Origin of the sequence: [Clostridium] aerotolerans DSM 5434 (assembly GCF_000687555.1) — a bacterium.
GTDB lineage: Bacteria > Bacillota > Clostridia > Lachnospirales > Lachnospiraceae > Lacrimispora > Lacrimispora aerotolerans.
Map to the genome: position 1 here is coordinate 115,344 of NZ_JHWJ01000009.1, position 56,798 is coordinate 172,141.

At 43.7% G+C, this 56,798-nt stretch carries 60 protein-coding genes (2 of these 60 cut by a window edge); 50 read left to right on the forward strand and 10 right to left on the reverse strand.

All coding sequences use genetic code 11. The annotated features are described in order from the left end of the window. The 5 genes from T546_RS0113430 to T546_RS0113450 all read left to right on the forward strand — a co-directional run. Positions 1-314, forward strand: the 3' portion of a protein-coding gene (locus T546_RS0113430) for a winged helix-turn-helix transcriptional regulator (protein WP_034599280.1). It extends 55 nt beyond the left edge of the window; 314 of the gene's 369 nt are visible here — the last part of the coding sequence; the start codon falls outside the window, past its left edge; it ends in the stop codon at positions 312-314. Further along, on the forward strand, positions 311-1,102 hold the full coding sequence (locus tag T546_RS0113435; protein WP_026892053.1) for a shikimate kinase: 792 nt from the start codon (positions 311-313) through the stop codon (positions 1,100-1,102). Before T546_RS0113430 ends, T546_RS0113435 begins: the two co-directional genes overlap by 4 nt. Positions 1,103-1,238: 136 nt before the next feature. Beyond that, entirely contained in the window at positions 1,239-3,095 is a 1,857-nt protein-coding gene (locus T546_RS0113440; protein ID WP_026892054.1) for an urease accessory protein UreH domain-containing protein, read from the forward strand. Positions 3,096-3,251: 156 nt separating this feature from the next. After that, on the forward strand, positions 3,252-3,770 hold the full coding sequence (locus T546_RS0113445) for a DUF2318 domain-containing protein (RefSeq protein ID WP_026892055.1): 519 nt from the start codon (positions 3,252-3,254) through the stop codon (positions 3,768-3,770). Between the two features lie 107 nt (positions 3,771-3,877). After that, entirely contained in the window at positions 3,878-4,702 is an 825-nt protein-coding gene (locus T546_RS0113450) for a MerR family transcriptional regulator (RefSeq protein ID WP_026892056.1), read from the forward strand. Positions 4,703-4,751: 49 nt separating this feature from the next. Here T546_RS0113450 and T546_RS0113455 read toward each other — a convergent pair whose 3' ends face one another. Further along, positions 4,752-5,207 (reverse strand): hypothetical protein, encoded by a 456-nt coding sequence (locus T546_RS0113455; protein WP_034599283.1) that lies wholly within the window; start codon positions 5,205-5,207, stop codon positions 4,752-4,754. 262 nt (positions 5,208-5,469) lie between these two features. Between T546_RS0113455 and T546_RS0113460 the strand changes: the two genes are divergently transcribed. The 5 genes from T546_RS0113460 to T546_RS0113480 all read left to right on the forward strand — a co-directional run bounded on the left by T546_RS0113460 (position 5,470) and on the right by T546_RS0113480 (position 9,075). Beyond that, on the forward strand, positions 5,470-6,954 hold the full coding sequence (locus T546_RS0113460; protein WP_026892058.1) for a UbiD family decarboxylase: 1,485 nt from the start codon (positions 5,470-5,472) through the stop codon (positions 6,952-6,954). Positions 6,955-6,980: 26 nt separating this feature from the next. Further along, positions 6,981-7,709 carry a DUF554 domain-containing protein gene (locus tag T546_RS0113465; RefSeq protein ID WP_026892059.1) on the forward strand — a complete coding sequence of 243 codons (729 nt, stop codon included), beginning with the start codon at positions 6,981-6,983 and terminating at the stop codon, positions 7,707-7,709. Positions 7,710-7,713: 4 nt separating this feature from the next. Then, entirely contained in the window at positions 7,714-8,280 is a 567-nt protein-coding gene (locus tag T546_RS0113470; RefSeq protein ID WP_026892060.1) for a UbiX family flavin prenyltransferase, read from the forward strand. A gap of 18 nt (positions 8,281-8,298) precedes the next feature. Continuing rightward, entirely contained in the window at positions 8,299-8,673 is a 375-nt protein-coding gene (gene lpdD / locus T546_RS0113475) for a prenylated flavin chaperone LpdD (protein ID WP_051629833.1), read from the forward strand. A 174-nt stretch (positions 8,674-8,847) separates the two neighbouring features. Next, positions 8,848-9,075: a DUF6485 family protein gene (locus T546_RS0113480; protein ID WP_026892062.1), complete on the forward strand. Its 228-nt coding sequence runs from the start codon at positions 8,848-8,850 to the stop codon at positions 9,073-9,075. A gap of 46 nt (positions 9,076-9,121) precedes the next feature. On the opposite strand, the gene T546_RS0113485 is transcribed toward T546_RS0113480, so the two are convergent. The 3 genes from T546_RS0113485 to T546_RS0113495 all read right to left on the reverse strand — a co-directional run bounded on the left by T546_RS0113485 (position 9,122) and on the right by T546_RS0113495 (position 12,674). Further along, entirely contained in the window at positions 9,122-10,474 is a 1,353-nt protein-coding gene (locus tag T546_RS0113485; protein ID WP_026892063.1) for an APC family permease, read from the reverse strand. 237 nt (positions 10,475-10,711) lie between these two features. Beyond that, positions 10,712-12,016: an MFS transporter gene (locus T546_RS0113490; protein WP_026892064.1), complete on the reverse strand. Its 1,305-nt coding sequence runs from the start codon at positions 12,014-12,016 to the stop codon at positions 10,712-10,714. A gap of 298 nt (positions 12,017-12,314) precedes the next feature. Further along, positions 12,315-12,674 carry a winged helix-turn-helix transcriptional regulator gene (locus tag T546_RS0113495; protein WP_026892065.1) on the reverse strand — a complete coding sequence of 120 codons (360 nt, stop codon included), beginning with the start codon at positions 12,672-12,674 and terminating at the stop codon, positions 12,315-12,317. Between the two features lie 148 nt (positions 12,675-12,822). Between T546_RS0113495 and T546_RS0113500 the strand changes: the two genes are divergently transcribed. From T546_RS0113500 to T546_RS0113535, 8 genes are all read left to right on the forward strand, one after another. Then, positions 12,823-15,303, forward strand: a complete 2,481-nt coding sequence (locus tag T546_RS0113500; RefSeq protein WP_026892066.1) for a heavy metal translocating P-type ATPase — start codon at positions 12,823-12,825, stop codon at positions 15,301-15,303. A 7-nt stretch (positions 15,304-15,310) separates the two neighbouring features. Further along, the gene (locus tag T546_RS0113505) at positions 15,311-16,033 is read left to right on the forward strand and encodes a hypothetical protein (protein ID WP_026892067.1); all 723 of its coding nucleotides are present in this window, start codon (positions 15,311-15,313) and stop codon (positions 16,031-16,033) included. 39 nt (positions 16,034-16,072) lie between these two features. Beyond that, the gene (gene copZ, locus T546_RS0113510) at positions 16,073-16,282 is read left to right on the forward strand and encodes a copper chaperone CopZ (protein ID WP_026892068.1); all 210 of its coding nucleotides are present in this window, start codon (positions 16,073-16,075) and stop codon (positions 16,280-16,282) included. A gap of 71 nt (positions 16,283-16,353) precedes the next feature. Then, positions 16,354-17,052: a response regulator transcription factor gene (locus T546_RS0113515; protein WP_026892069.1), complete on the forward strand. Its 699-nt coding sequence runs from the start codon at positions 16,354-16,356 to the stop codon at positions 17,050-17,052. A gap of 4 nt (positions 17,053-17,056) precedes the next feature. Next, positions 17,057-18,457, forward strand: coding sequence for a sensor histidine kinase (locus tag T546_RS0113520; protein ID WP_026892070.1), 1,401 nt, complete (start codon positions 17,057-17,059; stop codon positions 18,455-18,457). 320 nt (positions 18,458-18,777) lie between these two features. Continuing rightward, the gene (locus T546_RS0113525; protein ID WP_026892071.1) at positions 18,778-19,710 is read left to right on the forward strand and encodes an ABC transporter permease; all 933 of its coding nucleotides are present in this window, start codon (positions 18,778-18,780) and stop codon (positions 19,708-19,710) included. 16 nt (positions 19,711-19,726) lie between these two features. Next, entirely contained in the window at positions 19,727-20,647 is a 921-nt protein-coding gene (locus T546_RS0113530; RefSeq protein ID WP_026892072.1) for a carbohydrate ABC transporter permease, read from the forward strand. A gap of 14 nt (positions 20,648-20,661) precedes the next feature. After that, positions 20,662-22,419 carry a type 2 periplasmic-binding domain-containing protein gene (locus T546_RS0113535; protein WP_026892073.1) on the forward strand — a complete coding sequence of 586 codons (1,758 nt, stop codon included), beginning with the start codon at positions 20,662-20,664 and terminating at the stop codon, positions 22,417-22,419. A gap of 73 nt (positions 22,420-22,492) precedes the next feature. On the opposite strand, the gene T546_RS0113540 is transcribed toward T546_RS0113535, so the two are convergent. Beyond that, the gene (locus T546_RS0113540; RefSeq protein ID WP_026892074.1) at positions 22,493-24,037 is read right to left on the reverse strand and encodes a response regulator; all 1,545 of its coding nucleotides are present in this window, start codon (positions 24,035-24,037) and stop codon (positions 22,493-22,495) included. Further along, on the reverse strand, positions 24,034-25,833 hold the full coding sequence (locus T546_RS0113545; RefSeq protein WP_051629834.1) for a sensor histidine kinase: 1,800 nt from the start codon (positions 25,831-25,833) through the stop codon (positions 24,034-24,036). Before T546_RS0113545 ends, T546_RS0113540 begins: the two co-directional genes overlap by 4 nt. 180 nt (positions 25,834-26,013) lie before the next feature. On the opposite strand from T546_RS0113545, the gene T546_RS0113550 reads away from it, so the two are divergent. Further along, positions 26,014-28,098 (forward strand): glycoside hydrolase family 3 protein, encoded by a 2,085-nt coding sequence (locus T546_RS0113550; protein ID WP_026892076.1) that lies wholly within the window; start codon positions 26,014-26,016, stop codon positions 28,096-28,098. Between the two features lie 22 nt (positions 28,099-28,120). Here the strand turns inward: T546_RS0113550 and T546_RS0113555 are convergent, their stop codons facing one another. Beyond that, entirely contained in the window at positions 28,121-28,792 is a 672-nt protein-coding gene (locus T546_RS0113555; protein ID WP_026892077.1) for a Crp/Fnr family transcriptional regulator, read from the reverse strand. Positions 28,793-28,903: 111 nt separating this feature from the next. Here T546_RS0113555 and T546_RS0113560 point away from each other — a divergent pair, with 111 nt between their 5' ends. The 11 genes from T546_RS0113560 (at position 28,904) to mtnA (ending at position 38,389) form a co-directional block, all read left to right on the forward strand. Next, on the forward strand, positions 28,904-29,239 hold the full coding sequence (locus tag T546_RS0113560; RefSeq protein ID WP_026892078.1) for a cupin domain-containing protein: 336 nt from the start codon (positions 28,904-28,906) through the stop codon (positions 29,237-29,239). A gap of 56 nt (positions 29,240-29,295) precedes the next feature. Beyond that, positions 29,296-29,868 (forward strand): anaerobic carbon-monoxide dehydrogenase catalytic subunit, encoded by a 573-nt coding sequence (locus T546_RS0113565; protein ID WP_026892079.1) that lies wholly within the window; start codon positions 29,296-29,298, stop codon positions 29,866-29,868. Positions 29,869-29,887: 19 nt separating this feature from the next. Continuing rightward, complete coding sequence (locus T546_RS0113570) at positions 29,888-30,073, forward strand: DUF1858 domain-containing protein (protein WP_024836401.1); 186 nt, start codon at positions 29,888-29,890, stop codon at positions 30,071-30,073. A 25-nt stretch (positions 30,074-30,098) separates the two neighbouring features. Continuing rightward, on the forward strand, positions 30,099-30,704 hold the full coding sequence (locus T546_RS0113575; RefSeq protein ID WP_026892080.1) for a hypothetical protein: 606 nt from the start codon (positions 30,099-30,101) through the stop codon (positions 30,702-30,704). 4 nt (positions 30,705-30,708) lie between these two features. Next, a complete protein-coding gene (locus tag T546_RS0113580) occupies positions 30,709-31,263 on the forward strand; it encodes a hemerythrin domain-containing protein (protein WP_026892081.1) in 555 nt (184 codons plus the stop codon). Positions 31,264-31,265: 2 nt separating this feature from the next. Then, the gene (locus tag T546_RS0113585; protein WP_084326392.1) at positions 31,266-31,742 is read left to right on the forward strand and encodes a hemerythrin domain-containing protein; all 477 of its coding nucleotides are present in this window, start codon (positions 31,266-31,268) and stop codon (positions 31,740-31,742) included. A gap of 469 nt (positions 31,743-32,211) precedes the next feature. Then, the gene (locus tag T546_RS23570; protein ID WP_051629836.1) at positions 32,212-33,390 is read left to right on the forward strand and encodes a sugar ABC transporter substrate-binding protein; all 1,179 of its coding nucleotides are present in this window, start codon (positions 32,212-32,214) and stop codon (positions 33,388-33,390) included. Between the two features lie 44 nt (positions 33,391-33,434). Next, complete coding sequence (locus tag T546_RS0113595; RefSeq protein WP_026892083.1) at positions 33,435-34,946, forward strand: sugar ABC transporter ATP-binding protein; 1,512 nt, start codon at positions 33,435-33,437, stop codon at positions 34,944-34,946. Position 34,947: 1 nt separating this feature from the next. Next, positions 34,948-35,964 carry an ABC transporter permease gene (locus T546_RS0113600; protein WP_026892084.1) on the forward strand — a complete coding sequence of 339 codons (1,017 nt, stop codon included), beginning with the start codon at positions 34,948-34,950 and terminating at the stop codon, positions 35,962-35,964. Between the two features lie 61 nt (positions 35,965-36,025). Beyond that, positions 36,026-37,255: an S-methyl-5-thioribose kinase gene (gene mtnK / locus T546_RS0113605; protein WP_026892085.1), complete on the forward strand. Its 1,230-nt coding sequence runs from the start codon at positions 36,026-36,028 to the stop codon at positions 37,253-37,255. A gap of 21 nt (positions 37,256-37,276) precedes the next feature. Beyond that, on the forward strand, positions 37,277-38,389 hold the full coding sequence (gene mtnA / locus T546_RS0113610) for an S-methyl-5-thioribose-1-phosphate isomerase (protein ID WP_207641320.1): 1,113 nt from the start codon (positions 37,277-37,279) through the stop codon (positions 38,387-38,389). 45 nt (positions 38,390-38,434) lie between these two features. Here the strand turns inward: mtnA and T546_RS0113615 are convergent, their stop codons facing one another. Then, on the reverse strand, positions 38,435-39,205 hold the full coding sequence (locus T546_RS0113615) for a DeoR/GlpR family DNA-binding transcription regulator (RefSeq protein ID WP_026892087.1): 771 nt from the start codon (positions 39,203-39,205) through the stop codon (positions 38,435-38,437). Positions 39,206-39,473: 268 nt separating this feature from the next. On the opposite strand from T546_RS0113615, the gene T546_RS0113620 reads away from it, so the two are divergent. From T546_RS0113620 to T546_RS0113690, 15 genes are read left to right on the forward strand one after another with little or no spacing between them, the layout of a single operon-like run. Beyond that, entirely contained in the window at positions 39,474-40,403 is a 930-nt protein-coding gene (locus tag T546_RS0113620; protein WP_026892088.1) for a class II aldolase/adducin family protein, read from the forward strand. Between the two features lie 10 nt (positions 40,404-40,413). After that, on the forward strand, positions 40,414-41,832 hold the full coding sequence (locus tag T546_RS0113625; RefSeq protein ID WP_026892089.1) for an aldehyde dehydrogenase family protein: 1,419 nt from the start codon (positions 40,414-40,416) through the stop codon (positions 41,830-41,832). A 14-nt stretch (positions 41,833-41,846) separates the two neighbouring features. Beyond that, entirely contained in the window at positions 41,847-42,170 is a 324-nt protein-coding gene (locus T546_RS0113630) for a BMC domain-containing protein (RefSeq protein WP_026892090.1), read from the forward strand. Between the two features lie 21 nt (positions 42,171-42,191). Further along, positions 42,192-42,467, forward strand: a complete 276-nt coding sequence (locus T546_RS0113635) for a BMC domain-containing protein (RefSeq protein ID WP_026892091.1) — start codon at positions 42,192-42,194, stop codon at positions 42,465-42,467. A gap of 29 nt (positions 42,468-42,496) precedes the next feature. Next, positions 42,497-42,874, forward strand: a complete 378-nt coding sequence (locus tag T546_RS23575; protein ID WP_084326394.1) for a BMC domain-containing protein — start codon at positions 42,497-42,499, stop codon at positions 42,872-42,874. Beyond that, the gene (locus tag T546_RS0113645) at positions 42,855-43,154 is read left to right on the forward strand and encodes a BMC domain-containing protein (protein WP_026892092.1); all 300 of its coding nucleotides are present in this window, start codon (positions 42,855-42,857) and stop codon (positions 43,152-43,154) included. The genes T546_RS23575 and T546_RS0113645 overlap by 20 nt, the downstream gene beginning before the upstream one ends. Positions 43,155-43,170: 16 nt before the next feature. Continuing rightward, a complete protein-coding gene (locus T546_RS0113650; protein ID WP_026892093.1) occupies positions 43,171-43,827 on the forward strand; it encodes a phosphate propanoyltransferase in 657 nt (218 codons plus the stop codon). Next, positions 43,824-44,084: a EutN/CcmL family microcompartment protein gene (locus tag T546_RS0113655; RefSeq protein WP_026892094.1), complete on the forward strand. Its 261-nt coding sequence runs from the start codon at positions 43,824-43,826 to the stop codon at positions 44,082-44,084. Before T546_RS0113650 ends, T546_RS0113655 begins: the two co-directional genes overlap by 4 nt. A 16-nt stretch (positions 44,085-44,100) precedes the next feature. Next, on the forward strand, positions 44,101-45,219 hold the full coding sequence (locus T546_RS23580) for an extracellular solute-binding protein (protein ID WP_034599289.1): 1,119 nt from the start codon (positions 44,101-44,103) through the stop codon (positions 45,217-45,219). 13 nt (positions 45,220-45,232) lie between these two features. After that, positions 45,233-46,567 carry a CoA-disulfide reductase gene (locus T546_RS0113665; protein ID WP_026892095.1) on the forward strand — a complete coding sequence of 445 codons (1,335 nt, stop codon included), beginning with the start codon at positions 45,233-45,235 and terminating at the stop codon, positions 46,565-46,567. Positions 46,568-46,595: 28 nt separating this feature from the next. Then, entirely contained in the window at positions 46,596-47,423 is an 828-nt protein-coding gene (locus tag T546_RS0113670; protein WP_026892096.1) for a CoA transferase subunit A, read from the forward strand. Next, positions 47,420-48,145, forward strand: a complete 726-nt coding sequence (locus tag T546_RS0113675; protein WP_051629838.1) for a CoA-transferase subunit beta — start codon at positions 47,420-47,422, stop codon at positions 48,143-48,145. The genes T546_RS0113670 and T546_RS0113675 overlap by 4 nt, the downstream gene beginning before the upstream one ends. A 12-nt stretch (positions 48,146-48,157) precedes the next feature. Next, positions 48,158-49,327, forward strand: a complete 1,170-nt coding sequence (locus T546_RS0113680) for an iron-containing alcohol dehydrogenase (protein ID WP_026892098.1) — start codon at positions 48,158-48,160, stop codon at positions 49,325-49,327. Positions 49,328-49,349: 22 nt separating this feature from the next. After that, complete coding sequence (locus T546_RS0113685) at positions 49,350-50,363, forward strand: dihydroxyacetone kinase subunit DhaK (protein WP_026892099.1); 1,014 nt, start codon at positions 49,350-49,352, stop codon at positions 50,361-50,363. 38 nt (positions 50,364-50,401) lie between these two features. Continuing rightward, a complete protein-coding gene (locus T546_RS0113690; protein WP_026892100.1) occupies positions 50,402-51,019 on the forward strand; it encodes a dihydroxyacetone kinase family protein in 618 nt (205 codons plus the stop codon). Positions 51,020-51,072: 53 nt separating this feature from the next. Here T546_RS0113690 and T546_RS0113695 read toward each other — a convergent pair whose 3' ends face one another. Next, positions 51,073-51,444 (reverse strand): HsmA family protein, encoded by a 372-nt coding sequence (locus T546_RS0113695; protein WP_026892101.1) that lies wholly within the window; start codon positions 51,442-51,444, stop codon positions 51,073-51,075. Between the two features lie 118 nt (positions 51,445-51,562). Next, positions 51,563-52,108 carry a GNAT family N-acetyltransferase gene (locus T546_RS0113700; protein ID WP_026892102.1) on the reverse strand — a complete coding sequence of 182 codons (546 nt, stop codon included), beginning with the start codon at positions 52,106-52,108 and terminating at the stop codon, positions 51,563-51,565. A 153-nt stretch (positions 52,109-52,261) separates the two neighbouring features. Between T546_RS0113700 and T546_RS0113705 the strand changes: the two genes are divergently transcribed. The 5 genes from T546_RS0113705 to T546_RS23585 form a co-directional block, all read left to right on the forward strand. Then, entirely contained in the window at positions 52,262-52,603 is a 342-nt protein-coding gene (locus tag T546_RS0113705) for a metal-sensing transcriptional repressor (RefSeq protein WP_024836396.1), read from the forward strand. Between the two features lie 80 nt (positions 52,604-52,683). Next, positions 52,684-54,219, forward strand: coding sequence for an ABC transporter substrate-binding protein (locus T546_RS0113710; RefSeq protein WP_034599349.1), 1,536 nt, complete (start codon positions 52,684-52,686; stop codon positions 54,217-54,219). Between the two features lie 3 nt (positions 54,220-54,222). After that, entirely contained in the window at positions 54,223-55,158 is a 936-nt protein-coding gene (nikB, locus tag T546_RS0113715) for a nickel ABC transporter permease (RefSeq protein WP_242842237.1), read from the forward strand. Beyond that, positions 55,159-56,004 carry an ABC transporter permease gene (locus T546_RS0113720; protein ID WP_156951338.1) on the forward strand — a complete coding sequence of 282 codons (846 nt, stop codon included), beginning with the start codon at positions 55,159-55,161 and terminating at the stop codon, positions 56,002-56,004. It abuts the gene before it with no gap. Further along, a protein-coding gene (locus tag T546_RS23585; protein WP_051629840.1) for an ABC transporter ATP-binding protein crosses the window boundary here: on the forward strand, positions 55,997-56,798 show its 5' portion. The gene runs 788 nt beyond the window's last position; 802 of the gene's 1,590 nt are visible here — the first part of the coding sequence; the start codon lies at positions 55,997-55,999; its stop codon lies off the right edge, out of view. Before T546_RS0113720 ends, T546_RS23585 begins: the two co-directional genes overlap by 8 nt.

Consider the following 56,798-nt stretch of genomic DNA (forward strand, 5'->3'; position numbering starts at 1 on the left):
TTTCTGGTAAATGGTCCATATATTTATTATACTTATTGCAGGAAGGCCCGGTCAGATTCAATGAGCTGCAAAGGAAGATGCCGGAAGATATAACCCATACCACTCTTTCCAGACAGCTTAAGTCCTTAGAAGAGGAGGGTCTCATCATCAGGCGGGAATACTCCCAGATTCCTCCCAGAGTGGAATATTCCTTAAGTGAGATCGGCTTAAAGTTTGAGTCCGTGTTAGAGGCTTTAGGGAATTGGGGAAATGATTATATTGAGTTTGTAGAGCATAAAGATCATTTTATGGAAAAAGATGGAGAAGCCATATGAGAGAACTAAAGGAGATCAACCGCGATTTAGAACTTAACAATCAGAACATTCTGGAGCTGTTACACCAGCATCTAAGCCTTAAGGCGGAAGCAATGAAGGCAAAGATAGCAGGAATGCTTCCGGTTCTGGAAGACCAGCCTGAGCCCGATGGAAAGGTAAGTAATCCGGGATTTAAAGACAGTCCTTATAAGGATGAGCTGCAGGAAATCCTTCATACCATTGAAACCGCTGGAAAACGGGTGGGGAGCAAATGTCTCTTTGACTTTAATATTGCCTTAATTGGTTTTATGGGAGCCGGAAAAAGCACAGTATCCAGATATTTAAAGGATATGCTGGCTATGGAAGAGGTGGATGTGGATGCCATGATCGTGAAGGATCAGAACATGGCCATTAAGGATATCTTTGCAGAGCATGGGGAAGAGTATTTCCGTAAATGTGAAAGTGAGGCCATTATCCGGTTAAAGGATTGTAAACAATCCGTTATTTCCTGCGGAGGCGGAGCCGTAATCCGCGAAGAAAATGTAACAAACTTAAAAAAGATCAGCCGGATTGTACTTTTAACCGCAGATCCGGAGACAATCTTAAGCCGCGTAAGGACAAGCGACGAACGCCCCATTTTAAATGGAAACATGAATGTGGAATTTATAAAGGAGCTGATGGCAAAACGGGCAGATTATTATCGTAAGGCAGCAGACATCATTATAGAGACCGATCATAAGACCATGAACCAGATCTGTGAGGAACTGATTCAAGCCCTGATTCTTCTTAAAGAACAGGAAAAAAAATAAAGCTATTTACATAAAGCATGTATTCTCCCTTATTTTCAGGCAGGCTGCATGCTTTTTTACATAAATATTCTCATCTACACAACTTCTACATATCGTCCTGCTATTCTTTTCATCAGAAATCATAAGGAGGATGGCCATGGGATCTATTGTAAAAACAAGAGTGCTGCGCATTGGCGGCATGACCTGTGTAAGCTGTCAGAATAAGATCGAAAAAAAGCTTAAGAACACGGCAGGGATTATCAGCGCAGAAGTAAGCTACAGCGAAGGAACTGCAAATGTGACGTATGACACGGATATCATTTCTTATAAGACTATTGTAGGTATTATTGAGAATCTGGATTATATGGTGCTTACGGATCAGGATAAAAAGGGAACAGATGTCAGCCGGATTACGGGAATCCTGCTCATCATAGCTGCACTTTATATGGTAATTGAAAATACCGGACTGTTAACCCTTTTGACACCAGGTCAGCTTGCAGATCAGACCATGAGCTATGGAATGCTTTTTGTCATCGGTCTTGTTACGTCGGTCCACTGCGTGGCCATGTGCGGCGGCATAAACTTATCCCAGTGCATTCCTTATACGGCAGGAGATTCTACTGAAAAAGGCCGTTTATCAGCTCTTCGGCCTACCTTTCTTTATAATCTCGGAAGAGTATTGTCCTATACCGTCATCGGTTTTGTGGTAGGAGCGTTAGGGTCTGTATTTACCTTTTCTACCACCCTGCAAGGAATTTTAAAGCTGATCGCCGGTCTTTTCATGGTGATTATGGGAATCAATATGCTTGGAATTTTCCCATGGCTGCGAAAGCTGAATCCCAGAATGCCTGGATTTTTGGCTAAAAGAGTGTATAAAGAGAAAGAAAAAAGCAACAGCCCTCTGTTTGTGGGACTCCTAAATGGCTTTATGCCCTGCGGACCCTTGCAGGCCATGCAGATTTATGCCTTATCCACAGGCAATCCCTTTTCCGGTGCTCTTTCCATGCTTTTATTCAGCCTGGGTACCGTACCATTAATGTTCGGATTAGGTGCGCTTTCAACGGTGCTTGGGAAAAAGTTTGCCGGTAAGATCATGACGGCGGGAGCGGTTCTTGTGGTAGTCCTTGGTTTGTCCATGGTGACTCAGGGCTTTAGCCTGTCTGGGGTATCCGTACCCAACCTGGCGTTTGCTCAGGAAAATGATAACGGGGATGGCCAGGAAAACCAGCCTGCCCAGAAGATAGAAGACGGCGTTCAGATCATTAACAGTACCCTATCCTCCGGCAAATATCCCAATATAAAGGTACAGGCAGGGATTCCTGTCAAATGGATCATCGATGCGCCAAAAGGCAGCATCAATGGCTGCAACAACCGTATGATCATCAGGGATTTCGGCATTGAGCATACCTTTCAGACCGGGGAGAATGTCATAGAATTTACTCCGGAAAAGACAGGAAAGGTCTCCTACAGCTGCTGGATGGGAATGATACGGGGAACCATATCCATTACAGAAGAGGCTCCTGACACTGGAACTATTGGGAATGAGGCAGAAAATCTCCTTGATAAGCCAGTTCCGGCAGGGGTCACGATTCCCACCGATAATGTTGCCATAGGGGAAGAATCCGTAGATGAAAATGGAAATCCCATTCAAAAGATTACCATGGAGCTGACAGATAAAGGCTTTCAGCCAGCTGCCGCAGTGGTAAAGTCTGGTCTTGACGTGGAATGGAATATCATAGACAGCACCACTGGAAATAACTATGGAACGACCATACTTGTGCCTGATTTTGCGACCCAGGTTCCTTTGGAACCGGGAGACAACCGGTTGTATTTCACACCGGCAGGAAGCTTTGATTTTTCCAACGGAGATAATACCTCTTATGGCTATATCAAGGTAGTGGATGATATAAGCAAAATGGATTTAAATGAAATCAAGAAAGAGATAGGGAGCTTTCAGACTCAGATCTGGCCCGATACCACCTTTCAGGGGGCAGGAGGCTCCTGCTGTCAGTAGGCAGATCGTAAAAATCTGGGAAAGGAGCTTCGTTCATGAACTTAATTTTAAGCCATTGGCATTGTATTATACCGGCAGCCTTTTTGATTGCAGCCATGTTCTTTTTAAGGGGAAAATCGTAAACCATAAGTAAATTCATATTCAGGAGGTTTGTAAATGAATCAGATCATTACACATAAAACTAAGATATTTTTCCGTACCATCATCATTATGGCCCTGGCCCTCATGGCCCTGACTGCCTGTTCTGCCAAGGATAAGAAGGAGAGCGGTTCTTCGGATAAGGCAGCACAGTATCAGAATGCCTCCGGAGATCTGGTAATCCCCGTAAGCGAGATCAGTGACAAAGCCAGCTTTTATCCCGTAACGGCTGATGGAACCAAAATGGAGGTTTTAGCAGTGAAGGCACCGGATGGAACCATCCGTACCGCATTTAATACGTGCCAGATCTGTTTTGGTTCAGGAAGAGGCTACTATAAACAGGAAGGTGATAAATTAGTATGTCAAAACTGCGGAAACCAGTTCTCCATGGATCTGGTAGAGGTGGAAGCAGGCGGCTGTAACCCATGGCCTATCTTTGATAAAAATAAGACTGTGACAGACGAATCCATTACCATTCCATCAGATTTCCTAAAGGAGTCAGAGCAGATATTTGCTAACTGGAAGAAATCTTATTAATCCGTAACTCTCCTGAGTCGAAAAGCTTCATCTTGTAAGTAGAAAGGCAGGCATGGTATACTGTGATCATGCATTGGCTACATCACAGGAGAAGGAAATAATACAACATGGAGAATGAATTAGTTACAATCAGTGAAATGGCAAAGCTTCATCATCTCACCCGCCAGACCCTTATTTACTATGATCATATCGGCTTATTAAAGCCCACATTTACCAATGATCACGGATACCGCTATTACAGCGTTTACCAGATTCCGGTATTAAGGGAGATCTGTCTGTTAAAAAAGCTTGGGGTAAAGCTTGAAGATATTAAAAAGAACATAGAATCCAGAAATTTAGAATCTGTCATCAATCTGTTGGAATTGCAGAAAAATGTCATTGATGAACAGATGAAAGAGCTGAACCTCACAAGGATGTATTTGCAAAAGAGAATTAATTTTTATGAGGACTCCCAAAAAACTTATAAGGCGGAAACTCCTCTGCTGAAACAGATTCCTCAAAGGCAGGTCTTGTTTGTACCGTTTGAGGAGCGGCCAGGAAAGAATGTTCTTCATCTTACGTTGATGAAGGCATGGAACAAGCTATTTGATTCCGACACCATTCCCTCCTGCGGGTTCGGCACTCTCATTCGTTATGAACAGTTCTATACTGAAGATCTCTATGAGAATTCAGGGATATTTGTGGTGCTTCCATATCCTCAGCCTGGTCTGCCAGGAGTAGAAGAGATTCCTGGAGGAACGTATCTTTGTATGTACAAATACTCCTATCCCTATGAAGAAAAGGATTTTCATTATTTGATGGAATGGGCCGAGAAGAACAATTACAGGATTATCGGGGACGCCCTGGATTTATGTCTGCTTGATACCACCTTTTATAATTCAGAGCACAATGTAGATTATTGCTGCTTACAGATTCCGGTTGTAAAGAATTGAATCGAAACAAAAGGGCTGCCGTTTTGGCAGCCTTTTTTCGTTGAGATTTTTAAATGCGCTCAGGGTGAAGATAGCGGTACGTGATATAAGAACATTTTCCAAGGATTGATCCACAGGCAAAAAACATAAGACCTGAGGCGATGAAACTGGCGCTTGGTCCACCAATTAATCGCAGACCTTGCTTTGCGGCAATAATCAAAATATAGATAATAAGACTTAAATAGGATTCTTTGTAAATAATTTTATTATTGGAATCCAACTGATACCGCAATGACTTCCCTCTAATACATCCAGTCAAAAGACCGGCTGTACCAAAAACCATCAAAGATAAAAGCATTTCATAAGAAAGTGTAAAATCCTGTTTCAGGTGATCTTCCAGTAACATTCCAATGAATAACACCGGCACCAACCATAAATTGGGGAATTTTATTTCTTTTGTTTTTCCTTTTGCAATATTTGAAATTTTTAATAAAAGTATGATAATTATAACATAGGATAGATTCATGTAAAACCTCCTCATAGGTAAGACCTGCATTCATTTGAAATCATCAGACAAAGCTGTGTCCTCAATTTTTTTATTATAAGCACTTTCAGGAACTCTGTAAAGTAAAAAAACAGCTGCCCTAAGTCAGCAGCAGAATTGTCTATGTTTCCGTAATATAAAATATTTTAAATATAATAAGAAAAACCCCTTGACTGTATAGCTACAATATAGCGCATAGTATCCTTAACGGCCGATGAATGAAAAAGTACAAGGAGGATTATTTATGTCTAAAATTAAAGTGAATGATTTGCGTTCTGCCTTAGAGCTTCTGGAATCAATTCCAGGACAGCTGATAGAAACTGATGTGGAGGTTCATCCTCATGCTCAGTTATCCGGAGTGTATCGCCATGTTGGAGCGGGCGGTACGGTTATGCGCCCCACCCAGGAAGGTCCTGCCATGATATTTAACAAGGTAACAGGGCACGAAGATGCCAGAGTTGCCATTGGCGTCCTTGCAAGCCGCAAACGAGTGGGATATCTTCTTGATGAGGCTCCAGAGCGTCTGGGTCATCTATTAAATGAATCTGTGAAGAACCCGGTGAAGCCAGTGGTAATCGATCAGAAGGATGCAAAATGCCAGGAAGTGGTTCATTACGCCACAGACCCTGACTTTGATATCAGAAAACTGGTGCCTGCACCTACCAATACAGAAGAGGATGCTGGACCTTACATAACCTTAGGCATGTGCTATGCCTCTGACCCGGAAACAAAGGAATCTGATGTGACCATTCACCGCCTCTGCCTTCAGAGTAAGGACGAGATTTCCATGTACTTTGTGCCAGGCTCCAGACATCTTGGGGTATTCAGGGAAAAGGCAGAAGCAGCCGGAAAGCCGCTTCCCATCTCCATCAGCATCGGTGTAGACCCTGCCATCGAAATCGCTTCCTGTTTTGAACCGCCTACAACACCTCTTGGCTTTAATGAGTTAGAGATTGCCGGAGCCATTCGAAAAGAAGGAGTAGAGCTTACCCAGTGCCTTACCATTGATGAAAAGTGCATTGCCAATGCAGAATATGTCATTGAAGGAGAGCTTCTTCCTGGAATCCGTGTGAGAGAGGATCAAAACACCAATACCGGAAAGGCTATGCCTGAGTTCCCTGGATATACAGGACCTGCAAACCCTGAGATTCCCATTATCAAGGTAAAGGCAGTAACCCACAGAACCAAACCAATCATGCAGACCTGTATCGGACCAAGTGAAGAGCACGTAAGCATGGCTGGTATCCCGACGGAAGCCAGTATTTTACAGATGGTAGAGAAGGCAATGCCAGGAAAGCTTTTAAATGTTTACTGTGCCTCCAGCGGCGGCGGTAAATACATGGCTGTGCTCCAGTTTTGCAAAAAGATACCAAGTGATGAAGGAAGACAACGCCAGGCAGCACTTCTTGCGTTCTCTGCATTCAGTGAATTAAAGCTGGTGGTCCTTGTAGATGAGGACGTAGACCCATTTGATATCAACGATGTTGTCTGGGCCATGAATACCCGTATGCAGGGAGATTCCGGTATTGTATGCATTCCAGGGGTACGCTGTCATCCATTGGATCCTTCCAATGACCCGGCAAACTCTCCCTCCATCCGTGATCATGGAATTGCCTGCAAAACAATTTTCGACTGTACCGTACCATTTGATCAAAAGCATCGGTTCCAGAGGGCAAAGTTTATGGATGTAGATCCTTCCCATTGGGTTCCGGACATGTTTAAGAAATAGAAAATACAACATAAGAGGTGGCAAATATGCCGATTGGAGTAATCGTCAACAGCCTGGCAGTACTGACAGGGGGTGCTGCAGGCGCCTTATTGGGCAATAAAATACCAGAGCATCTGCGCAACAATCTGACCCTGATTTTTGGTGTGGCTTCCATGTCCATGGGAATTACGGCCATTGTAAAATTATCCTATTTACCAGCGGTGGTCTTTGCCGTTATTATTGGAACCGCCATTGGTGAGCTTGTTCATCTGGAATATGGAATCACGGTAGTAGCAAAGAAGGTACAGGCACCAATATCAAGAATCTTTTCCGGGAAAGATTCTGGCATGAGTCAGGAAGAATTCATGCAGAAGCTTGTAAGCATTGTGGTACTGTTCTGTGCAAGCGGAACCGGTATTTTCGGAGCATTGCAGGCAGGTATGACCGGAGACCATACCATCTTGTTTTCAAAGTCAATCCTTGACTTTTTCACCGCAGCTATTTTTGCAGCCAGCCTTGGATATATTACCTGCACTGTCTGCGTGCCTCAGTTCGTGGTTTTGGTACTCCTCTTTTTTAGTGCCTCCATTATCATGCCCCTGACCAATAAGGAGATGCTCAGTGATTTTACCGCCTGTGGAGGTATTTTAATGCTGGCGACCGGACTTCGTATTTCTGGTATTAAATCCTTCCCAATTGCTAACATGCTTCCTGCCATGGTCCTTGTCATGCCCTTTTCTTACTTCTGGTCCCATGTCATCATGAGCCTGTTATAAGCCTATGAATAAAAAGAGAATTGTAGTTGCAGTCAGCGGAGCAAGCGGAGCCCCTCTGGCAGCAGCCTGTATCAGACAGTTAAAGAAGTTACCGGATTATGAGATTCATCTGGTGGTCAGCAAAGGCGGGGAGGAGACCATTCTTCACGAGCTTGATATGATGCTGGAGGAATTTAAAAAACTTGCCCATGTGTGTCATGATAATAAAAATATTGGTGCAAGCATTGCCAGTGGAACCTATGAAACAGAAGGCATGATCGTAGTCCCGTGCAGCATGAAGACGATAGCAGGAATCTGCAGCGGCTATTCCGATAATTTGCTTCTTCGGGCAGCAGATGTGACCATAAAGGAAAGAAGAAAGCTGATTCTGGTGGCAAGGGAAACGCCGCTTAGTCCCATTCATTTACGGAATATGGAGTATTTATCCAGACTTCAAAACGTGGTTATCCTGCCGCCTGTCATATCTTACTACAGTAAGCCAAAGTCCCTGGAGGACATTAATTTCCATATCGCAGGAAAGATTCTGGATGCAGCAGGAATTAAGGTGGAAGGCTTCAGACGGTGGGAATAGAAATGAATAAGGAGTCTCATGAAAACGTTTAAAAAGGTTATTAACGGTACAGAAGTTCGCTGTGATGTAAATGCCATGGGAGATGATATCTGCGTTCTCTTATATGGAGGCGACCTTCCTCATATTGGGAGTACAGCACTTTCCGTTCCCCGTCCCAGCCTGACGGGGGAGGGGATTAGTGCCACTACCTCCATATTAAATTGCCTTGGCCATAAGGACGACGTGTTGGCCAAGCTGTTCGCGGAAAAAATAGCCGCAAAGACAAACCATGTAACGGTATGTGTCTGTGGCATCCATGTGGACCATTTGTCTTTTGAGGATCTTCAGAAGTTGTATGATGGATGCTGCCAGTTTCTGGAAGAAATTATCCATTTTTTTAATTCCAAGGAATAAGAGCCAAAGACCAAAGCTTTGTAACAGGAAGAGATAAAACGACATATGACAGAATAAGCATATGAAAATGATAATAATAACTATATTTACATATTAATAAAAGCCTGTTATAATAGCGGTTACAAAAGGGTCAAATCCGAATGGATCTGCATAAGACATTGGAGGATAAGAATTATGGCGAATGAGAATCACTTCTGTACCTGCAACGAGACAACATGTAAGCTGCATCCCACAAATCACGATATGGGCTGCGATCCCTGTATACGTAAGAATTTAAATAAGGGTGAGATGCCGGGCTGCTTCTTTCATTTAATTAGTGACGATACTTCTGAGCTTGAGGAATTCACCATTGACAGCTTTGTAAAGTTCTATCTGGAGAATAAAAAAACAAAAACTCAGTAAATAAAAAGGAAATCCGAAGATTATCAGGATTTCCTTTTTTGTCTTATTAAAGTGATATCTTCTTTCCTCTTAAAATCAATGCACCAATCGCCATTACAACTAAGTATACAATTAAAAATGCCACAACAGCCATTCCATGAGCAAACCATGCCGCTATGATCATAAAGATACTGCCTAAAAGTGAAAGGCTTGGCATGAGAAACCGATTGAAAAATGTAAGCTCTTTTTCCTTTTTCATAAACATGATAAAGATAGGAATATAAAGTGCGTAAATTGTTACAATGGGAAGCTCTGAGGAATCAAAGGTAAAAAATCCGAACCAGCTAGAGGTTAAGTTTGCTCCATAAAAATAAAGGAGCCATAAAGCGCATAAAAATAACCCCAGAATTGCAGAGTTAACAGGCATATTGGTGGTAGGATCCACCTGGCTGAAAACCTTTGGATTTGGTCCGAGACCTCTGGCTGCGATGGAATAGATTCCTCTGGTACAGCCAAGCATCAGGCCATTTAAGGTCCCAAGGCATGAGATAATAACAAATACAAATAAAAGAGAACCGCCAGCAGAAGAGAAGATGGTCTGGAATGCAAGCTTGGCACCTGTTTCTCCGCCTGCCATCATGACTTCATTCTTAATGGTTCCTGCCAGTCCGATGTAGTAAAGGATATAAACGGACATGGTAATAAAAGTTCCGGCAATGAGCGCCAGAGGAAGGTTCTTTTTTGCATCCTTTAGCTCTGCATTGATGCAGGTAGCAATGATCCAGCCCTCATAAGCAAAGCTGGCTGCAACAATGGCAGTAAATAAGCCGCCTTTTGTACTTTGAGACACATAATGAGTGAAATTGTAAGCAGTCATACCGCTTTTCACTCCCATAAAGGTTCCCACCACTGCCATTAAAAAAAGCGGAATCAGTTTAATGACCGTCGTGCTTACCTGAAATTTACCTGCAAGGACAGGAGATAAGGCATTGAGTGTAAAGCTGGCAACCAGGTAGAGACATGCGATTGTCATACATTCGCCGCCGGTTATGGAAAAACCCAGAATTACGCAGGTATAACGGGCGGATACCCAGGCTAACACAGAGGTAATGGTAGGATAATAGATGATTGCCATAAACCAGCCTACATAAAAAGCATATTTTTTCCCCATGGCAGCTTCCGCATAATCTACCACTCCATTGACGTACTGGTATCTGGTAGCCATTACAGAGAAGGTGTAAGCACAGGAAATCATGATAATGCCGCCGATTACCCAGGCCAGGATTCCCTGTTTTAGATTGCCTCCCGTTGCCGTAAGGATCTTTTCTGCCTTAAAAAAAACACCGCTTCCGATCACGATGCCCACAACCATGGCAATGGCTGTAATAAGACCATATTTTTTTTCTAACTTTGGTTCCATTGTTCGACCATTCCTATTCTTCAATAGAATTCCTTTGTCTTTATTTTTTCACCATACATAAATAAATTACCCCAAAAACTAATTTTATATCGTTTGGGCCCCCATTTTTGTTGACGAAACTCTTATTATTTTAACACAAAATCAGATATAATTCATCAAGATTTTTGCTTTTTAGGGTATAAAAATGCACAGGCGGCCATAAGAGCCATCCTGTGCAAAATGATTGTAAACATTCCTCTAATTTGTTTCCTCCAGCTCCCATAGATGCCGGTCCAGACGAAAAGGCAGACAGGATAAAGCGCCTGTAATACCGATTATAAAAAAGAGAAGGGCAGCGCCAGAGCCTTTTCCTGATCCAAAGACTTGTAAAAGAAGACTGCCGGGAGCCTGATGTGCCATCAAGGGCTCAAAAACCTGATCGATGAGTATGCCTCCGCATAAATAACCCAGGGGTATGGTGAAAAACTGCAGCGTATTTCTTGCAGAATATACCCGTCCCTGCATGGTTACCGGTATTTTCGTACGAAGCAGGGCATCCATGTTAGCTCCCATAACGGGAATTAAAATCCAGCCAAGGACAGACCCAAAGCACCAGACAGGAGTAGTTCTTCCAAGGGCCAGAATGAAGTTCTCAGTGCTCATGGAAAAGAGCAGACAGTTTAATATCACTCTTACCCGGCTTTTCGGAGCAGGAAGAAGCGTTACCAGAATGCTTCCTGCCAGTGTGGCAAGTCCTGCGGCTGTATTTACCATACCAAGTTCTATTTTCCCGCCTCCGGCCCGGGAAAGCATCATAGGCGGAAGAGCGGCATTAAAAATAGAGGCTGTAAAATTAATCACGGCCAGAAACAAGATAAGGTCAAGGATACCCCGTTCCTTTTTTAAATAAGTTAACCCGCCATTTACAGACTCCAGAAGAGATTCCCCCACCTGTTCCTTGTCTGGCTCTATTTTGGGAATCTTTATGAAGCATAAAAGTGAAACAAAGGCTGTAAAAAAAGTGATTAAGTCAAACAGGATGACCAGCCGTAAGCCTGCAAAGGAAAGCAGGGCAGTAGACAGCACTGGAGCCAGAACCGTAACAAAGGAATTTGATAAGGAACGAAGCCCGCTGACTTTCTGATAATACTTTTTCGGAGTGAGTAAACTGACTGTCACATCTGCGGCAGGCTGCTGCAAGGTGTTCATAAGTCCGTTCACTGTGTTAAGGAAATACAAATGCCAGATCCTAAGCCTTCCTGTAGAAAAAAGGATAAGTACTAAAACGGTACAAACAGCAGCCAGGCTGTCGCTTGCCAGCATAATAAGTTTTTTGTTCTTCCGGTCGATAAAAGAACCGGCAAATATGCTGAATATCACATAAGGCGCATAAGAACAGATGGTCAGTAATGCCGTAGTCAGTGCAGATCCCTTTTGTTCATATGCCCAAATCACAAGGGCAAGGCTCGTCATGGAGCTGCCCAGTGAGGAGAAGGACTGTGTCCCCCATAAAATAAGGAATGTTCGAAGTTCCTTTACGTTTTCTTTAAAATGATGATACATGACTTTGCTCCTTAAAATTTTATTTTAATTAAGAAGTGCAAAGTCCGCAGGACGTGTGAAATCTCTCCGTGTAAATTCGTCCCTCTCAGACCTTACACGGAGCAGAGCCAATGCATAATCTCATATCTGTCTTCCTCGTAATTTCATTATATTTATTAATAAAAGTATACCTCTCCACTTCTTTTGGTGTCAAGCAAACAGATTCATAGATTTATAAGATTCTGGCAAAAATAAAAACACCAGCTTTCCAATGACAATAAAAAGCTGGTGTTTTTCTATATGGCTAAGAACCATTGGATCAGGAATGCATTGCCATAGAACAGCTGGCTTCAAGCCCATTCTGATGTAAATAATCGGTACCCCAGGAATAAATCGCCTCTAAAATAGGCCGGATGCTGATTCCCAGCTCGGACAGGGAATAGTCAACTCTTGGAGGAACCACAGGATACACGGTGCGGTTAATTAAGTGGTTATCCTCCAGCTCTCTTAACTGCTGGGTAAGCATCTTTGGAGTGGCCTGAGGAATCATTTTTCGTAATTCTCCAAAACGCAGGGTTTTATCTGTTAAGTGCCATAAAATTAGGGCTTTATATTTACCCCCGATCATATTTAAGGTAGTATCTACAGGGCAATGGTAAACGTTACAGTTGCAATCCATAAGTAATGACCTCCTTCTTAGTATCCTTTTGGGTACTATGTTACAATAAAGTACATACTTGCAAAAATCATAATAACTGTCATAATAATATCATGAGTTACAAAAAACTTCAAGGCAGTTCTTAAAAATAAAGGTGAGGTGAACGAGAATGGCAAGTGAAATGTTAAATATACGTGGCATGACATGTGCTGCCTGCGCACAGAGAATTGAAAAAACCGTGCGAAAGGTTTCCGGAGTCAACCAGGCCAATGTTAATCTGGCCAGTGAAAAGCTGTTTGTGGAATACGACAGCGATAGTGTGGATCTTTCTGCTGTTAAGGCAGCAGTTACCAAAATCGGATACGAGGTCGCAGAGAGAACCGAGCATGCGAAAGTGACCATTCCAGTTGGAGGCATGACATGTGCCGCCTGTGCAAGAAGAGTGGAAAAGGCTATTGGTAAGTTAGAAGGAATCGATGAGACTTCCGTAAACTTTGCAACGGAAAAGGCAACGGTAACTTACGACCCTCAGACCGTAAGGCTGTCTGCGATTCGCGGGGCCATTGAAAAAGCAGGCTATCAGGCTTTGGAAGCGGATAAAGCGGATGCGGCGGATGAAGACCGGGCCAGAAAGCAAAAGGAAATTAAGTTGCTGTGGACCAAGTTCATCGTCTCTGCTGTTTTCTCCCTGCCTCTTCTCTATATTGCCATGGCTCCTATGATATCCTTTGTCCGTCTGCCATTTCCGGCAGGGATTGAGCCTATGCGGTACCCGCTGATCTATGCGCTTTTGGAGATGGTTTTGGTGATACCGGTAATTGCAGTGGGATATCGGTTCTATACAATAGGATTTAAAGCCCTGATCCAGAGAAGCCCCAATATGGATTCTCTGATTGCCATCGGTACCACAGCAGCTGTGCTTTTCAGTATTTATAATACCTTCCAGATAGCAGCCGGTCATTTTATGGCTGTAGATGCACTTTATTATGAGTCAGCCGGTGTTATTATAACCCTGATTCTTCTTGGAAAATCCCTGGAGGCAGTATCAAAGGGCAGAACCAGCGAAGCCATTAAAAAGCTCATGGGCCTGGCTCCTAAGACAGCTACTGTATTTATGGATGGGATAGAAAAGGAAATTCCTATTGACGAAGTGGAGATAGGAGATGTTATTATAGTAAAGCCGGGAGAAAAAATTCCCGTAGACGGAACTGTTTTAAGTGGCCATACCTCCATTGATGAATCCATGCTTACCGGTGAAAGTATGCCGGTAGATAAAAAAGAGGGGGATCCGGTCTATACGGCCTCCATAAATACCACTGGTGCCTTCCGTTTTAAAGCAGAAAAGATCGGCAGCGAAACAGCCCTGGCTCAGATCATTAAGCTGGTTGAGGATGCACAAGGCTCCAAGGCACCCATTGCCCAGCTGGCAGATATCGTTTCCGGATATTTTGTTCCTGTTGTCTGTGCCATTGCACTGGTGGCCGGTATTGCCTGGTATTTCGGTACCGGTGGAGATTTAAAATTTGCGCTTACCATCTTTATTTCCGTACTGGTAATTGCATGTCCCTGTGCTCTTGGTCTTGCCACACCAACTGCAATCATGGTGGGAACAGGAAAGGGAGCTGAGAACGGAATTCTTATTAAAGGCGGAGAAGCACTTGAGACCGCTCATAAGATAACTACCATTGTATTTGATAAAACTGGTACCATCACAGAAGGAAAACCAACGGTAACGGATGTTCTTACGGCAGAAGGTATTAATAAAGATACCCTGTTACAGCTTACCGCTTCTGCGGAAAAGGATTCAGAACACCCTCTTGGTCAGGCCATTGTACTGGGGGCTAAGGAAGCCGGACTTGAGCTATTTGCCACAGAACGGTTTGAAGCTTTAACAGGCCGTGGAATCGAGGCCCGCATTCAGGGAGAAGATATTCTTGCCGGAAACAGAAAGCTGATGGAAGAGAGAAATATTTCCATGGCTGGCATGGAGGAAATCTCCGACCGCCTGGCAGAGGAAGGCAAAACTCCTATGTATGTGGCTATGAATGGAACCTTAGCCGGAATCGTTGCAGTGGCTGATGTAGTGAAGGAATCAAGCCGGGCTGCCATTGAAAGTCTTCATAAGATGGGAATGGAAGTGGCGATGATTACGGGAGACAATGCAAGAACTGCCGCTGCCATAGCAAAACAGGTTGGTATCGACCGGGTGCTTTCCGAGGTCCTTCCAAAGGATAAGTCAAGCGAAGTGAAGAAACTCCAGTCAGAAGGCAAAAAGGTTGCCATGGTAGGAGACGGTATTAACGATGCACCAGCGCTTGCACAGGCTGATATTGGAATTGCCATTGGTTCTGGTACTGACGTAGCCATGGAATCCGCTGATATTGTGCTCATGCGTTCTGACTTAATGGATGTGCCGACCGCCATTCATTTAAGCCGGCAGACCATACGAAACATCAAGCAGAATCTGTTCTGGGCCTTCGGTTACAACGTAATTGGAATTCCTATTGCAGCAGGACTTCTTCATCTGCTCTTTAACGGCCCGCTGTTAAATCCTATTTTTGCAGCTGCCGCCATGAGCTTAAGCTCTGTTTCCGTACTGACTAACGCATTAAGGCTTAAGAGATTTAAGCCAGTGACAGGAAAGAGGTGAACCAGCCATGAATAAAAATGGAAAACTGATTGGAGCTGTTGCAGCCGCAGTGATACTTACAGCGGCCATAACAGTAGGTGTTGTGAGAACGGCAGAAGGCAATTTAGATGTAATAGGAAAAGGGTCAGAAAAATCCTTTGAGGCAGTAATCGGTGCACTTCCAGATGCTGTTAAGCGTGACGAGACGAGTGGAGGCTGGTCCTTAACTTCACCTGATGACAGCGTACGCGTTATCTGGAGTGAGGATTATCAAAAAAGCCCGGTATACGATGTTATGCTTAAATTTGATGCAAAGCCGTTTTTAGACGCTGGACTCGATGAGAGTAAGCTTCCTGATATTTATAAAAAGGATGGGGAAGCATTCCTCGTAGGAAGTAAGTTTAGTAAGGAAGGAACGCCATTAAGCGGCGAGGCAGATGCCATATCCGCCTACAGGCAGATTGGAACATATAACCCAGATATCATTAATTATCATTCAGCCATGGATCATTACGGCTTGAAGCTGGGGGATGGAAACATGTTTGAATGGGCCAAAAATATGGAAACCAATACCGCATCAGGCAAAGATCAGGATAAGGATATTGTATTCGTCTTAAATCCAGAGCCACTGCTGGCAGCTGGGGTTGATCCTCAAAAGGTAGAAGGCTGGGTCTATGCCACGGTTCCTGTTATGGACCACGGGAAAAATATTGAGGTTTACAAATTTTTAAAGCCCTTTAATATAAAATAAAATAAAATAAAATAAAATAAAATAATGGAGGTATTACAAATGGCAACAACAATTTTAAAAGTAGAAGGTATGTCCTGTCAGCATTGTGTGAAAGCAGTGACAGGAGCAGTCGGAGAAGTAGATGGAGTGTCTAACGTTTCCGTAGACTTAGAAGCAAAAACAGTAACCGTGGATCATGATCCGGATAAGGCTCCGGTTGACAAAATCAAATTTGAAATTGAAGATCAGGGCTACGACGTAGTGGAATAAAGAAGTCGGGAATCGCTTAAGGGCGGTTCCCGCTTTTCCTGCTTATTTTGGATATGGATTGAGGTGTTCGGATGATTAAGAACTTAAAAAATGTACTTGTGGTGGACGATGAGCCTAAGATCCTGGAGGTCGTCTGCCTTCTTTTAAAAAGCAAAGGCTTTTGCCCCATCCCTGCGGAAAATGGAAAAAAGGCACTGGAGATATTTGAGGCCGAAAACATCTCACTCGTCCTTCTTGACCTGATGCTTCCTGATCTCTCGGGAGAAGAGGTATGCAGTGCCATAAGGAGAAAGTCGCGGGTTCCCATTATCATGCTTACGGCAAAGGTAGAGGAAAATGATGTGGTGGAAGGCTTTTCCCTTGGAGCCGATGATTATGTGATTAAACCATTTGGCTTAAAGGAGCTTTATGCCCGAATCGAAGCCGTTCTTCGCAGAACAGAGCCTGATTTAATCCCATTGACCAGGTTAAATTCCTGGCGGGATGGAGATCTCATCGTGGACTTTGAAAAGAATGAGGTAAAGAAACATGGAACGCCTGTGACTCTGACTCCCAGTGAGCGAAACATATTATCAGCCCTCATCAAATACCCCGGAAAGGTATTTACAAGAGAAGAGCTGATTGAAACAGCCATGGATAAAGGCTTTGCAGGCTACGACAGAGCCATTGACAGCCATATCAAGAACATAAGAAAAAAGATTGAAGACGATCCTAAATCCCCAGTCTATGTCCTGACCATACCAGGCCTTGGATATAAGTTCGGAGGGTGAAGCCATGAAAAGCTTAAGAAAACAGCTTTCTCTATCCATTTTTCTCATCCTGTTTCTTACCGTCTTTTTAACAGGAATTCTTTCCAACTGGCTCATTAACCGGGAGTTTGAAAAATATATCATTCAGCTGGGAGAAGAGAGACGGGAAAATATTGTTGATGAGCTAGGAAAGCAGTATGATGGATTAAAACGGGTCTGGAAGCAGGATTATGTCCATGCCATTGGAATGAATGCCCTATATGACGGCTATATCATAAAGCTTTATGATGCAGGCCATAACGTAGTATGGGATGCTGAAAATCATGATATGAGTCTTTGTGGACAGATCATGGATGAAATATCCGTTCGAATGAAAGAGAGAGGCTCCAAAGGCGGCTTTGTGGACAACGTCTATGAGCTGAACCAGAATGGAAAAGAGATTGGAAGTATTTCCATTAAATATTACGGACCATTTTTCATGAACGAAGCTGATTTTGATTTTATCAATGTCATGAATAAGGTGCTGATCTTCATAGGAATCTTATCTGGTGTTTGTTCTATCATTGCTGGCTGTTTGCTTGCCAGGAGGATTTCCCGTCCGGTTACTAAGACTGCCTACATTGCAAAGCAGATTTCGGAAGGAAATTATAACATACGGTTTGAGCCTGGCACCAGAATTAAGGAGCTTGACGATCTTGCAGAAGCCATCAATCAGCTGTCAGACGGTCTGGGAAAGCAGGAGAGCTTAAGAAAACGTCTCACTGCTGATGTAGCCCACGAGCTAAGAACCCCCCTTACATCCTTAAGCTCTCATCTGGAGGCAATGATGGAGGGCTTGTGGGAACCTACCTACAGCCGGCTTAGCAGCTGTTTTGAAGAGGTAAAGCGTCTAGGCACTCTGGTCGCTGATTTAGAGCAGCTTGCCAGAATGGAAAGTGAAAATCTGGTATTAAAGAAATCAAAGGTAGATCTTTTAAGCCTTGTACAAATTGTATCCGACACCATGAACGGAGAGTTGTTAAAGAGAAACCTATCCTTTGACTTAGAGGGCTCGTCCGTAATGGTGGAAGCAGATAAGGACCGGATCAGCCAGGTGGTCGCAAATCTTCTTTCCAATGCAATGAAATATACACCTGAGGGTGGGAGCATAAAAGTGGTAGTTTCGGAAACTTCAAATGACGGCATCATAAAGGTAAGTGATAACGGAATTGGAATCCCGGAACGAGAGCTTTCCCTGGTCTTTGAGCGGTTTTATCGTTCCGATAAATCCAGAGACAGAAAGACGGGAGGTGCAGGGATCGGACTTGCCATTGTAAAGTCCATCGTCACAGCCCACGGTGGAAATGTAGTGGCAGAAAGCACCCTGGAGAAGGGAAGCAGCTTTACCGTAAGCCTTCCAAAGGCTATGAATAAGGTGAGATTGTAATAAAAGAGACAGGAAAAAACAGTTCCTGTCTTTTTTTGTGTACTAAGCATGATATTTACATGTGGCATGTATAAGGCTTTCAGGTGGATGCAAGGTTTAATTGTGAAATTCAGCTGATAGATATGTTACTTTAAGGTAAAATATTACCGGCAATAATCAACACAAAGTATGGAAAGAAATAGAGGTTTTATAAGAAAAGTAAAAAATATCGTTTTTTTCTATAATAACAGTCAGATTTCATTGGTATGCTTCGAAAAAAGCGGAATGATATAATAAATAAAACAAAGTAAGGTTCAGCAAAGCGTGAAGGAGTGAAAGGAATGAAAAAGTCTGTAACAACAAAAGCATCAAAGACCACGTTGCAAAGCCGCAGGTTGTTTTACTGTATTGTACCGTTTATCATACTGAGTTTTCTGTTTTCCTATTTTCCGCTGCATGGTTGGATTTATGCTTTTTACGATTATAAACCACCTCTTAAATTGTCTCAGTGTGATTTTGTAGGCTGGAAATGGTTTCAGACGCTCTTTGCAAATAAAACCCAGGTCGCGCAGATCGTTCAGGTCATGAAGAACACACTTGCAATGAGCTTTTTGGGGATTCTTACCTCTGTATTTCCAATTGGATTTGCCTTATTTCTCAATGAGATAAAATGCAAATGGTTTAAGAATGTGGTACAGACTTTAACAGCACTTCCTAATTTTATTAGCTGGGTACTGGTTTATTCTGTGGCATTCAGCCTGTTTACAGACGGCGGTATGATAAATTCTCTGCTTCTGCATCTGGGAGTCATTACGCAGCCAATTAAATTTTTAGACAGTGATGCTCATATCTATTCTTGGATGACTTTCTGGAATGTGTGGAAGGGACTGGGCTGGGGGGCAATCCTTTATCTGGCAGCAATTGCCGGAATTGATTCAGAGCTTTATGAAGCAGCCCGGGTCGATGGTGCCAACAGGTTCCGTCTGATGAAGGAAATCACCCTTCCATCTTTGATGCCCACGTTTTTTGTTTTACTGATGATGTCGGTTGCCAACTTCTTAAATAATGGAATGGACCAGTATTATGTATTCCAGAATTCTTTTAACAAAGAGCATATTCAGGTATTGGATCTGTACGTGTATAATATAGGTATGACAGGAAGCAGTTTGTCCCTTGCCACTGCCATCAGTATGTTAAAGAGCATAATCAGTTTGATCTTGCTGGCCATAGTAAACTTTGTATCCAAGAAAACACGCGGGGAGTCCATTATTTAGGGGGGGGGGATGTTTCGTGGGAACCAGGAATAAGAAACGCAAAATAATAAAATGCAATGATTTGACTTTTAACATAATAAATTACTTCGTATTTTTCGTGATCACTCTCATCTGTTTTTATCCCTTTTACTATATGATCATCAATACCATCAGCGCCAATGATTTAAGCGCCAATGGTTCCATTCGTTTTTTGCCCAGATCTATCCATTTTGATAATTATAAGCAGGTATTATTAATCAATGGCTTATTAAGATCAGCTCTTGTATCCATTGGAAGAACTGTGATCGGTACGGCCTTTACGGTATTGGCCTCCGGGTTTTTGGGATTTATATTCACCCAGGAGAAGATGTGGAAAAGGAGGTTCTGGTATCGGTTTTTCATCATTACCATGTATTTTAATGCAGGACTCATTCCGATGTTTATTACCATGAAGACACTGCATCTGACCAATACCTTTTGGGTATACGTCATTCCGGTCATTATTCAGCCATTTAATATCATTCTTGTTAAGACTTATATAGAATCCATACCAAGGTCCTTACAGGAGGCAGCAGAGATGGATGGAGCGGGGATTTTCACTGTATTTAGAAGGATTATACTTCCCACAGCAAAACCCATACTGGCTACTGTGGCGATTTTTTCAGCAGTCGGGCAGTGGAATTCATTTCAGGATACCCTGATTTATGTGACGGATCAGAAATTATATTCCTTACAGTATTTATTATATACGTATATCAATCAGGCCAGTTCTCTGGCGGCAATGGTACGAAATAATGGAACCTCTGCCGTGAGTGCCGTTGCCCTGGCCTCTCAGCAGACGCCAACTTCTATCCGCATGACGGTGTCTGTTATCGTAGTGCTGCCCATTTTGTTTGTTTATCCGCTATTCCAGCAGTTTTTTGTAAAAGGAATTATGATCGGATCGGTGAAAGGTTAAAAAGGAGAGAGAGAATGAAAAAGAGGATTTTAAGTTTGCTGCTCTGTACGGTTATGACAGCCACAACCATATTGGCAGGATGCGGCAAGGAAACTACCAGTTCATCTGGCAGTGGCGATGGAAATAAGGATGAATTCATCACCGTAGATGTATTTGATACCTTGGCGAACTATCAGGGAATTCAGTCCGGCTGGTTTGCAAAGGTAGTAAAGGATAAATTTAATATGGAGCTTAACATTATTGCTCCTAATGTGGCAGGAGGCGGAGATACTTTATTCCAGACCCGCTCTGCCGCAGGGAATCTGGGAGATCTTATCATTTCTAAAACAGAGAACGGGCGCTTTGAAAATATGGTAAAAGCCGGACTTCTTATGGATATGACAAGTCTACTAAAAGATAAAGCAGTTTTAACCAATTATAAAGAAGCCATTGATCTCATGAACGGAGATTTGGAGACCAAGGGAATCTTTGGCATTCCAGGTGAAATATCCAATCAGTCACCGTTAGTATCCTCAGAGGGGATCGAGCCGCTGGTATCTCCATACGTGAGATGGGATTCTTATAAGGCCATAGGATATCCGGCAATGGAATCTTTGGAGGACTTTATTCCGGTGATGAAATCCATGCAGGAGAACACGCCGAAAAGCGATTCTGGCAAAAAGACTTATGCCATCTCATTGTTCAAAGACTGGGATGACAACATGATGGTAGGAACGAAAAACTACGCCTCTTTATATGGTTATAATGAAATTGGCTTTGTATTAGTCAAAGCAGACGGAAGTGATAGCCAGGATATTACCTCCAGTGATGGCTATTATGTAAAAGCATTGAAATTTCTGTTTCAGGCAAATCAGGCTGGAGTGGTTGACCCGGAATCGACCACACAAAATTACGATATCTTATCGGATAAATACCGTGACGGTCAGATTCTGACCTCTCTCTGGTCCTTTCAGGGATCGTCCTATTATAATACAGTGGAACACAAGAACATGGGAAAAGGGTTCATGCCAGCCTATATAAAGGGAAGTTCCCCGTTTTCCTTCGGCTGCTATCCAAATGGCAATGGAAAGACGATTATAGCCATTGGCAGCCAGACAAAGCATCCGGAAAGAATTGCAGAATTTATTGACTGGCTGTATTCACCGGAAGGAATGGAGATGGCAGGGCAGGCCAATGGAGCAGCAGGAATTGAAGGCTTGACCTGGGAGATGAAAGACGGGAAAGCAGTCTTTACAGACTTTGGGGAAAAGGCACTTCCTAATAATAATGTACCTGTCCCAAAAGAGTGGGGCGGCGGCTCCTGGAAGGATGGAGTATGCGCGTTAAACTTTAAAACCTTGTCAATTGTTGACATTGACCCCAGAATCAATGAGCCTTATCTGACCAGCATGTGGTCTTCGGAATTAGCAAAGAGAACAACGCCCCTGGATCTTGACTGGCAGGAAAAATCCGGCGGGGCAAAGACGACCATTGAATTTCTGGAAAATAACCATGCACTGTCAGTGGCTCCGGGGACTTCCTATTTACAGCCGGAAGAAGGCTCCGATATTACCACCCTTCGTGGACAGTGTAAGGCAGTGATCGTAGATGATTCCTGGAAGATGATCTTTGCAAAGGATGAGACAGAATTTAACAGCATCCTAAAACACATGCAGGATACGGTCAAAGGTCTTGGATATGAACAGGTGCTGAAGGTGGATATGAAGAATGCGAAGGATCTGGCGGACTCCAGAATTAAGGCGGTGGAAGAATACAACAATAAGAGTAAGTAGATTTTTCATCATTGACAAGAAACAGTGGTAAAAAAGCGGACATCGAGAAGCGTTCCATCTCGATGTCCCTTTCTTATTCTTCTTTGGATAAGCCCCTGCGAAATTCGGCAGGACTCATACCTACATATTTCTTGAACTTTTTATGAAAATAATTAACGTCTGTATAGCCTGCAAGGAGAGCGATTTCATAAACCTTATTTTCCTCATTTAAAAGCAGCTTCTTGGAGTTTTCAATGCGGACTTCATCGACGTAAGAATTAAAGCTCTTCCCGGTAGTTTTATGAAACACTTTTCCCAAATAGGAACTGTTGTATCCGAAAAGCTCAGCAATGGTTCCCAGCTTTAAATTCTCCTGATAATTGTACTGGATATAATGGAGAATGCCATCCATGACACTTTCACGGGTGGGAGAGCCGATGGCGTTCATGCACATTTCAAACTGGAGCGTAAAAAAATCCAGTATTTCGTATAAATAGTATTTTTCTTCTATGGTACTGATAATAGCAGCATTGTTTGGAAATGGTACCTCCATTCCCCCATAAGTATGTGTGAGGATGGATTTTACCTGAATCATGATATCTGCCAGGTAATGTTTTACGATAGGAACCTCAAGGTCTGCATAATAGAGATCCTTTTTTAGTTTCTCTAAAACTTCCTGAAGCATTTGACGGTTAGCGGATTGAATGTAGTTTCCCATCTGCTCCGGGTAGGTGTTCTCCATAAAGGCATTGGCATTCAACGTGGGAAAATCCTTAGGTAAATCCATATAGCCCAGGACATGCTGATTGAAATGACAAAAGAATCTGCGCTTCATGAGAAATTGTGCGTCCTCAAAGGAACTATGAATGTGCTCTGCAGAATAAACGGGTCTTCCATAGGTAAGGAACAGGGAATCCAAAGGAGAACCTTTTTGCGGCTGGCTGATATAATGCTCCACCAGCTCCTGAAACCGGTTCAGTGCAAAATTCCCTTTTAATATAATCACATTCAGATGGTCCTGTTTTAAATATTCCAGAGAGTTGTGATTCTTATTTGCAAGCCGCAGAATTTCTGCAAAATCCCATGTGGCCTGGAAGGAATCCTGGTTGTAATTTGCATATAAGACAACCTGATATATATAAGACTCCAGCATCATATCGTGATAATCCAGAAAGGAATCATTGGTTTTGTTGAAAATAATATCATGTAAAATAGAATCTCTGGCTTTGTCGCGGTATTGCAACAGTTTTTTCTGCATATTCTGTTCATTCAGTATGGATTCCTTTGCTTCCAGAACGGCTTTTTGAAGCTCCTCTTCATCAATGGGCTTCGTAAGGTAGCAGGTCACTCCAAAGCGGATAGCTTCCTGGGCGTAGGAGAAGTCAGAATAGCCGCTTAACAGAATGAATTTTCCGTTAAAACCCTGTTCTCTTGCATTTTTTATGACCTCCAGGCCGGAAAGCTTGGGCATGCGGATATCAAGCAGGACAACATCCGGTAAAAGCCTGATAATCTGCTCTAAGGTATCCTGTCCGTTCTTGCCTTCACCGCAGATATGAAATCCCAGTTCCGACCAGTTAAGCAAATACCTGATTCCTTCCCTTACATCAATTTCATCATCGGATATAAACAGCTTCATTCTCCCATCCCCCTACTATATTCCTGTGCTGGTAAAATCAAAGTTACCAAGGTCCCCCAATGCTTCTTGCTTTTTATCTGAAAACCAAAATTTTTGCCATAATATAATTGTATTCGTTGATAGATATTATAAAGGCCGATTCTTTTTGATGATTCCCGGTGCAGCTTATTAATGCTTTGTTTTATCCCGGCAATCTCTTCCGGTGTCATACCGCATCCATTGTCAAAAATTTTGATATATAGCTTCCCTTCTTTTTTTATAATGTGAATTATGATCTTTCCGCCTTGCTCCATTTCCTTCAGTCCATGAAGAACTCCATTTTCCACGATCGGCTGAAGGAGAAGTGGCATGATCTGATATTCATTTAAATTAAGCTGCGGTGATGTCTTTAAGGAATAGTTGATGCTGTCATGAAAACGCAGTTTTTGGATTGATAAATATGTATCAATGTAATCCAGCTCTTTTGCCAGAGTGATGAAAGAGCTTGTGGTATTTTCCAGTACATAACGCATGGATTTTCCAAGGAGCTTTACCGCATTTGCCACATCCAAATTACCGGCCTTAAGTGACCGCATACGAATGGTCTCTAAGGTGTTATAGAGAAAATGGGGATTGATCTGACTGGAGAGCATCTTAAATTCCATTTGCTGCTGCTGGTTGGTCAGCTGCTGCGTTCGAATCTGAGCTTCATATACAGAGGCTTCTTTCCGAAGAATATCGTGTATCATGGCATTTAAGTCTGCAAATGCCTCAGAAATTTCATCTTCTCCATGAAAGGTGTCAATGATATTATAGTTCCCCTGGCTTGCATTGTGCATGGTCTCGCGGAGTGTAATGATACGGCGGCTGAAATATCGGGAGTAGGTGTAGATGAATGCACTGGTGGTTAAGAGAATCAGTATGAGAATTCCAATATAAAGACAAGTGATCTTGTTCATATATGGGTATCCATTCTCATTCAGTGAAGCCAGATAGAATAAGTCATTGGAGTATGTAGTAGAAAGGGTAGATACGCAGCCGATCACTTTTTGTTCCGGCAGATTGATACTGCCAAGATAGGACCCGTTGGGACCGGTGGCATATGTTTTTAGTGTTTGATCCATGGACTGTTTCTTGCTGCTATAAAATATTTCACCCTCATTGAGCCAAAGAACGGTGTTCAGTGAGCTGTTTTCAATTCGGTTTTTAATATGATTGTTGCTCACAGATAAATTCAGGATTGCGAAGCTATGTATTTGAGGGAGAAAGATTCTGGTGTGCAGACATAAGATGTGGGAGTGATTGCCAAAATTATCTGTGACAGCTTCTGCGGTCCAAAAAGGAGTAACGGTCGTATAAGCCTGTTCAAACCAGTTCTCTTTTTTTAAGTCAGGTGTCATTGGATGAATATATTTGCTTTCCGGCAGAGAGTTGTTTTGAGTATAGATTGATATCTGTTGGATTGACATGTCCTGTGATAAAAGCGTCTCAAAGCCCTTATAATTTTCTATTGCCCTGACAGCGTCATCCCGTGAGGGATAAACGGTGCTTAATAGCTGGATTAATTCTTTATCGGAAGATAAGGACTCCGCTTTTATATATATATTTGAGGTTAAATCAAGGAGTAGAGACTTGACCCTAAGATTATCGGAGCGGGACTGATCTTCATAATGGCGAAACAGCAAAGAGCGTGTATTGTATACAAGATAATTACCGATAGAGATAACAGGGATAAAAATAGCAATAAAAAAGATGATGGAAAGCTGTTTTTGTACCTTAATTCTTGATATTGCTGTAAATATTTTTTTGATAGCCATGTAAAGTCCCCCCATTTCTTTTCTTATTCTAATTATATCGACCTTTCACGGGAAATAAAAGTAATAGATGAAAACTCACGAATTCTTTCCGTAATTTATCTGTAATTATACCTGTATGCTTCATGAGGACTCTCGCTTATAATCGTGTATGAAGAGAGGATTTTAGAAGGAAGGAAGGCCATGAAAACGCAGATCAAAAGAAGGGCGGAAGAACTATTAAAGAAGCTGACTCTTGATGAAAAAATCGGTATGATACATGGGGCACAGCTTTTTCAGACCGCAGGGGTACCACGCCTTGGAATCCCGCCTCTTAAGATGTCAGATGGACCAATGGGAGTACGTCAGGAATTTGAGCCGGACCGTTGGAATGCCATTGGTCATTCCGATGATTATGTGACTTATCTTCCGTGCAACAGCGCATTGGCCGCAACCTGGAACAGGACGCTGGCTTATGAAATGGGCAGTGTGCTTGGTGAGGAAGCCAGAGGGCGGGGAAAAGATGTGATTCTGGGTCCTGGGGTTAATATAAAAAGAAGTCCGCTATGCGGAAGAAATTTTGAATATTTCAGCGAGGACCCCTATCTGACCAAAGAAATGGCAGTGCCCTATATTCAGGGAGTTCAGCTTTGGGACGTGGCAGCATGTGTGAAGCATTTTGCAGCCAACAATCAGGAAACGGGACGTTTGTGGGTGGATGTGGAAATCGATGAGCAGGTGTTAAGAGACATTTATCTGCCTGCCTTTTACGAAGCAGTAACGAAAGGCGGAGCTTACACGATCATGGGGGCTTATAACAAATTATATGGGGAGCACTGCTGCCAGAGTGATTTTCTTCTCCATAAGATTCTCCGTGAAGAATGGGGATATGATGGTGTAGTAATCTCTGACTGGGGCGGAGTTCATGATACCAATCAGGCTGCATTGTCCCAATTGGATATAGAAATGTCTGTTACCTATGATTTTGATGATTATTTTCTGGCTGATCCACTGAAAAAGAAGATTCAGGCGGGAGAGGTCAGCGAAACGGCTATTGATGAGAAAGTGCTTCGCATTCTTATACTGATGATGCGCCTTCATATGCTGAACGGAGAACGGAAAACTGGAGCCTACAATACTCCGGGGCATCGTAATAAAGCCCTGGAAGTGGCAAGGGAGTCGGTAGTTCTGTTAAAGAATGACAAGAATCGGCTTCCGCTTAAAAAAGAAGAATTAAAAAGCGTGCTGCTGGTGGGGGAGAACGCAGAATGCTTACATGCTGGCGGAGGTGGAAGTGCAGAAATCAAGGCATTGTATGAAATCTCTCCACTGATGGGACTGAAATCTCATTTAGGAGGAAATGTTACCCTGGGTTATGCCCAGGGATACTGCCGGGAAGAAAAGATGGAAGAAGGTCAGGTGAACTGGCAGGAGACCAGTCTAAAAGATAGCGGAGCCCCAGAAACATTGTCCGCGATCCAAAATGATAAACTGGAAATGAAAAGAAAGGAGCTTCGTCTGGAGGCGGTTCGGCTTGCAAAAGAGTATGAGACGGTAATCTATATCGGTGGATTAAATCATGACTTTGATTGCGAAGGATTGGATCGGGAGGATATGAAGCTTCCCTATGAGCAGGATACCCTGATAAAAGAACTGCTGGCAGCAAAGTCGGATACGATCGTAGTCATGATTGGCGGAAGTCCGGTGGAGATGGAGACCTGGATTCATCAGGCCCACACGGTTTTATGGGGCTGGTACGGGGGAATGGAAGGTGGTAATGCACTGGCGGAGGTGCTCCTTGGAGAAGTGAATCCTTCTGGAAAACTGCCGGAAACATTTTATAAATCCCACAAAAACTGTTCCGCATATGCCCTTGGTGAGCTGGTCGGAGATAAAAAAGTCGTTTATAAGGAAGGAAAATATGTAGGATACCGTTATCTTGATCAATATCTAATTGAACCCCGGTTTTGCTTTGGCCATGGACTTTCCTATACAAACTTTGAATATAGAAATCTGGAAATTGACAGAAGAGAAGATTTAGTCTTATGTCTTGTGAAGAACACCGGACATGTGGCAGGTGGAGAAATCATACAGGTATATAAGCGCAGTGAAAAGAATGAGGATTCCCTCTATAAGGAACTGATTGGATTTGAAAAAATATTTTTAGAGAGGGGAGAGGAGAGGCAGGTCACGCTCCATATTCAGGAGGAAATGGAAAACGGCTGTGAGATCCTGGTAGGAAGTTCATCAAGAGATATTCGTCTCACAGGAAGCATTCATATGGTTTAAATACATTAAGCACATTTTCCGGTTATTCAGAAAATGTGCTTAATGTAAATTGGTTTTTATTATAAGTAAGAATTCCTTCGGTCTGAAGTTTACTGAGCTCACTGGACAGAGCGCTCCGGTCGATGGAAAGGTAATCTGCAAGCTGCTGTCTGTTAAATGGAATATAAAACGTGGAGGAATTGCTCTTTATGGATTCTGCGGACAAATAAGAAAGCAGTTTTTCCCGTATGGTCTTTTTTGACATGTGCTGCATCTTCTTTGTGAGAAGCAGATTCTTTTTTGCGATGGCAGAAATAAAGTTCTGGACGAGCCTTGTGTGGAAGGCGCAGGCAGAGCTGCACACGTTCATAATGCGGTTAAAGTCCATAAAGATCACGTCGCATTCGGTATCGCAGATTACACTCATCTCAATGGGAATTGAGGAAATACAGGCATAAGTCTCCGCAAACAGGCTGCCGGGAAGTGCTTCGGAAATAATGGTCCGCTTTCCCCAAAAGTCCTCCTGAATAATCAGTGCAGCCCCGGAAACCACCATTCCGATGGAACGGATGTAATCACCGCTGTGTATGATGAATTCATCCTTTTTATAATGCTTGATACGGGCGGATAAGCAGCTTAGCATGGACTGTATTTCTTCTTCTGTAACGCCCTGAAACAAATGTGATTTTTTTAAAATAGGCAGATATTGCTGCATTCGTCCCGTCCTTTCAAAAAAGTTTTAAAATGTTGTAATAACAACCGAATTGTTGTAGATATTATATTATAATTTCCATGTAAAGGCAAGAGATTTTAAGGAGGAGGCCATATGTCAGAAAAAATCCTGAAAAATATAGGACACGAAGAAGTCGTGACTTTGTCTGGTCTGGTTCAGATTCAAGAGGGGCAGATCGTTAGCAAAACCCTTTCACAAAATGAAGCAGTCAGCATTACACTGTTTGCTTTTCATAAAGGCGAAGAAATCAGCACCCATGAATCAAAGGGTGATGCCATGGTTACCGTGCTGGAAGGTACTGGTAAGTTTACAGTGGATGGCAGGGAATATATACTTGACGCAGGCCAGACCTTAGTCATGCCGGCGAATAAGCCTCACGCAGTATATGCCGAGGAAAGCTTTAAGATGATGCTGGTCGTGGTTTTTTAGACGAATCAGATAAAAGAGGAATTAAGAGAGGTCATAGTAGGAAGATGGATAGCAGGATGTCATGGATACAGAGTGAGAATGAAGGCGACAAAGAAAGAGGCAAGGAAGAAATGAAAGCATCGGGAATATCTGCTGACTCCATGAAGCTAAGGGATGAATTGACCGGCGCATTAATTGGTCTTGCCAAATCCTGTGGAATGCATCAGAAGCTTCCCATGACGACAGGCATTTTGATAGAAGGGCTGTTTGCTACCGTAAACAATACAAGCGATGATGGTCTTAGGAATATAATACGCAGGGTCCGTGAGGAAAAGCGAAAGGTAGCCCCTAATTGCAGCACCTGCCTTTCTGTTTGCGGAAACACCTCTGATGTAGATATGAAGGAAATCTGGAATGAGGATCCGGATGTCCGGTCGTTACAATCCACCATTCTTTTGGGAGTAAAGGGACTGGCAGCCAATGCTTCCCTTGCGCGGGCACTTGGATATGAGGATGAGAAGGTGAATCATTTCTTCTACAAAGCATTATGTATGATCAGCTATGATCTGACCATGGAACAGCTTCTTCCCGTGGCACTTGAGCTGGGAGAAGTAAATCTTATATGTATGGAACTTTTGGACAATAAATAATAATTAGGAGGAATTTTTTATGATAACAAAGGAAATGACAATCGGAGAAGTATTAAGAATGAACCCTGCTTCTGCAGAAGTATTAATGAGCTGCGGGATGCACTGCCTTGGCTGCCCTTCTTCCCAGATGGAATCTTTGGAAGAGGCTTGCATGGTCCACGGACTTGATGCAGACGGCTTAATTGAAAAGCTGAACAATATCTAAATCTAAGAGAGAAAAGAGGAGCAGGATGAGCGCTTTTTTAGGACCGATTCATATTTGGTTATATAACAAAATTAAATTTCAGGATGCAATGGCAAATGCGGTGTTAGACTTAGCAAAGGAAAAGGGTCTGGCTGGTGACTTAAGAGAGAAGACGGATAATCGTTACGGAACACTTCCGGAAGGAAACCTGGAAGATCTTGTGGATACAGGTAATATCCACGGCTGGCTTCAGGAGAGAGTAAGCCTTGTAGAGAACAGACTTGCTTATGCTGTGACCGAAGTACTTGAGGCGGATGCCAATGTTCTTACTGATATGGAAGAAGCTATCTGTAAGCTGGGAGAAGAAAGCCCGGTGGAGCAGGGCGTTTCCGCAAGAGAAGCATTTGATGCCTTAGATGCAAGACTATTAAACGGAATGCCTTGTGACCATGTAAATGCTATGGTCGAAGATTCTGAGGACCGTGTGGTCTGGAGACAGGCTCAGGACATTCATGGAATTTATTGGAACATGATTCACGGTGACGTGAAGCATTACTACACCTTAAGAGCGGCTCTGATCAAAGGAATGTTAAAGGATTCCAAAATTCAGTTTAGCCAAATCGAAGATCAGGTGTACGAATTAAGGAGATGACGCTATGTACGGAATTGACTTATTAATGAAAGAGCATGAAAACATTCTGGATTTTACTGCTTATTTAAGAAAGATTTGTGCCGGTATCTTAAACGGAGAACCAGTCAACGGCAAGCTTTTAAGAGAATGCGTTGATTTTGGTAGAAATTACGCGGACAAGCATCACCATGGAAAAGAAGAAAAAATCCTCTTTCAGTTCATGCTCGACAATATGGGCCCTGTCGCAGATAAATTAATCCGCAATGGCATGCTGGTAGAACATGATTTTGGAAGACTCTATCTTTCTGAGCTGGAAAAAGCAGTTGAGGAATACGAAAAGAATCCCCTTGATGACTACAAGCTGGATATCATTTCCAACGCAGTTGGTTACGGCGCCTTATTAAAGCGCCATATAGAGAAAGAGGATGAAGTGGTTTACACCTTTGCGGCTCGTTCCCTTACCGAAGAGCACAAAAAGGCAGTGGATGAACAAACAGAATCTTTCGAGAAGCAGGCAGACGGAGATGGAGTCCGGGATCATTACTTAAACTGGCTCCATGAGAAGTTAAATCAGCAATAATTATGAGACGGTCTGGGAATGCAGGCCGTCTTGTCTGTTATTGGAACATACAAAAGAAGGGAGCACGAACCATGGAATTAAAGCATTATATGGATCAGCATGAGCGGATCTTGGAAGAACTGAATATTTTAAAATCACTCTGTAAGAAACGGGATTTAGAGGAGGATGCGGCGGAAATTGCACTTCATATTAACAGTCTGGCGGGAAAGCTTAAAATACATTTATCCTCAGAGGACCAGTATCTGTATCCTTCCTTTCTTCAGTCCAACGATAAAAAGCTGGTAACCATGGCAAACGAATACCAGAAGGAAATGGGAAATCTCATGTCTGTTTTTACAGAGTTTAAAGAAGGCTTCAATACAAAGTTTAAGATCATGGCAGAAAAGGATGGTTTTTACATAGAAGCGGATAAGATCATAAGAGCCATTGAGACTCGCATGCAGAAGGAAGAAAGCGGTTTATATCGTTTGGTGAAATAGATGTTATGATCTAGTACATCTGATAGTTGTGACAAATATAAAAGATAAAAAGCAGTCAGTGCGTAGGATTTAGGTTACGCTATGGCTGTTTTTTTCTTTTATCGCGTAAAATAAATCTTATCATAACTGGCTGTGATATTAATCATATGGACATATTGGTAAAGTTTTCCTTGGCTTTCTGGGGTAATACAAATAACAATAGGGCGAATTTGATTGATTCTTTTATTGAATCATATGGATTTATAAAGATTATAATATGAAAAAATGGCATATTGCTTAGTTTTTGGTATAAAACGGTATAAAACAACACAAAACACATATAAAACAAAAATAAAAACAAAATAAAAACATAAAAGTAAATAAAAATATTGCAAAAGCAAAAACGATGTGCTACAATTTCAACAGAAAGGACATAACGGGGTGTGTCCGGAGCAAAAAACTATTTTTATATTTTAAGGAGGTTTATTTTATGAAAAGAAAGATTGCAATGGTCCTTGCTGTACTCATGGTTTTCTCTGCAACTGCCTGCAGTAGTGGGACAACTGGAGCGACTGCGGCAGCATCTCCTGAGAAGAAAACGGAAGCTTCCAAAACAGAAGAAACCACAACGGCAGCTCAGAAGGTTTCTGAAGCTCAGGCTTCAGGCTCTCTGAAAGGCAAAAAGGTTGCAGTTGTAAGAAACCTGGCAGCAGGCGACCATACCCAGCAATTTCTCGACGGCTGTGTTTCAGAAGGCAAGAAGTTTGGCTGGACCGTTGATACCTTTGTAACAGATGGGGATGATGCAAAGGCGCAGGAAACAGTCGCACAGGTGATTGCAAAGAACTATGACGGCCTCATTGTATCTCATGGGCAGCTTTCCTATTCTTATGATATGTTGAAGCCTGCAAGAGAAAAAGGAATGGCAGTAGTAACATTTGACACCATGCCATACCAGGGCGGTGATGCCAATGGACTTCTTTTAGAGGGAGTAACCTCTACGGCTCAGAATGATCAGGCACTTGCAGAGCTTTCTCTTGGTTTCATGATGAAGGAATTTGAAGCCAAAGGCGGTACATATCCTATGAAAGTCCTTAAAACATTTATGGGACCTGGAGTTCCTCCTCTTGACCGACGCAATGAGATTTATACCAGGCTGGAAGGAGAGGGAAAGATTAAGACGTTAGAGGTAATTGCTCCTTCTGATTCAGCCAATGCAAGAGGTGATATGACAAACAAGACGGCTGCGATTCTTCCAAAATATCCGGAAGGCTCTGTGGATGCCATCTGGGGCTGCTACGATGAACTTGCAAAAGGGGTATTGCAGGCTTTAAACGATGCAGGCCGTACCGATATTCCTATGTATACCATTGATGTTTCAAACGATGATATCCAGCTTATGGTAAAGAATCCAAAGGTGTGGAAATCTACGGCAGCTGTGGATCCAAAACTCATTGGAATCGTAGATACCCGTTTGCTTGCCTTAAAGCTTCTTGGATCTGAAACACCGGATTACTTTGATCTGGATGCCAATAACATTGAGACCACACAGCTAAGCGCGGATACCACCATGAATGATCTTGGAAAGATCATCAAAGGCTGGGGGAATGCAGAAGATCCTAAGGGAGCCTTATATACCGATGTTATAAAAGGTCTTTATGTACAATAGAAGGAAGACAACGATTGTTATTACATATTTAAGGAAGAGATGCCATGAATGAAATTAAACTTGAAATGAAGGATATATCCATTGAATTTCCTGGGGTAAAGGCTCTGAGTGGAGTTGATTTTAGTTTGACAAGTGGTAAGATTCATGCGCTCGTGGGTGCCAATGGCGCTGGTAAGTCCACCCTGATGAAAGTACTTGCCGGAGTTAACACGCATTATACTGGACAAATTTACGTTGGAGGGGAACCGGTGGAAATCCGGTGCCCCAAAGACGCAAAGAATCTTGGAATAGAGATCGTATTTCAGGAGGTCGACACAGCGTTGATTCCTTATCTGACCGTGGCAGAGAATGTAATGTTCAACACCCTGGTCAATAAAATGGGAAAAAAGCAGATGGTACACTGGAAAGAGGTCAGACAGGCGGCCAGAGAGGTTTTAAAGAAGCTTAATGTGGATGTGGATATTAACAAACAGGTATCTTCACTTACCCTGGCACAAAAGCAGATGGTCTTAATTGCCCGGTGCGTGGTGGAAAAATGCCGTTTTCTGATTCTTGATGAGCCGACAGCTCCCCTTTCCAATTCTGAGACTTTAGAATTATTCCGGGTCGTTAAAGATCTGGCAAAAGAGAATGTAGGTGTGGTATTTATTTCTCACCGGCTAAATGAACTTTACGAAATCTGTGAAAGTATTACCGTAATGCGGGATGGTAAGCTGGTAACAGAGCTGCCTCTGACCAGGGAATTGGAGGTCAATACTCTTGTGGAGTATATGCTGGGCCGCAGCTATGAAGATAATTACATCAAGAAAAAGTGCGAAATCGGCGGACCGCTGTTTGAGATAGAAGATTTAACGGAGAAGGAAGGTAAGGTAAAGCATATTACCATGACGGTATGCGAAGGAGAGATCGTCGGCGTGGCAGGTCTGGTAGGTGCCGGTAAGACAGAGCTTTGCAAGACCCTATTTTCTGCTTACCAGCGTGGAAGTGGTATTATGAAGCTGCGGGGGAATGTAATCAAGGCGAAAAGTCCCACCCAGGCGGTTAAGAATGGACTGGCTCTGGTACCGGAGGAGCGAAGAAAAGAAGGCGTGTTGATTACTGACCCGGTAGTATCAAATATTTCCGTGGCTGCCATGGAGAAATACACCAATCGTTTCTCCGTGGTAAATAAGAAACGGGAAAAAGAGGATGCCAGGAACATGATTAAGGATCTTGGAATCAAGACGCCGTCTGAACATCAGGTGGTAGCCCTTTTATCCGGAGGAAATCAGCAAAAAGTTGTAGTGGGGAAATGGCTTAACAAGGATTCAGAGGTTTATATTTTTGATGAGCCGACAAAGGGAATCGATGTGGGCGCCAAACAGGACATGTATGAGCTGATTGAGGGATTGGCTGCCAGAGGGAAGGGCATTATCTATGCAACCTGCGAATTCCAGGAGATATTAAGTATCTGTGACCGCATCTATGTGATGTATGACGGAGAGATCATTAAGGAATTAAAAGCAGCAGATACTTGTGAAAAAGAACTGCTTTACTATTCGACAGGAGGTAGATGATATGTCTGGGGCAGAGAAGGTAAGAAAGAAAGGCAATGCAGGGGATTTTGTAACAAAATGGGGTACCATTGCGACCATGGTCATAATATTTATCCTGTTTACATTTGGAAACTGGAGCAAGGAAGCAGGTGCCAGCATGTTCCTGACCCAGTCTAATATGATCACCATACTGCGTTCCGTATCCATAACCACAATCATAGCCATTGGTCTTACGTTTGCATTGGCTGTAAACGGAATGGATCTATCCATTGGAGCCACTGCGCAGTTTGCCAATGTCTTTGTTATGACGTGTTTTGTCTGGCACAATATTAATATTGGGGTTTCCATTATTTTAACTGTTTTGATCTGCTTAAGTGTTGCTGTAATCAACAGCATCCTTATTGTTAAATTTAAGATACCCGACATGGTTGCAGCTCTTTCTGTTATGTTCATGTATCAGGGAGTATCCATGACCTATTCCAGGGGAGGTGCCATTACAGAGAGAATGACACGGGCAAACGGAACTCAGGCGCCAGGTCTTGTTCCTGAGGCATTCAGAGGGCTTGGAAAGGAGCCGTGGCTGATCATTATCATGATTTGCGTGGTGCTGTTTGCTTATTTCTTCTTAAATTATACAAAGCACGGCAGGTACATGTATGCGGTAGGAGGGAATCCAGAGGCTGCACAGCTTTCCGGCATTCCGGTGGCACGGTATAAAGTTCTGGCTTATTTCCTGTCTGCAACCTTTGCATCTATAGGCGGAATCTGCCTGGCTGCCCGTGTGGGTACGGCTCAGATTTCAGCAGGAGATGCCTATCTGATGCCTTCGGTGTGTGCGGCTTACATCGGTTTTTCCGTATTTGGGGCGGGAAAAGCCAATGCATTCGGTACCTTCGCAGGAGCAGTACTGGTGGGTATGCTGGAGAATGGTCTGATTATGATGTCGGTTCCTTATTATGCCATGAATATCATAAAAGGCGGAGTTCTTGCCGTTGCTCTTGCCATGACCTATGCCAGCGGTAAAACAAAGAACGTGTAAGGAAGGGAACAAAAAACAGTAGGAAAAAACCATAGAATGATATCAGGGGAAGGTGACAGTAATGTCTAAATTTGACAGCTATTTTTTAATGAAAACGGAAGAAGTACCAGATTATGTCCGGGAAAAGCTCTCCTTTTTTGATACGGATGCTGCTCTGGAATGTAAGGAAATTGGGGATGGGAACTTAAACTATGTCTTCCGGGTCAAGGATATTGTTTCTGGAACATCAATCATTGTAAAGCAGGCGGGAGAGGCTCTTAGAATTTCGGCAGATATGCATATATCCACAGACCGTGGAAGGATTGAGGCAAAGATTCTTGGCATTCAGGAGCTTTATGCCCCAGGTCTGGTTCCTAAGGTCTACTTATATGACGGTACCATGTGCGCGATGATCATGGAAGATATGACCGGCCATACCATGATGCGCACCGGCCTTTTAAACCATGAAATCTATCCGGAGTTCGCGGAGCATGTGACCACTTTTTTGGTTAATTCTCTTCTTAGAACCACTGATGTAGTCATGAATCATAAGGAGAAAAAAGAACTGGTTAAGAGCTTTATTAACCCGGATCTGTGTGAAATCAGTGAAGATCTGGTCTACAGCGAGCCTTTTATTGATTTTAACCACAGAAACAATGTATTTCCTCCCAATGAAGCGTTTGTAAGAAAAGAGCTTTATGAAGATGTGGCCCTTCATTTGGAAGCTGCAAAGCTTAAGTTTGATTTCATGAACAATGCTCAGTCCCTGATTCACGGGGATCTACATACTGGTTCCGTATTCATTAATAAGGAGCATACGTTTATCTTTGATCCGGAATTCGCTTTTTATGGTCCCATGGGCTACGATATCGGCAATGTGGTTGCAAACATGTTTTTTGCATGGTGCCACGGTGATGCGACCATAGAAGATAAAGAAGAAAAAGAACAATTCTGCGGCTGGTGCCTGAGTGTTATTGAAAAAGTGATAGATCTTTTCATTGAAAAATACAATCAGGTATTTGATGAATATGCCACGGAAATTATGGCGAAAGTTCCGGGATTTAAAGAGTGGTATCTGGAAGGAATCCTTTCTGATACTGCGGGAGTGGCAGGTCTTGAATCCATCCGCCGGATTGTAGGCATGGCAAATGTCATTGATATTACTACTATCTCAGATGAGGATAAACGCGCCCGGGCCGAGAAGATAGTAATTACCCTGGCAAAAAATTATATTATGAACCGGAAAAACTTCCGACAGGGAACAGATTATATAAATGCCATCAAAGAAGCAATTGGCAAGTTTGAGGCTTAGGGGAAGGGAGGGGTAGCAAACATGATCGAAGAAAAAAAGAAAACCATTCTGGATTATGATACCGTAGCGTTAGATGAAATGAACCACGCCCTTGTTATCATAGACCAGACCCAGCTTCCGTACCGGACGGAGATCCTTTCTCTTACAAAACAGGAGGAAATCTGGAATGCCATTTACTTACTCCAGGTGAGAGGGGCTCCTGCCATTGGAGTAGCGGCTGCCATTGGTATCTATCTTGCGGCGAGAGAAATCGAAGCCTCTGAATATACTGAGTTTTATCAGGCATTTCAAAAAGCAAAGGATTATCTTGATTCTGCCCGCCCCACTGCGGTTAATTTATCCTGGGCATTAAGGCGGATGGAAGGAATCGTGCTTAAGAACAAAGAAAAGAAAGTAACAGAGATCGTAGAGCTTCTTCATAAGGAAGCGGTGGAAATCAGGGAAGAGGATATCTGGGTCTGTAAGACCATTGGAGAGTACGGCCTTAGCCTGGTGAAGCCGGGAGATGGTCTTTTGACTCACTGCAACGCCGGACAGCTGGCAACGGTGAAGTATGGAACAGCAACAGCCCCTATGTATCTAGGGCAGGAGAGAGGCTATCATTTCCGTATCTTTTCTGATGAAACAAGACCTCTGCTTCAGGGAGCGAGACTGACATCCTTTGAACTAAAGGAATCCGGCCTTGATGTGACCGTCATCTGTGACAATATGTCGGCCAGTGTTATGAGAAAGGGCTGGGTCAATGCTGTGTTTGTAGGCTGTGACCGAGTGGCAGCCAATGGTGATACTGCGAATAAAATCGGTACATCCATGGTTGCCCTTGCCGCGAAACGGTATGGTATACCCATGTATATCTGTGCCCCTACCTCAACCATAGATCTTTCCACCTTGTCCGGAGAGGACATTCACATCGAGGAACGCCCTGCCAGTGAGGTGGTAGAAATGTGGTATGAAAAACCAATGGCTCCAGAGGGGGTAAAGGTGTTTAATCCTGCTTTTGATGTGACAGATCATGATCTCATTGCCGGCATTGTCACGGAATACGGTATTGCCCGGGCGCCATACAATGAGTCTTTAAAAGAAATATTTAGAAAAAAGGAAGAGACCCTCAAAGCAAAAGAAAAGGAAGCATAAGATACAAAGAGGATGTCTCGGTGAAAGAGACATCCTCTTGTTCATTTATAACGACTCGTCTGTTTTTAAAAGTTCAACATCATTCTTTAAAAGATAATCCAGCCACTGGTCGTCTAACTGTTTATCCGTAATTAATCCTGTTATTGCATCAAAGCCGGAGATCCGGATAAAAGAAGTCTTGTCAAACTTAGAATGATCTGCCACCAGATAGATGTGATTGCTGCGTGTGATCAAGGTCTGGCGGATAGAAGCAATTGCCTCGTTGGAATCCGTAATGCCGTGCTCCATGGATACACTTCTGCATGACATAAAGGTCTTGTCTACAAAAAAAGATTCCAGGTTACGGAGGGCTGTACTTCCCACAAAAGCCTTATCTCTTGGTGTATAGGAACCTCCTATGGAAATGAGGCGGATATCTTCTTTGTCCTGCAGTTCATTGATGATCAGCAAGGAGTTTGTAACAACGGTAAGGCGCATTCCCTGCAGCTCCCTGGCAATCTGGAGGGCTGTGGTAGAGGCATCTAAAAAAATAGAATCTCCGTTGTGTATGACTGATAAGCATTTTTTTGCAATTGCTACTTTGCTTTCCATGTATGCGGTTTCCCGTATTGTTAAATCGACGTTATTCTCAACCCCGTCCTGTATGAATGCGCCGCCGTATGTTCTAGTTAAGAAACCATCATCCTCCAGCTGTTTTAAATCCCGGCGAATGGTCTCCTCGGTTACGGAGAATATCTTGGAAAGTTCGGTGACTGTAACACTTTTCTTTTCCAAAATAATATCTTTTATTTTGGCTTTTCTTGTTACTGCTAACATTGGCATGTTCCTTTCTTAATAAGGATATTTATATATAAATAAAATACAATATGAAACAATAAAAAACAAGTTACATATAAGCATATTGTAATATTTTTTTGACTGATTGTAAAGGTAAGAAGATAAAAATAAAAACAAAACAGTAAAAACAAATACAAAACAACATAATGTGTTGACAAACAAACATAATAATGGTAAAAATACAGTATAAATAAGAAGAGTTCAGACAAGATAAACGAGTGGTTGTTTGGATTTTGGAGGGATTTTTATGATGACAGTTCAAGGTGTCAGGTACATGTCTGATTTTGAGGCTAAAAAGTCAATCCTTGATATCGGAAGGCGGATGTATGAACGGGGCTTTGTTGCCTCCAATGATGGGAATATCAGCTGTAAGGTAGGACCAAACACCATCTGGACTACGCCCACCGGAGTATCAAAGGGATTTATGAAACAGGAAATGCTTGTAAAAATGGATTTAAGCGGCAAAGTGCTTATGGGAAAATACAGGCCCTCCTCCGAAGTGAAGATGCATCTGAGGGTCTACCAGGAGAATCCCGAGGTACAGGCAGTAACACACGCCCATCCCCTGGTGGCCACCAGCTTTGCCATCGCAGGCATTAATCTGGATGCAGCAATCTTAACGGAGGCAGTCTTAGGGCTTGGCTCCATTCCAATTGCCAGATATGCCACACCAGGAACCGATGAGGTGCCGGAATCCATAGCACCTTTTGTAAACACCCATAATGGAGTGCTCCTTGCAAACCATGGAGCGCTTACCTGGGGAAAGGATATCTATCAGGCATTTTACAGACTGGAATCCATTGAGTATTATGCCACGATTTTAATGTACACAGGAAATATCATAGGGCGCCAGAACGTTCTTTCCTGTGATCAGGTAGATAAGCTTCTTGATATACGGCAAAAGCTTGGGATAACGGCAGGAGGGATTCCGCCTTGTTCTGTACAGGAGACGAATATGAAAGACATCGTTTCCTCGTCGGATATCCGTCCTTCCAAGCCGGTGACCCTGGTCCATTCGAATAACCAGACCTTAAAGGGAGTAACCCCTATTGTAAGGCCAGGAGACAGCCACAATACAGAAACAAGAGTGGAAAAAGTAGAACCAGAGCATTTGAGCAAGGTAAAGGAGGAAATCATAGCGGAAGTAGTAAGACGGGTGACAGAGCAACTGAACTAGGAGGATACATATGGATATTGGGGCGAAAGAAATTGAGTTGATTGTAAGGGAAGTTCTTGCAGGAATTAATTGGAACAATCCACCTGCCGCTTTTATTCCGGCTCAGGGTGATCACGGGGTATTTGAGCAGGTAGAGGATGCCATTTGGGCGGCAGATGCCGCACAGCGTCAATGGGTGAATGATTATAAGGTGGAAGACAGGAGAAGAATTATTGAAGCGATTCGGTCTATGGCCAGAAACCATGCAGAATCACTGGCTGGTTTGGTGCAAGAAGAGACTGGCATGGGACGAAAGGAAGATAAGATACAGAAGCATCTTGCGGTAATTGATAAAACACCTGGTGTAGAATGCCTGATTACAGAGGCCATATCTGGTGACGGTGGGCTTATGATTGAAGAGTATGCTCCCTTTGGGGTAATCGGAGCAATTACTCCTTCCACCAATCCAACAGAAACCTTAATCAATAACACCATCAGTATGATTGCCGGAGGTAATTCCGTAGTATTTAACGTACATCCAGGCGCAAAAAACTGCTGTGCCCATTGTCTTAAGCTAATAAATGGGACCATTGTAGAAAATGGAGGACCGGCAAATCTCATTACCATGCAGAAAGAACCGACCATGGAAGCAGTGAACCGAATGACAGAGGACCCTAGAATCCGCCTGATGGTGGGGACTGGCGGAATGGGAATGGTAAATGCTCTTTTGCGGTCTGGAAAAAAGACAATTGGCGCAGGAGCCGGAAATCCCCCGGTTATCGTAGATGATACGGCGGATATTGCGCTGGCTGCAAGAGAGATCTACCTAGGAGCTTCTTTTGATAACAATCTTTTGTGCCTTGCGGAAAAGGAAGTTTTTGTAATGGAGTCTGCAGCAGATGAGCTGATTTGGCAGCTTCAGCAGGAAGGTGCTTATCTTCTTCAAACAGATCAGTTAAATGATATTATGACATTTGCCATGACAACAAAAGATGGGAGCTATGAGGTGAACAAGTCCTGGGTCGGAAAGGATGCAGGCCTGTTTCTGGAAGCCATTGGAGTTCAGAATAAAGAGGTCCGCCTTTTAATCTGCGAGACAGATAAAGCCCATCCATTCGTAATGGTGGAACAGCTGATGCCCATTCTTCCTATTGTAAGATTAAAAACCTTTGAAGAATGTGTAAAGAGTGCCAAAGATGCAGAGTCGGGCAACCGGCACACTGCCTCCATCTTTTCCCGGAATGTAGACAACATGACGAAGTTTGCAAAGGAGATAGAGACCACCATCTTTACAAAGAATGGAGCTACATTAAAAGGGGTAGGAATCGGTGGAGAAGGACATACCACCATGACCATTGCAGGGCCCACTGGGGAAGGTCTTACCAGTGCCAGAAGCTTTACCAGAAGGCGCAGATGTATGCTGGCAGAAGGCGGGTTACGGATTATCTAGGGAGGACGCTACATATGGCAATTGGTTTCTTAGAGTGTGCAGGTTATGGAGCGGTTTTGTACGCTATGGATAAAGCGTGTAAGGCAGCAGATGTGAAGATCATCGGCATTGATACCATTAATCCCAAGGATGCCACGGCATTCATTCCTCTTACGGCTCAGGTGAAATTTGAAGGCAGAGTGGATGATGTAAAGGAGGCATGTAAAGCTGCAAGGCAGGCTGCTTTGACCCTTAACAGTCCTTCTGAGGTTCTGGTGGAAATCATTGAAAAACCATACGAGGGAACAAAGGCTTTGGCACGAATTTCTAAAATATCATTCACAGACGATACGATATAATTATAGAGGAGGTAATAGAATATGGCATCTACAATAGGTTTGATCGAAACAAGAGGACTGACTGCTTCCATGGAAGCGGCAGATGCAATGTTAAAGGCAGCAGATGTGGAACTGGTTGGAACGGAAAAGATTGGTTCTGGTCTTGTGACTGTCATTGTGACCGGAGAGGTGGGCGCTGTAAAGGCCGCGACCGAAGCGGGACAGGAAGCGGCGTCAAGAATTGGGGAATTGGTAGCCGTTCATGTCATCCCAAGACCACATCAGGATATTGAAAAGATTTTGCCAAGGGTAAAATAAAAACAGTCTGATGAAAGAGGTGGGATGTCATGAAAGGGAGGGGAAATGCCATAGGGGTTCTTGAGACCACCTATTATGCCAATACCGTGGTAGTGGTCGATCAGGCTCTGAAAGCAGCTGAAGTGGAAATTGTAAGCTGTCATAAAAAGCTGGGAGGTAAAATGTGCCATACCGTACTGGCGGGGGAAACTTCCGCAGTAGATGCTGCCATGGGAGCGGCCAGAGAATCGGGACGTATGGTGGGAGAGGAAAACATAAAGGTAGCCGTCTCCATCAGCAATCCCCATCCGGAAATATGGAAGCTGCTTAACATGATAGAGATCCATGAAACAGAGAAGAATGAGGAAATTATAACAGAGGTATCAGGAGAAGAAGGAGGAATAGCAAATGGCGGAGACAGTAAATAAAAAGGGTATGCTTGCACTTGGAATGGTTGAGACAAGAGGTTTAACAGCTTCCATTGAGGCGGCGGATGCCATGCTTAAGGCAGCAGATGTAGAGATGGTTGGAACAGAAAAGATTGGTTCTGGATTAGTGACTGTAATGGTTCAGGGCGATGTGGGAGCCGTAAAGGCAGCCGTAGAGGCAGGAGAGGAAGCAGCCTCCAGAGTAGGGGAACTGGTAGCAGTCCATGTAATTCCAAGACCTCATAATTCAGTGGGAGGAATCCTTCCATTTATAAAGTAAAGGAATAGAAAAACCAATGGAATGCAGGGAAGAGCTAATTGAGAAAATAACCGGAATGGTCATGGAGCAATGGGAACGCCTGCAAAAAGATCCCTATCAGGTCCCCGTAGGAATATCAGCCAGACATGTGCATCTGACGAGAGAACATGTGGAAAAACTGTTCGGTACTGGTTACCAGCTCACCCCTTATAAGGCACTAAGCCAGCCAGGACAGTTTGCCTGTAAGGAGCAGATTGCGGTCTGCGGACCTCTGGGAGACCTTTCAAAGGTTCGGATTCTGGGGCCGGAAAGAAAAGAAAGTCAGGTAGAGGTGGCTCTAAGCGACTGCAGAAAGCTTGGAATACGTCCTCCAGTCAGAACCTCAGGTGATTTAAAGGGAACTCCTTCTGTTCTTCTTAAGGGGCCTAAGGGAGAAGTTCTTTTAGAGGAAGGGACCATCATTGCAGACCGCCACATACATATGACACCAGAGGATGCCAAATGGTTTGGTGTAAGGGATGGGGAACGGGTAAGTGTGTTTGTAAAGGGGCCAAGGGGTGGTGTTCTTGATCAGGTGCTTATCCGGATTACCGGAGAGAGCCGGTTGGATTTTCATGTAGACATTGACGATGCCAATGCCTTTCAATTAGAACAGGGAGAATGGGTGACCATTAGAAAGGAAAATACCCGGTGATATTAGGAACAATTATGGGAACTGTAGTTTCCACAAGAAAATGCAGGAATCTGGTGGGATTTAAACTCCTTTTAGTAGAGCCTTACTATGGGGGAAAAGATAATATATTTGTGGCAGCTGATACCATGGGAGCAGGAATCGGAGAATTGGTTTTAGTAACCACAGACAATACCACCCAGTATGCCCTGGACCGTTCGGCACCAGTGGATGCCTATGTGGTAGGAATTGTAGATGCTCCGCCTCAGATGGGAAAGTAAAGAAAGAGGGAATCGTATGGGACAGGATGTGCTGCGGGTTCTGGCTGTGGACGACCCGGCGGTCAAGGGGTATTTGGATAAGGAGTTGGGTATCTTTCATGATTGCCAGCAAAAAGTGGTGTTTCATACCATCCCCTGGGCAGATTATTATGCTGAACTAATGGAAGTATTTACGGGGAAAACAGAGTATGATATCGTTATGGTGGCTGGTCATCTGTGGCTTAGGGATTTTGTGGAGAATGGAACTCTCAGTGAAATCGACTTTGAAGAAGAGGATATTCTGCCAGTCATTGCAAAAGAGATGAGGTATCAGGGCAAAGCATATTTATCACCTTCCTTTTGTGATGGTCATATGATTGTATACCGTAAAAGTATTATTTCTCAGATCATGGGAAAAGAATTAGAGCCTGTGATCACACCATTGGAATATCTTCAAGTGGCTAAGTCACTTAACGACGTAACCGGAAAGCGTCTGGTGGCCATGAAGGCACACGAATCTGAAATATTTACAGACGCACTACCCTTCCTGCGCATGAATGGAGACGATGTATATGGGGAAGATGGTCAGCCGGTTTGTGACAGTAAGAACGTAATCGAAGGACTTCAGGCTTATTTAGATTTAAAGGACTTTGCCATGGAAGGAACAGAGCACTTTGGAAACGAGGAGATTGCAGATGCCATCCGGGAAAATAAAGCGGCCATGGCTGTTACCTGGAGCGGGCAGCTGGGTGTGATCATGGAGGAAGGCTGTGTAGAACCGGACGATCTTGGCTTTAGCACCTTTACGGCTCCATGGAATGTGACCTGGTCCTTCGCCATTAGTTCCGGATGCAGACAAAAGGATGCGGCCAATGCATGCTTAAGATATCTTCGATCCAGTGCGGTAGACAAGGCCGTTGGAAGAAAAAGCGGTGCGCCAGTTAAGGGTTCAAGCTATGTGACAGGTGTTGCTGCCTGTCCCTGGTTCCCTGTGCAGAAACAGATGATGGATTTAGCCAAACCCCTTCCATCCATTCATCGGTCCGGTGAGAAAAACGGGATTCTATACAAGAATATTTATCAGGCCTTTATCGGCAGAAAGACAGTGACAGAAGCAATGGAAGCAGCCAGGCAGGAGATAGACGCCATAATATGATAAGGGAGAAATTATGAAGGTTGTAATAATAGGAGGAGTAGCGGCAGGAATGAGTGCCGCATCTAAAATCCGCAGACTGAGTGCCGAGACCCAGATTACTGTTTATGAAAAGGGAGGATTCCTTTCTTATGGGGCGTGTGGGCTGCCTTACTACGTGGGAGGTTATAATGATGACTATCGCAAGATGATCGCCCGCACCCGGGAGGCCTTTGAAGCAATGGGGATCCAAACCTATTTAAGACATGAGGCAACCTCCGTGAATCCAGAAAAAAAGCAGGTAGCTGTTAAGGATTTAGAGAGCGGAAGAGAATTTACAGATACGTATGATAAGCTTATGATCGCTGTGGGAGCAGATGCGGTGATGCCCCCGTTTCCGGGCAAAGACCTTTTAGGGATTCACCCATTAAAAAGCTTGGAGGACGGAATCTTTTTAAAAGAATTCGGGAAGATGGAAAAGGTGAAAAATGTGGTCATTGTTGGGGGTGGCTATATTGGTGTGGAATGTGCCGAAGCGTTTCTGCATATGGGAAAGAATGTCCGTATGATTGAAACGGCTTCCAGAATCCTTGCACCTTTTGATGAGGATATAGGAGTCTTAGCCCAGGAAGAGCTTAAGTTACAGGGAGTTATGCTTCATACCGGAGAGCGGGTGGAAGCCTTTCAAGGAGACGGACTTTATGTCAGTCATGTGAAAACGGATAAAGCCTTATATGAGGCTGATCTTGTGGTGGTAGCCGCAGGCATCCGGCCCAGCACCGGATTCTTAAAAGGGACCGGAATCAAGATGGGAAAGAACGGGGCTCTGATGGTTGATAGGGAGATGAGAACCTCCATACCAGACATTTATGCAGCAGGAGACTGCATTCTTGTTTACAATGAAATAATGGAAGAAGACTCCTATCAAGCCCTTGGAACCGTAGCAAACAAATGCGGCAGGATCGCAGGAACCAATATAGCAGGCGGTCATGAAGCATTCATAGGAGCACTAGGTTCTGCTGCTATTAAGGTATGCAATCTGGAACTTGGACGCACCGGCATGGGAGAAGAAGATGCCAGACGCTTAAAGGTGGATTATAAGACCGTGTTAGTAAAGGCTAACGATCATCCTGCATATTATCCAGACCCTACTCCCATCACCATTAAGCTGATTTACGAAAATGGTACCAAGCGGCTCCTGGGAGCTCAGACCTGCGGGGAAAAAGGGGCAGTTCTTCGAGTGGATGTGTTTGCTGTAGCCATTCACGCCAAAATGACAACAGCAGAGCTTGGAATGACGGATCTAATCTATGCACCTCCATTTGCCGGGGTATGGGATGCCATTCAGATTGCCTGCAATGCGGCAAAATAACTGGTAGAAAAAGAAATGGAGGCAAGGTATGAGCAAAGTCATTTCATTGCAGGAGGCGGGGGTCCGGATCCATGACGGCGACATTCTTGGGATTGGGGGGAATGTGCTGCACCGGGCGCCTATGGCACTGGTTCGGGAACTGGTGCGCCAGAAGAAACGGGATCTAAAGCTGGTTAAGACTGCCGGAGCAATGGACGTTGATATGCTCTGCTTTGGAGATTGCGTGACCAGTGTAGATGCCGGATTTATCAGCTATGAAACAGAGTTTTCCCTGGCCGGACATTACAGAAGGGCAGTAGAGTCCGGTCTTATTAAGGGGAATGAGCATGCCTGCTATACGGTGATCTCTGCACTTCGGGCGGCCAGCTACGGCATCGGATTTATGCCAGTCAAAGGACTTTCCGTCAGTGATTTAATCGAGGCAAATGATTATTTTACCCGTATTTTAGATCCCTTTACTGATGAAATGGTCACTGTTGTAAAAGCTATCTGTCCAGATGTAGCAATCATTCATGTTCAGGAAGCTGATGAGGAAGGGAATGCAAGAATTACAGGACCTTTATTTGAGGATGTCTTACTGTCACGAGCGTCTAAGAAGGTAATACTTACGGCGGAGAAGATTGTTTCTGGCTCTGTGTTTTTACACGGAACGAAAAAGGCGGACATTCCTCATTTTCTGGTGGAAGCGGTGGTTCGGGCGCCCAGGGGTGCTGCCCCCGGTTCCTGTCCGGGATGCTATGACATTGACAGAACTGGCATCAGCAGCTTTAAGGCACTGAAAGATAAAGAAGGTCTTCGTACCTATCTTGAGGCTTTGGAGCAAGGGGATTACAAAGGATATGGAGGCAGAGCATGATGGAAAAAAGAAGCCGGGTTTGTGATACCATGGTCTGTGCCATGGCACGAATGATTCAGGATGGGGATAAGGTATTTCATGGAGTATCTTCCCACATGCCAATGATTGCTGTGCTCCTTGCCAAGGCACTTTATGCGCCGAATGCTGTACATTTAAACATTCCAGGGGGTACTGATCCGTCTCCCAGAAGGCTAAAGAAATATACCAGCGCAGGCCCGGAACTTTTAGAAGGAGCCAGGTCCTCCTTTTCCCTGATGGAGGTCTTTGATTTGTCCATGAGAGGCGGCCTTGATGTGGCATTCCTAAGCGGTGTCCAGTTTGATGTTCATGGCAATGTAAATGCTTCTGTCATTGGAGATTACCAGAGACCAAAAGTAAGGCTTCCGGGAGGGGCAGGAAGTGCTGTACTGATTCCCACAGCTAAGAAGGCCATCATCTGGAGGACAAAGCATGATAAGCGTACTTTTGTTCCTCAGGTGGATTTTGTAACCACCAAAGGGAATGTGGACCGAATCATTACACCCTTTTGTATCTTTAAAATGGAACATGGGGAAATGGTGCTGGATACCATTCATGAGACCTCCAGTCTGAAAGAAGTGGAGGAAAACACCGGGTTTCCCATTCAATATATCAGGATTGCGTACACGCCAATTCCTACCAAGGAAGAGCTTTTAGCATTGAGGCGCATTGATCCGGGTGATTTCAGAAATATAGAATTCTAGGGAGAACATACCATGGGGCATGTCAGGATAAATGCAGTAGGAACCAGTTTTTTTGGAAGAGGCTCGATTGGCCTTCTCCCGGAGGAACTTAAAAAACGAGGATTTAAGCGGGGGCTTATTGTTACAGATTCTTATCTGTTTGAAAGCGGGGCAGGGGACAAGGTAGGCTCTTATCTGCTAAAAGCAAACATGGAATATGCAATCTATTATCAGGTGCAGCCAAATCCTTCCGTAGATACCGTGAATGAATGTCTGCAGGCAGCAAAAGCGCTGGAGGTTGATTTACTGGTAGCTGTTGGAGGCGGGTCCGCCATTGATACGGCAAAGGCAGTAAGCATAGTACTGACAAATGGCGGCAGGATTGAGGAATTTGAAGGAGTGAACCGGTCTCAAAATCCGGGACTTCCTGTGGTGGCAGTAAATACAACAGCAGGAACCGGATCCGAGGTGACTTCCTTTTATATCGTCACCAATCCGGATAAACACGTAAAGATGTGCATGGTGGATCCTAACTGTATGGTGAGCATTGCTATCAACGATATTGATTTCATGATGGGCATGCCAAAAGGGCTGACAGCCTCCACCGGCATGGACGCTATGACTCATGCCATTGAAGCTGCGGTATCAAAAAGGGCCACTCCCTTTACAGATAAGGATGCACTTTGGGCTATGGAGGTAATCGGTGCTTATCTTCCGGAAGCAGTAAAAGACGGCAGCAATGAAAGGGCCAGGGAGATGATGGCGTACGCTGAATACAGTGCGGGCATGGCTTTTTCAAACGCCGGTCTAGGTATGGTTCATGCAATGGCTCATTCCCTTGGAGGACGCTTTAACCTTCCTCACGGTATTTGCAATGCAGTCTTGCTTCCTTATGTCATGGAGTTTAATGGAAGAGATGGGGAGGCTGCAAGAAGGTATCAGAAGGTAGCAAAGGGACTAGGGCTTACAGGAGCAGAAACCATGACAGGAGAAGCTGCCGTAAGGGAAACGGTAGCCTTTATCAGGCGGCTGTCAAGAAGAATCGGACTGGCAGAACGGTTGAAGGACCTTTCTGTGGACCCGGGGACATTTTATGAGCTGGCAGAAGGGGCAATGCTTGATGCCTGCATGGCTGACAATCCTTTCAGACCTACGGTAGATGAGGTAGCCGAAGTATATAAAAAAGCCTATGGCGGAGTTTGATCAGGAAAAGGAGAGGGGTAACATGAAAAAGTTAATGAATGAACCGGAAAACTATGTAAATGAAATGCTGGAAGGAATCTATATCGCTCACCCCGATTATGTTACATATGCAGGACAAGACCTGCGCTGTCTCATCACAACAAATAAGGTAGAGGGAAAGGTGGGAATTGCCACAGGCGGTGGCTCCGGGCATCTGCCTTTGTTTTTAGGATATGTAGGAAAGGGAATGTTAGACGGCTGTTCTGTAGGCGATGTCTTCCAGTCTCCAAGCGCAGAACAAATGCTTGAAATAACAAAAAGGATTGATTCCGGGGCTGGGGTTCTTTATATCTATGGAAATTATAATGGAGATATCTTTAACTTTGATATGGCAGCAGAGATGGCGGACATGGAGGAAGGAATCCATGTGGAGTCAGTGGTTGCCGGAGAAGATGTGGCCTCTCCGGCAGCAGCCCCAGGAGAGAAAAATACCAGAAGAGGAGTGGCTGGAATCTTTTTTGTCTATAAGTGCGCTGGAGCAGCTGCGGCAGCAGGAAAAGATCTTTCTGAGGTAAAGAGAATTGCAGAAAAAGCTGCCTCTTTTGTGAGAACCATGGGAGTTGCCCTCACTCCCTGCACAGTTCCCAGAGTGGGCCATCCTGGCTTTGAAATCGCTGATGATGAGATGGAAATCGGTATGGGTATTCATGGAGAATCTGGAATCAGACGGGGAAAGCTGGAATCTGCAGACGAAATAACAACAGAGATGCTGGAAAAGATTCTTAAGGATATCCCTTATGAGCCAGGAGAAGCCGCCGCGGTTCTTGTAAACGGTCTGGGAGCCACACCACTGGATGAACAGTATATTGTTACAAGAAAGGTACATCAGATACTGAAAGAAAAAGGCATTTCAGTTTATCGTTATTATGTTGGGGAATATGTTACTTCTATAGAGATGGCTGGTTTATCCATTTCTCTGTTAAAAATAGACGAGGAGCTGAAGGGTTATTTGGATGCCCCGGCGGATACGCCATTTTTCAAACAGGGAAACGTGTGAACTGACAGGCCGCTCACTGCGGCGGATGGGAGCGTAATATGAACCAGCAGGAACTAATAGACATGCTTTTTAGAATCAGTAACATAATGAATGAAAACCGAAATTATTTAATAGAGCTTGATGGTGTAGTAGGGGATAGTGATTTAGGCCTTACCATGTCCGATGGATTTTTGGCAGCTTATGAAGCAGTATCCGATGGAGCGGAACCGGATCTTGGAAAGCTGCTTTACAAAGCCGGTAAGGCTATGGGAAATAAAGTCCCATCTACCATGGGAACGTTAATGGCAGCAGGCCTTATGCGTGCAGGGAAAGCCCTAAAAGGAAAGACCCAGCTTTCGGATACAGAGGTCTGCCTCTTGTTTGAAGCGTATGAAGAGGGCGTAGCTGATTTAGGAAAGGCCAAAATAGGAGAAAAAACGTTTCTGGATGGATTTCACCCAGGTGTAACGGTACTTAGAGAAATGCTGGATTCCGGCAATCATCTGGAGGAGGCATTAAAGGAAGCTGCTAAAAAAGCCTTTGAAGGATTTGAACATACTGCAACCATGCTGGCGATTCATGGCAGGGCAGCGACCAGAGGAGAGGCATCACGTCCCCTAAAAGATCCTGGGGCCGCAGTGGCTGCCCTTATTATGAAGGCTGCCGCAGGAATCTGATTCCTAAAAAAAAGAGCAGAGCATTAAAAAACATGCTCTGCTCTTTTCTATTTTCACCTGTTTACCATAGCAAACATCATTCCCGATACAAAGGGAATGAGCCAGATGAACCATGCCACAAGGCTGAATTTATGAAAATTCTTCATCATCTTTTCCTGATGGCTCATCAGCACCACAGTTGCCCATACGGCATGAAAGAACATGATAATAATGGCCAGCATACCAGTCACTCCATGAAAATTAAGACGGAATTCCCCGGAAGCTAAGGTTCTCATCAGTGTAGTACCTACGGTATCAAAGACGAATCCCAACCAGAAGATGACCAGGTGCCATTTTTTTAGCTCCCCTTGTTTCTTTTCTGCCAAAACGCCAGTGGTATATAACAGAAGAGCAAGAGTAATTGTGATAACCGCATATGGTAACATAGATGGATCTCCTTTCCGTATATTGACATGATATGATAGATAATAATTGCTGGTTTCATCTATACTATATAGTTTCTTTCCATATATAAATTATATACGGACCATTCCATTCTTTATTTTAATCCAGATCGTCATTTAATAATACCATATGAATATGATCTTCCCAAACACCATTGATCTTTAAATACCGGCGTGACAGTCCTTCATTAACAAAGCCCAGCTTTTCCGTCACTTTTAATGATCTTATATTCCGTGGCATTACATTTGCTTCAATTCGGTGCAGACCATAGTCTTCAAATATAATTTGTATTCCCCGTCTTAAAGCTTCTGTCATATACCCATGATTGATCTCTTTTTCATCAAGCTTATAACCTAAAAAGCATGACTGAAATGCTCCTCTGGAGATACCTGTAAAGGCAATGCATCCAATGACTTTATTTGGTTCCTCTTTCTTGAAAATCCATAGTCTTAAAGCGTTCTGATTGCAGGAATCGGCAATCAATTCTTTTTCCTGAAATTCCTTTGAATAATATTCATCATTTCTTATGGGTTCCCATATCTGTAAAAAATCCTTATTTCTTAAAATATAATCAAGAATCGGATTTAAGATAGAGACATCTGAGGTGCGAAGTATTAATTGTTCTGTTTCATAAGTAGTTTGCATTTTAATTCCTCCTTTTATTACAGAATTACGTTCATAAGCGGACAAGCAGTATAACACAGGTAAAATACGTTTGCAAGAAGTTTATGAGAACTGTTATTGAGAAATATGGTAATTTTTAGTACAATAGAAAAAGAACAGGAGAGAGGTAATATTATGGAAGAAGACAAGACATATCATACCCATGTATCAGAGGATGGAACAGAGTATACTCATAGCCACCATGGACATACCCACACCCATAAAAACACTAAGGTAGTTGAGAACCGCTTATCCCGTGCCATCGGTCATCTGGAGTCTGTAAAACGGATGGTAAGCGAGGGAAGGGACTGCAGTGAGGTTCTCATCCAGCTTTCCGCGGTCATATCAGCTCTTAATAACACGGGGAAAGTTATTTTAAAGGATCATATTGAAAATTGTATTGTGGATGCGGTGGAATCCGGGGACAAAAAAGCGATCGACGATCTAAATCATGCCATTGAGCGTTTTATAAAATAATATCCCCTGGGGAGGCTTGTGTGGGAGGCTCTGTTTCTACTATACTGAATATCAGAATGATGTATGGAGAGAGGGAGCATATGATGAAAAAAACTATGGCTGTCATTATGGCAGCTGTCTTTCTGGCTGCTTCGCTGACTGGCTGCAACACCAGCAATTCTTTTGGGACTGCCTCCACAGGACAAGCACCAGATAAGAAAATACTACGGGTATCGGAATCTTTTGCCCTTCAGACCTTAAATCCCCACCTGGATTACCAGGGCTGGTATACTTCCATTTACGGTGTAACGGAGACTTTGTTCTATATGAATGACCAGTCGACCCTGACGCCTCTCCTTGCAGAGAGTGCCAAGGCAGATGGTACCCTATGGACAATTAAGCTTAAGGAACACATCAGCTTTTCCAACGGGGATCCGGTGACGCCGGATATGGTAATACGAAATTTAAAAGCAGCCGGGGAAATCAACACCAGATTTGCTGATTTTAAAGACTATACTTATGGGGTGATGGATCAAAAGACCTTTACTATTGATACGAAAAAAGTATATCCAATGCTTCTAAACGATTTAGCAAGTCCTGAGCTCGCGATTGCGGACCTTGACCACAGCGGTGATATGAAGACAGGACTCGTGGCAACAGGCCCATTTGTCGTATCCTCCTTTGAACCAGGCGGCACCATAGAGGTTGCAAGAAATGAACAGTATTGGAACGGAAGGGCAAAACTTGACGGTGCAGTATTTTATTACATGCCAGAGGCAGGCACTTCCATGATGGCGATGCAAAATGGGGAACTGGACGCTTATACCAGCGTGACCTCCGATGCAGCGGAGCAGTACCGAAAGGAACCGGATAAATATAAGCTGACCACAATACCAGCCACCAGGTTGCAGTTTTACATATTGAATGAAAACCGGCAGAATGAGGCAGTTCGTAAAGCGATTAATTTAACTGTAGATGCAAAAGCAATCGAAGGGTATTTAAATGGTACCGTTTCTGAAACCGTCGGCCCTTTTAGCCCTACGGCGCCTTATGGTAAAGTGACCAAGGCAAAGCCGGACGTAACTGCTGCCAAGGCTTTGTTAGAAGAGGACGGATACACCTTAAATTCCGATGGCTATTATGAAAAGGATGGAAAGGTATTGTCCATTAAACTGGCTTATTACGCCGCAAGGAGCCTTGATACTCTGGCAGCTCTTATGCAGGAGCAGCTAAAAGAAGCAGGAATTATGGCGGTGCTCACCTGTGAGGAGGACCCGGATGGCACTTATATCGCCACCGGAGACTTTGATATTGGTTTGTTCTGCATGATTGCAGATAAGGCAGGAGATCCCTATTATTTCATCAGCTGTACCCTAAAAGACGGGGCGCCATATAACTGCGGTGGCTTTCAGAATGAACAGGTCCAGTCAGAGATTTTAAAGCTGGAAACAGAAGCTGATACAAAAGAACGGGCCAGACTGGCAGACCAGATCATCCAGACAGCCATAGACGAGAATGCCTTTGGATACGTGGCATTATTTAATAAGATTACGGTCACCAGAAACGGAGTCAGGGAAGTTGCAGAGAACAATCCCTTTGATTTCTACTTCCTGAATGCAGATACGGACATGGATTAGAATATGAGCATGAGAAAATATATATCAGGGAGATTTCTTCAGCTGATTCCGGTTTTACTTGGCATCACCTTTCTGACCTTTGCCCTCCTTTCCCTGGCTCCTGGTGATCCGGCTCAGAAAAAGCTGAGTGCCCAGGGGGTGGCGGTCTCAAAAGAAATCCTTGAAGAAACGAGAAGGGAAATGGGGCTTGACCGCCCGTGGGGACTGCGTTATATCAACTGGCTTTCCGGTCTCATTCATGGGGATATGGGGAATTCCTATAAAGACGGGACACCAGTTGCGGGAAAGCTTATAAAGGCTATGAAATACACAGGCATTCTCTCTTTTTGCGCCTTTCTTTCCGCCCTGGTGATTTCCATACCACTTGGAGTTTACTGCGGAGTAAAAAAGAATGGAGTATTTGACCGGGTGATGAGGTGGTTCTGCCTGGCAGGCAACGCTGTTCCGGGATTTTTGTTAGCAGTGCTGCTCATGTACTTTTTTTGCCTCCGCATCCAGGCATTTCCCGTAATCGCAAAGGGCAGTGTCAAAGGACTTTTTCTTCCCACCATGACTCTGGCCCTTCCTCTGTCTTGCAGGCTGATCCGGCAAGTGAGAGCATCTGTGCTGAATCAGATGGGAATGGAGTATATTGATGGGGCTAAGGCAAGAGGCGTATTAAAGCCATATATTCTTATTTTCCATATCCTTCGGAATGCCATGATCTCGATACTCACCGTTGCAGGTCTGTCCTTTGGAACACTCCTTGGCGGAAGTGTAGTGATTGAGACTATTTTCATGTGGCCTGGAATGGGAAAACTGGTGATGGATGCCATTACAGCAAGAGACTATCCGGTTATACAGGGCTTTGTCATGGTAATGGCGGTGATTTATGTGGTCATCAATTTAATTGTTGATATCTGTTATCATCTATTAGATCCCAGACTGGAGGAGATATAGATGATAAAATTAAAAAGTATAGAAAATAGAAATTACATAAGAAGAAACGTGATCCTCATTCTGTTATTGATTTTAATGATTGTGGTCATAAGTCTTTTAGCCCCCCATCTGGTGCCCAATGATCCCTATGAGACCAATGCCTTATACCGAAAGGGAGCCCCAAATCTTAAGTACTTCTTTGGGACAGATAAGCTGGGCCGCTGTATCTTTTCCAGAGTTATTATGGGGACAAGGACTTCTGTTTTTTCCGCTCTTTTGGTTGTGACTGCTTCTCTGACCACAGGCACAGTTCTCGGTGTACTGGCAGGTTATTACGGAGGATTCTTAGACCGGGTGGTTACTGGAATTTGCGACATCTTCCTTGCATTTCCCCAGATGATATTGGCCATAGGAGTTGCAGGTCTTATGGGCGGAACCATGACAAATGCTATCCTGGCTCTTGCATTAACTGGCTGGACCACCTATGCCAGGCTTTCCAGAGGGCTTGTGATGGCACTTAAAAATGAGGCATATATCAGTGCGGCCAGATTAAGCGGGAGCACTGGAGTAGAAATTATGGTGGAACACATTCTGCCAGGAATGGCTGGAGAGCTGATCGTCAATGCCTCCCTTCAGATTTCATCGGTAATGATTGGCTTTGCTGGCTTATCTTATCTTGGTCTTGGAGTTTTAGTACCGGAAGCAGAATGGGGCTCCATGATCAGTGAGGCCGTGGGCTATATGCAGCAGGCACCCTGGGCTGTGATGGCACCTGGAGCCGCTCTTTTTATCACGGTTTTATTGTTTCAGCTGCTTGGAGATTCCCTTAGGGATTATTTTGGAGTGGGGAGAGGCGGATATGAGTGAAATAGTTCTGTCCATAAAAAATCTGTCTGTAAATTATGGGAACCAGCCCATTTTACAGGATATATCATTTGAGGTAAACAGAGGAGAAATCATAGGAATCGTGGGAGAGAGCGGGTGTGGGAAAAGCACTCTGCTACGAGCTCTGTTTCCTAAAAAGCCTGTTAATCTAAAGGTAGCTGCGGACCGTATCTTATTTGAAGACCTGGATATGATGGCTGGAGATAAGAAGCAGATTGAGATGTTGTGCGGAAGAGGGATGGGCATGATCTTTCAAAATCCTAAAGCCTCATTTAATCCCATTCGAACCTACAGAAGCCAGTTCATAGAAACTTTAAAAAGCCATGGGATGTATCAAAAGGAAACGTTTGAACCACTTGTTCTTCGTACGTTTGAGAGCATGAACTTAATGGGAGTAAGAGAGATTTTAGACAGTTGCCCTTATGAGATGAGCGGCGGTATGAACCAGAGAATTGCCATTGCACTCTCCATTCTGTTAAATCCACGGCTCCTTCTGGCAGATGAGCCTACCAGTGCTCTTGACGGGGCGTCACAGGAACATGTGATGGAAGAACTTTTAGGAGTACGGTCCCATACCAATACCTCCATCCTTTTAGTGACCCACAACATCGGCCTTCTGGCAGGCATTGCAGATAAGGTAGGAGTCATATATGAGGGAAAGCTGGCGGAATGGGGACCCGTTTCTAAGGTACTGAAATCGCCGGAGCATCCTTATACGAAAACCTTGCTGGAAGCAGTACCAAAAGTAAGAACGGCTGATCACATCATAAAAGAAA

What these genes read in the sequence shown, in the direction of transcription:
- T546_RS0113490 (WP_026892064.1), bottom strand. Translation starts at nt 12,016, where the DNA reads ATGTATCATCATTTTAAAGAAAACGTAAAGGAACTTCGAACATTCCTT.
- T546_RS0113505 (WP_026892067.1), top strand. Translation starts at nt 15,311, where the DNA reads ATGAATAAAAATGGAAAACTGATTGGAGCTGTTGCAGCCGCAGTGATA.
- nikB (WP_242842237.1), top strand. Translation starts at nt 54,223, where the DNA reads ATGAGCATGAGAAAATATATATCAGGGAGATTTCTTCAGCTGATTCCG.
- T546_RS0113720 (WP_156951338.1), top strand. Translation starts at nt 55,159, where the DNA reads ATGATAAAATTAAAAAGTATAGAAAATAGAAATTACATAAGAAGAAAC.
- T546_RS0113690 (WP_026892100.1), top strand. Translation starts at nt 50,402, where the DNA reads ATGAACCAGCAGGAACTAATAGACATGCTTTTTAGAATCAGTAACATA.
- T546_RS0113675 (WP_051629838.1), top strand. Translation starts at nt 47,420, where the DNA reads ATGATGGAAAAAAGAAGCCGGGTTTGTGATACCATGGTCTGTGCCATG.
- T546_RS0113700 (WP_026892102.1), bottom strand. Translation starts at nt 52,108, where the DNA reads ATGCAAACTACTTATGAAACAGAACAATTAATACTTCGCACCTCAGAT.
- T546_RS0113580 (WP_026892081.1), top strand. Translation starts at nt 30,709, where the DNA reads ATGTACGGAATTGACTTATTAATGAAAGAGCATGAAAACATTCTGGAT.
- T546_RS0113615 (WP_026892087.1), bottom strand. Translation starts at nt 39,205, where the DNA reads ATGTTAGCAGTAACAAGAAAAGCCAAAATAAAAGATATTATTTTGGAA.
- T546_RS0113650 (WP_026892093.1), top strand. Translation starts at nt 43,171, where the DNA reads ATGGAATGCAGGGAAGAGCTAATTGAGAAAATAACCGGAATGGTCATG.
- T546_RS0113450 (WP_026892056.1), top strand. Translation starts at nt 3,878, where the DNA reads ATGGAGAATGAATTAGTTACAATCAGTGAAATGGCAAAGCTTCATCAT.
- T546_RS0113695 (WP_026892101.1), bottom strand. Translation starts at nt 51,444, where the DNA reads ATGTTACCATATGCGGTTATCACAATTACTCTTGCTCTTCTGTTATAT.
- T546_RS0113600 (WP_026892084.1), top strand. Translation starts at nt 34,948, where the DNA reads ATGTCTGGGGCAGAGAAGGTAAGAAAGAAAGGCAATGCAGGGGATTTT.
- T546_RS0113525 (WP_026892071.1), top strand. Translation starts at nt 18,778, where the DNA reads ATGAAAAAGTCTGTAACAACAAAAGCATCAAAGACCACGTTGCAAAGC.
- T546_RS0113620 (WP_026892088.1), top strand. Translation starts at nt 39,474, where the DNA reads ATGATGACAGTTCAAGGTGTCAGGTACATGTCTGATTTTGAGGCTAAA.
- T546_RS0113665 (WP_026892095.1), top strand. Translation starts at nt 45,233, where the DNA reads ATGAAGGTTGTAATAATAGGAGGAGTAGCGGCAGGAATGAGTGCCGCA.
- T546_RS0113565 (WP_026892079.1), top strand. Translation starts at nt 29,296, where the DNA reads ATGTCATGGATACAGAGTGAGAATGAAGGCGACAAAGAAAGAGGCAAG.
- T546_RS0113445 (WP_026892055.1), top strand. Translation starts at nt 3,252, where the DNA reads ATGAATCAGATCATTACACATAAAACTAAGATATTTTTCCGTACCATC.
- T546_RS0113570 (WP_024836401.1), top strand. Translation starts at nt 29,888, where the DNA reads ATGATAACAAAGGAAATGACAATCGGAGAAGTATTAAGAATGAACCCT.
- mtnK (WP_026892085.1), top strand. Translation starts at nt 36,026, where the DNA reads ATGTCTAAATTTGACAGCTATTTTTTAATGAAAACGGAAGAAGTACCA.
- T546_RS0113470 (WP_026892060.1), top strand. Translation starts at nt 7,714, where the DNA reads ATGAATAAAAAGAGAATTGTAGTTGCAGTCAGCGGAGCAAGCGGAGCC.
- T546_RS0113550 (WP_026892076.1), top strand. Translation starts at nt 26,014, where the DNA reads ATGAAAACGCAGATCAAAAGAAGGGCGGAAGAACTATTAAAGAAGCTG.
- T546_RS0113535 (WP_026892073.1), top strand. Translation starts at nt 20,662, where the DNA reads ATGAAAAAGAGGATTTTAAGTTTGCTGCTCTGTACGGTTATGACAGCC.
- T546_RS0113545 (WP_051629834.1), bottom strand. Translation starts at nt 25,833, where the DNA reads ATGGCTATCAAAAAAATATTTACAGCAATATCAAGAATTAAGGTACAA.
- T546_RS0113465 (WP_026892059.1), top strand. Translation starts at nt 6,981, where the DNA reads ATGCCGATTGGAGTAATCGTCAACAGCCTGGCAGTACTGACAGGGGGT.
- T546_RS0113625 (WP_026892089.1), top strand. Translation starts at nt 40,414, where the DNA reads ATGGATATTGGGGCGAAAGAAATTGAGTTGATTGTAAGGGAAGTTCTT.
- T546_RS0113495 (WP_026892065.1), bottom strand. Translation starts at nt 12,674, where the DNA reads ATGGATTGCAACTGTAACGTTTACCATTGCCCTGTAGATACTACCTTA.
- T546_RS0113645 (WP_026892092.1), top strand. Translation starts at nt 42,855, where the DNA reads ATGGCGGAGACAGTAAATAAAAAGGGTATGCTTGCACTTGGAATGGTT.
- T546_RS0113540 (WP_026892074.1), bottom strand. Translation starts at nt 24,037, where the DNA reads ATGAAGCTGTTTATATCCGATGATGAAATTGATGTAAGGGAAGGAATC.
- T546_RS23575 (WP_084326394.1), top strand. Translation starts at nt 42,497, where the DNA reads ATGAAAGGGAGGGGAAATGCCATAGGGGTTCTTGAGACCACCTATTAT.
- T546_RS0113520 (WP_026892070.1), top strand. Translation starts at nt 17,057, where the DNA reads ATGAAAAGCTTAAGAAAACAGCTTTCTCTATCCATTTTTCTCATCCTG.
- T546_RS0113485 (WP_026892063.1), bottom strand. Translation starts at nt 10,474, where the DNA reads ATGGAACCAAAGTTAGAAAAAAAATATGGTCTTATTACAGCCATTGCC.
- T546_RS0113635 (WP_026892091.1), top strand. Translation starts at nt 42,192, where the DNA reads ATGGCATCTACAATAGGTTTGATCGAAACAAGAGGACTGACTGCTTCC.
- T546_RS0113515 (WP_026892069.1), top strand. Translation starts at nt 16,354, where the DNA reads ATGATTAAGAACTTAAAAAATGTACTTGTGGTGGACGATGAGCCTAAG.
- T546_RS0113440 (WP_026892054.1), top strand. Translation starts at nt 1,239, where the DNA reads ATGGGATCTATTGTAAAAACAAGAGTGCTGCGCATTGGCGGCATGACC.
- T546_RS0113595 (WP_026892083.1), top strand. Translation starts at nt 33,435, where the DNA reads ATGAATGAAATTAAACTTGAAATGAAGGATATATCCATTGAATTTCCT.
- T546_RS0113685 (WP_026892099.1), top strand. Translation starts at nt 49,350, where the DNA reads ATGAAAAAGTTAATGAATGAACCGGAAAACTATGTAAATGAAATGCTG.
- T546_RS0113680 (WP_026892098.1), top strand. Translation starts at nt 48,158, where the DNA reads ATGGGGCATGTCAGGATAAATGCAGTAGGAACCAGTTTTTTTGGAAGA.
- mtnA (WP_207641320.1), top strand. Translation starts at nt 37,277, where the DNA reads ATGATCGAAGAAAAAAAGAAAACCATTCTGGATTATGATACCGTAGCG.
- T546_RS0113460 (WP_026892058.1), top strand. Translation starts at nt 5,470, where the DNA reads ATGTCTAAAATTAAAGTGAATGATTTGCGTTCTGCCTTAGAGCTTCTG.
- T546_RS0113575 (WP_026892080.1), top strand. Translation starts at nt 30,099, where the DNA reads ATGAGCGCTTTTTTAGGACCGATTCATATTTGGTTATATAACAAAATT.
- T546_RS0113555 (WP_026892077.1), bottom strand. Translation starts at nt 28,792, where the DNA reads ATGCAGCAATATCTGCCTATTTTAAAAAAATCACATTTGTTTCAGGGC.
- T546_RS0113670 (WP_026892096.1), top strand. Translation starts at nt 46,596, where the DNA reads ATGAGCAAAGTCATTTCATTGCAGGAGGCGGGGGTCCGGATCCATGAC.
- T546_RS0113710 (WP_034599349.1), top strand. Translation starts at nt 52,684, where the DNA reads ATGATGAAAAAAACTATGGCTGTCATTATGGCAGCTGTCTTTCTGGCT.
- T546_RS23580 (WP_034599289.1), top strand. Translation starts at nt 44,101, where the DNA reads ATGGGACAGGATGTGCTGCGGGTTCTGGCTGTGGACGACCCGGCGGTC.
- T546_RS0113630 (WP_026892090.1), top strand. Translation starts at nt 41,847, where the DNA reads ATGGCAATTGGTTTCTTAGAGTGTGCAGGTTATGGAGCGGTTTTGTAC.
- T546_RS0113455 (WP_034599283.1), bottom strand. Translation starts at nt 5,207, where the DNA reads ATGAATCTATCCTATGTTATAATTATCATACTTTTATTAAAAATTTCA.
- T546_RS0113705 (WP_024836396.1), top strand. Translation starts at nt 52,262, where the DNA reads ATGGAAGAAGACAAGACATATCATACCCATGTATCAGAGGATGGAACA.
- T546_RS23570 (WP_051629836.1), top strand. Translation starts at nt 32,212, where the DNA reads ATGAAAAGAAAGATTGCAATGGTCCTTGCTGTACTCATGGTTTTCTCT.
- lpdD (WP_051629833.1), top strand. Translation starts at nt 8,299, where the DNA reads ATGAAAACGTTTAAAAAGGTTATTAACGGTACAGAAGTTCGCTGTGAT.
- T546_RS0113500 (WP_026892066.1), top strand. Translation starts at nt 12,823, where the DNA reads ATGGCAAGTGAAATGTTAAATATACGTGGCATGACATGTGCTGCCTGC.
- T546_RS0113480 (WP_026892062.1), top strand. Translation starts at nt 8,848, where the DNA reads ATGGCGAATGAGAATCACTTCTGTACCTGCAACGAGACAACATGTAAG.
- T546_RS0113585 (WP_084326392.1), top strand. Translation starts at nt 31,266, where the DNA reads ATGAGACGGTCTGGGAATGCAGGCCGTCTTGTCTGTTATTGGAACATA.
- copZ (WP_026892068.1), top strand. Translation starts at nt 16,073, where the DNA reads ATGGCAACAACAATTTTAAAAGTAGAAGGTATGTCCTGTCAGCATTGT.
- T546_RS0113560 (WP_026892078.1), top strand. Translation starts at nt 28,904, where the DNA reads ATGTCAGAAAAAATCCTGAAAAATATAGGACACGAAGAAGTCGTGACT.
- T546_RS0113435 (WP_026892053.1), top strand. Translation starts at nt 311, where the DNA reads ATGAGAGAACTAAAGGAGATCAACCGCGATTTAGAACTTAACAATCAG.